The sequence below is a fragment of the Streptomyces sp. NPDC096310 genome (assembly GCF_044763125.1).
Taxonomy (GTDB): Bacteria; Actinomycetota; Actinomycetes; order Streptomycetales; family Streptomycetaceae; genus Streptomyces.
Genome location: NZ_JBIWFO010000035.1, coordinates 1 through 52,803, shown reverse-complemented (window position 1 = coordinate 52,803; position 52,803 = coordinate 1). Strand labels below are relative to the sequence as shown.

The window sequence follows — 52,803 nt, the reverse complement described above, 5'->3', positions numbered from 1 at the left end:
GAAGCGACGCGGAGCGTCGTTGAGTGACGACAACGCCGCGGATGTGCGTGCATGGCACCTCCCCGCAGACGGGACTTCGGAATGACTCGTCTAGACGAGCGTGACCCCGTAGGCGCTCAGGGCCTCCGTCACCGGCTGGAAGTACGTCGTACCGCCGGAGGTGCAGTTCCCGCTGCCGCCCGAGGTCAGCCCGATGGCGAGCGAGCCCGAGTAGAGCGGCCCGCCGCTGTCGCCCGGTTCGGCGCAGACGGTGGTGCGGATCAGGCCGCTGACGACGTCGCCGCTGCCGTAGTTCACCGTGTAGTTGAGGCCCGTCACCGAACCGCTGTGGATGCCAGTCGTGGAGCCGCGGCGCGTGACGGACATCCCGTTGGTGGCGTTGGCCGCGCCCGTGATGGTGACGCTGCCGACGGTGCCCGGGTGGGCAAGCGAGGTGTTCGAGTACCGCACGAGACCGTAGTCGTTGCCGGGGAAGCTGGTGCCGGCCGACGGGCCGATGCTCGTGGTGTGCGCGGAGCTGGTGTACCAGGGCGGGAGGCCCTCGGTGCAGTGGCCCGCCGTCAGGAAGTAGTAGGTACTGCCGCTGCGGACGTTGAACCCGGCCGAGCAGCGCCAGCTCGTGGCGTAGACGGCGTCGCCGCCCGAGATGAGCTTGGAGAGGGTGCCCGTGGTGCGCTCGACGCGCAGCGCGCCCGCGTTGGCGCCGGCGGCCCGCTCGATGGAGTCGATCTCGGCCGCCGTGACGGTGGAGTCGGCCTGTACGACAAGGGAGTTGCTCGCCGGGTCGACGGCCCAGGCGGTACCCGCGACATCGGCTTCCAGTACGGCCTCGCTCGCCGCGCCGAGCTGGCTCGCGCTGAACGTGGTGGGCTGGGCGGCGTTCGCGGTGGGTATCGCGAGGGCCGCCGCCGCGGCTATTCCGGTGGTGACGGCGATCAGACGTATGCGTCTTGCCACGCCGCTGAGGGGGGTGGTGCGCTTGATCCTCACTGGTCGTTCCTCCCGAGGGAAATCGGGGGCCCGTTGGTGGGGTTCAGGGGCCCGTGAGGCGCGGTCGGCGGCGCGGCGCGTCCGGGGGTCGCCCGGACGCGCCGCGCCTCGACCGGCGCTGCACGGGAGTATTGGCGGCCTCAACTCCCCTCGCAAGGGCGGGATTTGGCCGCGCGGATGACCAGTGGGGCGTACGGTGCCGGGGCGCCTCGTGGGGTGGCGCCCCAGCCGCGGCCGCCGCGGGACGCGGGTCGGTCAGTCGGTGAGGACCGCGCGTTCGCCCGCCGGGACGGCGATGAGAAGGGTGTTGCCGGGCGGCGGGAAGGGGCAGATGAAGTGGTCGGCGAAGGCGCACGGCGGGAGCAGCGCGCGGTTGAAGTCGACCGTCACCGTCCCGTCGGCGGCCGGGGCTGCGGGACGCAGGAAGCGGAAGGGGAAGCCGCCGTCGCCGCCGGTGGCGTCCGCGAAGACCGCCCACAGCGAGCCGTCGGGCTCCACCGCGACCTGGAGGGTGTGTTCCGCGCCGCCGGCGGTGAAGGCGATCTCCCCGCCGAGGCCGAGGCCCCGCTCCCGGCCGTCGGCGTTCGGGACCCGTACGGTGCGGCTCGCCTCGTACGGCCGGAAGCGGCCGGGCAGCGTCCAGGCCGGGTCGTACGGGGTGGCGTCGGTGGCGCGGAAGGCGTGGCGCGCGGCGGACCCCGGGTCGACGTCCCGTACGGCCCACTGTCCTTCGCGGCGCAGTACGACGAGCCTGCGCTCGCCGGCCGCGATCCGGGCCTCGTCGAAGCGTCCGGTGTCGGCGCCGAGCCGGATCTCCCCGGTGAGGGGTGCGCCGTCGGCGCTCAGCCCGTCCCCGGCCGCCGCGCTCAGGACGACCGTGTCGCCGTCCTCGCGCCACACCCCCGGGAGCCCGGGGAGGGTCCCGTCGGGGTGGTCGGCGAGCCAGTGGGTGCCGGTGAGGGCGAGCGGTCCGTACGGGGCACAGACCGTGACGGTGCGGTGTGCGTGCCAGCTCGCCCACTCCTGGGCGGGTGCGGGCGGGTTTTCCGTTGTCATGCTGTTTCACCTTTCCATACCGGGTCGGGGAGCCCGAGATGGGAGCGCAGGGTGGTGCCTTCGTATTCCGTACGGAAGGCGCCGCGCTCCCGCAGCAGCGGCACCACCCGGTCGACGAAGTCGTCGAGCCCGCCCGGGGTGAGATGGGGGACGAGGATGAAGCCGTCGGCCGCTTCGCCGGAGACGAAGGCGTCCATCTGCGCCGCGACGGTCTCCGGGGCGCCGATGAAGGACTGCCGGGCCGTGGTCTCGATGACGGTCCGGCGGATGGAGAGCCCCTTGGCCTCGGACAGCGCCCGCCACCTGGCTGCCACGGCGAGCGGGTCGGCGACCCGTACCCGGCCCTGGACCAGCGAGGAGTCCGGGTCGGGGTCGATCTCGGGCAGCGGCCCGTCCGGGTCGTAGCCGGAGAGGTCTCGGCCCCAGACCTGTTCCAGGGCGAGCAGCGCGTTCTGCGGGGAGACCTGCTGGGCGCGGATCTCGGCGGCGTGCTCCCGCGCCTCGGCGTCGGTGTCGCCCAGGACGACGGTGACCCCGGGCATGATCTTGAGGTCGTCGGGCTTCCTGCCGTACGCGGCCAGCCGCGCCTTGGTGTCGGCGTAGAAGGCGCGGCCCGCCTCCTTAGTGGCGCCCCGGGTGAAGATCACATCGGCGGCGGAGGCGGCGAACTCCCGGCCCTCGTCGGAGTCGCCCGCCTGGATGATCACGGGGTGGCCCTGCGGGGAGCGCGGGACGGTGAACTCGCCCGCGATCTCGAACTGGGGCCCGGAGTGCGCGAAGGGCCGGGGCGTGCCGTACGGGGCGCCGGGCGCGGGCGGTGTCCAGGAGTCCCACAGTTCGCGGGCGGTACGGACGAACTCGGCGGCCCGGGTGTAGCGGTCGGCCCGGTCGAGATAGCCGCCGCGCCGGAAGTTCTCCCCGGTGAAGGCGTCGGAGGAGGTGACCACGTTCCAGGCGGCGCGGCCGGCGCTGAGATGGTCGAGGGTGGCGAGTCTGCGGGCCAGTTCGAACGGCTCGTTGAAGGTGGCGTTCACGGTGGCGGCGAGGCCGAGCCGGTCGGTGACGGCGGCGAGCGCGTTCAGGACGGTGAGCGATTCGGGGCGGCCGACGACGTCCAGATCGTGGATGCGGCCGCCCTGTTCGCGCAGCCGCAGCCCCTCGGCGAGGAAGAAGAAGTCGAAGGTGCCGCGCTCGGCGGTCCTGGCCAGCGCCTCGAAGGAGGCGAACTCGATCTGGGAGCGGGAGCGGGGGTCGGCCCACACGGTGGTGCTGTTGACCCCGGGGAAGTGCGCGGCGAGGTGGATCCGCTTGCGGGCCCCGGGGCGCGAGGGCGAGGCGGGCCCGGTCGGCTCGGTGGTCATGACGCTCCCCCCGCGGTCGTGTACCGGTTGGCGGGGCGGGCGAGGCCCAGGTGTTCGCGGAGGGTGCCGCCCGGGTGGAAGGTGCGGAAGAGGCTGCGGTGCTGAAGGACCGCGACGGTGCCGTTGACCAGGCGTTCGAGGTCGCGGTGGGGCTCGACGGGGGTCAGGTGGAAGCCGTCGACGGCGCCGCCGTCGTGCCAGCGGGTGATGAGGTCGGCGAGGTCGACGGGGCCGCCCCGGTAGTGCGCGCCCGCCGCGCCGGCGGCGGTGTGCGCCCCGTTCACCGGGCCGGGTTCCGGCGGGCGTTCACCGTCGTGGCAGTCGAGGGTGAGCGCGGCCAGGACGCGCAGGGTGCCGGGGTCGCGGCCGTGGACGGCGGCGCGGGCCCGCAGCCGTACGCGCAGGGCCGCCGCCTCCTCGGGCCGGCCCGCCCTGATCAGGACGACGTCGGCGTGCCGGGCGGCGGTCTCGGTGAGGGCGGGGGTGCGTCCGGTCGCTATGTCGACCACGGTGACGGGGTGCCCCTGGGGCGGCCTCGGCACGATGGACGGGCCGCGCACGGTGAAGGCGGCGCCCTCGAAGTCGACGTGGTGCAGCTTGTCGCGGTCGATGAAGCGCCCTGTCGACGTATCGCGGATCTCGGCGTCGTCCTCCCAGCTGTCCCAGAGCCGGGCGGCCACGTCGGCGACCTCGCCCGCCTCCCGCCAGAGGGCGGACGGGGGCGCGGCGGGGCGGCGGCCGAAGAGCCGGGCCTGCGCGGTGGTGGTCGACACGTCGGCAAGCCACCCCGCCCGGCCGTGGCTCACCCAGTCCAGGGTGGCGACGGCCGTGGAGAGATGGAACGGCTCGGTGTGGGTGGTGGTGACGGTGGGGACGAGTCCGACGCGCTCGGTGGCGGGGGCGACCCGCGCGAGCACGGCGAGCGCGTCGGGGCCGGGGCGTTCGAAGGAGTCCCTGAGCGTCACGAAGTCGAGGGAGCCGCGCTCGGCGAGTCGGGCCAGCTCCACGTAGGACGCGGCGTCGTACCGGGGCGGGCCGCCGATCTCGGCGGCGAGGTGCAGGGGGCGGGTGGCGGTCATGACGGGCCTGCCTTCCGGCTTCCGACGGGCTGGTCGGGCCCGTCCGTCGGGTGAGGGGACGGCACACGGCGTCCGGGGACGGCGCGCGCCGCACGGGCGGACGCCCCGGCGAGCAGGGTGAGGACGGCCCGCGCTGCGGCGTCGTTCTGGCGGAACGCGGGGCCGCCCGTGCCCGGCCGGGTGAACGCCCCGCTGGAGCGTGCGGTGGTGTACGGGCCGAGCGAGAAGCGGCGCGGGTGCGGGCGGCCGTCGCGTTCCACGAGCCGGCCGTCGCCGGGGTCGACCAGGACCAGCCCGCCCGGGGAGATCGCGGCGGCGCCCTCGTCGTACAGGGCGCGCAGCAGGGGGCTGAGGGTGCGCTCCGGCGAGGGGTCGGGGAGCCGGGCCTCGACCAGGGCGCGGGCCTCGACGTACTCCCCCGGTACGGAGGCGCTGCCGGCCCGGAAGAGACCCCGGCGCTCGTCGGCCTCGACGGTGGTGCCGGCGCCGAGGAAGCGGACGACACCGGCCCGGGAGAGCGCGAGGAGCTGCCGCAGCCGGGGTCCCGGCGGCCCCGAGGCGAGATAGCTGAAGAAGCCGTGCCAGCGCCCGCCGGGGTCACCGAGGTCGCCGAGGCGGACGAGCTGGCCGTAGACGGAGAGCAGCCCGAGGAAGACCCCGAGGTCGGCGCTGTGGGCCGGATCGTGCCGGCGGGCCAGGTCACCGGTGATGTAGGCGCGCAGGCCGTCCTGGAGCGCGTCGTACGAGGCGAACCGCACCCCGTCCAGCGGCCGGTCGAGCACGGCGAGGTCGAGCCGGTCGGCGGGGTCGGGGACGGCGGAGCCGACCAGGGCGTCCAGGGCGGGGCTTCCGGGGTCGGTGGCCGCGTACTTCTCCTCGAAGTCGGTCCAGTCGACGCGGGTGCGCTCGGGGTGGGCGGTGAAGAGCCGGTGGTAGTGGGCGAAGCCGAGTTCCTTCTCGACCAGTGGCCGGATGTCGCGGGTGTAGTCGGGCCGGTCGGTCCGGGCCAGCAGGGCGTCGATCTGCGCGGGCCCGAGGAAACGCGGCAGCGGGGGGCGGCCCCCGGCCAGCCCGTAACCGATCTTGGAGTGGTACGGGACACCGCGCCGCGAGCCGACATGGAGGACGGGTTCACGCCCCGAGGGGTGGTAGACCAGCTCGTCGGTGGGGCCCGTGCCGCCGGTGTAGTGGCCGCCGCGCCCCTCGGTGAGCAGCACCATCAGATCGACGAAGGCGAGCCCGAAGCCGCGTACGACGACCGGTTCACCGGCCGGCAGAGCGGAGAGGTCGCTGTCAGCGGTGAAGTCCGGCGGCAGGTGGAGCAGCCCGTGGCGGCGGGCGAATCCGGCCAGCTCCACCTGTTCCCGGTCGGGTTCCGCGTCGAGATGGCCGAGGGTCAGGACGACGAGATCGGCCTCCAGCGGTTCGTCGCGGCCGGCGAGCGTCACGCGTTGGCGTCCGCCGCGCTCCCCGGAGACCCGTAGCGCCTCGGTGGGGTGGAGATGGACCCGGACGCCGGGCGGCAGGGCGGCCACCGTCCGCTCGTACACCCAGCTCAGATAGGCGCTCTGGACCCGGCGGCTGGGGAAGCTCTGCCCGGTGAGGGCGGCGATCTCGGCCGGCAGCCCGCCGGGGTCGGCCGCGTCCCCGGCCCGCTCCGCGGCGTCCCCGGCGGGGGAGGCTTCGGCCCCGGCGGGGGAGGCTTCGGCCCCGGCGGCGAGGCGGGTGCGGCCCGCCGCGATGTCGCGGGCCCAGGCGTCGAGCGCGGGGCCGGGGCGTACGGGGCCCTCCAGCACGACCGAGTCGTCGGTGAACATCGTCACGTCCTCGGCCATGGAGTTCATCCAGAGCAGCGGGGACTGGTCGCGGCGCCAGATCCGCCCCGCGCCGGGCGGGAACGGGTCGACGAGATGGATGTCCAGTGGCAGACCGCCGTACAGGGACGGCGCGTTGGCGGCGATCCGCTCCAGGAAGCCGGTGCCGCGCGGGCCGGCGCCGATCACGACGACGGACGGGGTGGCGGGCGGGGTGCGGAGGGTGTCCGGATCCGGTGACGCGGGCATGGGAAGGCTCCGTGGATGCAGAGATCGAACACGGGAGGTGCCTTCACGCGGAACGCGGACGGACCGAGCCCCTCAGCGGGGTCCGTCTGCGGGGACGAGGCTAAGCGGCCCGTACGGCCTGTTGTCAAGCCTGTCCGTACTGTGAGAGGTCCGTCTCACCGGGGGACGGAGCCGGTTGACGCGGAAACGGATGCCTGTTCCACTTGGCACATGTACTCGCAGCAGTGGCTGGTCACGCGCTCCCACATCGACTTCGGTCGCGTGTGGTCCTCTTCCTGTTGAGCTGACGCCCTGCTCCGCCCCGTACCTTCCGCGGCGCCCGCCGCGCCGTTTCCCCGCGTGCCTTCACACGCAGCGCTCCAGGCTCCTCCCCTCCCCTCGTACCGCCGTCTCGTACCGCCCGTCTCGTACCGCCGTCCGGCGCGCGCCGCCGGGCGCTGTCAGACACCCCCGCAATCACAGCAGCTACAGCAGTTGCCACAGCTCTCGCCGCAGCTACAGCAGTTGCCGCAGCCGTCACAGCAATCACCGCACGCCTCACAGCAGTCACCGTCGCGGCAGACGCCTTCGTGTTTCTGCCGCGACCAGGGGCCCTCGTACTCCTGCGCACAGCACATCCGGCAGGTGCAGCACAGCCCGGTGAAGACCGCGCAGCCGGCCAGGAACCCGCGCTTCTCCGGCGGCTTCCCCGGGCCCTCGGGGAAGCCCGGAGGGGGCCCGCCCGGGGTACCGTACGGGGTCCCGCCGGGGGTCCCGTACGGGTTGCCGCTCCCGGTGTGCGCGCACCCCGCCGTACCGAAGGCGCGGTCGACCGAGGCGCGCGGTTCGTGCGCGAGCAGGACATGCGCGAGACGGCCGTCGGTGAACTCCGCGTCGCGCAGCGCGAGCCGGATGCCCCGCACCGCGTCGTCGGCGAGCCTGCGGGCCTCCGTGCGGGTGGTGCCGGTCGCGGTGAGCGGGTTCCAGGCCCCTGACGCCGCATCAGTTCCCTGGTCCTCCACGGCGTCCAGGAGGTGCGCGAGCCGTCCGAAGAGCCGCCCCGCCTCGGCCAGCGGTTCCCGGTTTTCCGGCCGCCCGGCCAGGACGGCGGTGTACGCGAAGGCCGCGGCGGTCGCCGTCTCGGTCGGCTCGGTGACGGCGAGCAGCGGGGTGCCGGGGCCGGCCAGCGCCTCGATCCCCGGCTGCCGGTCGACGGCGTCGACCAGGACGGCGGTGTCGAAGCCCAGCTCCGCGCCGGCCCGGGCGCCCGCCCGGTCCCAGCCGCCGGCGACCCGGCGCGCGGCGGCCGCCAGCGGCCTGCGCCGCAACAGCCCGTCCCCGTCGGCGACGTGGTCCCGTACCTTCGCGGAGGCCAGCACGAGCGAGACGGCGGCGGCGAGCCGCGCGCCCTCGCCGCGCGCGACCGGCGCGGTCCGCATCCCACGCAGCGGGCAGGGTCCGGCGGTACGGCGCAGCTCCGGGGTCCGGTGGGACTGAGCCTCCGTCAGGACCGAGACGATCAGGCCGTCGTAGTTGGTGACGATCCGGGCGAACTGCCCGTGGTCGGCGCGAAGTGCCAGACAGAGCCCGCACAGATGCGCGGTCCACTCCGTTCTGAGAGCGCTGCCGAGCCGATGCGTGCAGGGCCTGACGATTCCGAACACGACGTTCCCCCGAGTGCCGTTCCTTCGTGAGCGACGCATCGTATCGAGTGATCCATTCACTCGGACGACGTCAACGTCACCCATCTGGCCGGAACGTAATATTTTGCACCACCTCAGGGCCCCTATCCTGGAAGAACCTTGACGAATCGCCACATCTTCTGCACCAGTACCGTCACGAATCGCCTGCGCGCCGACTATCCCCTTGGCGCACGATCCGCATGATGGACGACGATAGGGATAGGGAACGTCAAGTGACCGCGGTGAAAGGAGGCGTCCATGGGATCGGTGCGCAAGGCGAGTGCCTGGCTGGGCCTCGTCGAGGACAACGACGAGCGTTACTACGACGACGAGTACGCCGAGGGTGCTGAAAGCGGCGAGACCTGGCGGAGCGAGCCCCGCATGCGGGTCGCCCCCGAGTCCACCGCCCAGGAGCAGGACCGCAGAATCGCCACGGTCTCCCCGGAGTCCTTCCGGGACGCCCGGGCCATCGGCGAACTCTTCCGGGCCGGCACCCCGGTCATCATGAACCTCACGGCCATGGAGCCCGCCGACGCCAAGCGGGTCGTCGACTTCGCCGCGGGACTGATCTTCGGTCTGCGCGGTTCCATCGACCGGGTCGCCACCCGGGTCTTCCTGCTCAGCCCGGCCGACACCGAGATCGTCACCGGTGACGCCGTCGGCCGCCCGCAGGACGGCTTCTTCAACCAGAGCTGAGCAGGGCGGCTCACCGGAACGCGTCGAGGCCGGTGAGCGCCTTGCCCAGCACGAGCTGATGCATCTCCACGGTGCCCTCGTAGGTGAGCACCGATTCGAGGTTCGTCGCATGGCGCATCACGGGGTATTCGAGCGAGATCCCGTTGGCGCCGAGAATCGTCCGCGCGGTCCGGCAGATCTCGATCGCCTCCCGTACGTTGTTCAGCTTGCCGAAGCTGACCTGTTCGGCCCGGAGCCGGCCCGCGTCCATCCGCCGCCCCAGATGGTGGGCGAGCAGGATCCCCTTGTGCAGTTCGAGCGCCATGTCGGCGAGTTTGGCCTGGGTGAGCTGGAAACCGCCGATCGGCCGGCCGAACTGCTCCCGGGTCCGCGCGTAGTCGAGCGCGGTCTCGAACGCGGCGCGCGCGGCGCCCATCGAGCCCCAGACGATGCCGTAGCGCGCGTGGCCCAGACAGCTCAGCGGCCCGCGCAGCCCGGTCACCCCGGGGAGTACGGCGTCGGCGGGCAGCCGTACCCCGTCCAGGACCAGTTCGCTGGTGACCGAGGCGCGCAGCGACCACTTGTGACGGATCTCGGGGGCGGAGAACCCGGGGGTGCCGGCCGGCACGAGGAATCCCCTGATCCCGCCGCCTTCCCCGCCTCGACCGGCTCCGCCGTCGTCACCGTCGCGGTCGGTCCGCGCCCAGACGACGGCGACCCCCGCCACCGAGCCGTTGGTGATCCACATCTTGCGTCCGTCGAGCACCCAGTCGGAGCCGTCGCGCCGGGCGTACGTCCGCATGCCCGCCGGGTCGGAGCCGTGGTCGGGTTCGGTGAGACCGAAGCAGCCGATGGTGTCGCCCGCCGCCATGCCCGGCAGCCACCGCTCCTTCTGTTCCTCGGAGCCGTACCGGTGGATCGCGTACATGGCGAGCGAGCCCTGTACGGAGACCAGGGAGCGGATACCGGAGTCGGCCGCCTCCAGCTCCAGACAGGCCAGTCCGTACTGGACGGCGCTCGCGCCCGCGCAGCCGTATCCCGTCAGGGACATGCCGAGCGCGCCGAGGGAGCCGAGTTCCTTGGCCAGTTCGCGGATGCCGGGCAGTTCGCCGCGTTCGTACCACTCGGCGACGTACGGCAGCACCCGGTCGGCGGCCCAGGCGCGCACGGTGTCCCGGATCGCCAGCTCGTCCGGGTCGAGGAGGTCGTCGAGGCCGAGGGGGTCACGCGGGTCGAAGGGCGGCGGCTGGGCCGCTGACGGTACGGGCATGGCACGCCTCCGGCGGCTCGCACGGAACGGACGGTGAGCCGATCACGACACACCGCATCGGCGCCGAACGTTACGGCTCAGCGTGGAGCGCGTCCAGACCCGGCCCGTGCGGCGGGTCCCCGGCTCGCCGGTACGCCCGCGGGGGTCTGCTCCCGCTCCGGTGACGTGCGCATACGGGGCGGCCGGTGATCGGCCGGCCGGGGCCGCTCGGGGCCGCGCGCGGGCGGGCGCCCCTCGTTCGCGGAGGTCTCGGCGGACCTGGAGGGCCCGGCGGCGCGGGGCGTGCTCAGCTCCTCCTCGACGGCGGGCGTCGCGCACTCCATGGCCCGGGGCAGCCGCAGCGCGGCCAGCGCGCCGAGCAGCAGCAGCCCGACGCTGACCAGCAGCGTCACATGAAGGCCGTGGACGAACGACTCGCGCGCCGCCGTCCGCAGCGCCTGTCCCGCGGGCCCGCCGAGCCGGGTGGCGACCTGGTACGCCTCGCCGAGCGAGTCCGCCGCGGCGGTGCTCGCGCCCGGCGGGACGCCCTTCACCGAGGTCATCGCGGGCGCGTACACCGCGTTCATCACGCTGCCGAGCAGGGCGATCCCCATGCCCGCGCCCAGTTGGTAGGAGGTCTCGCCGATCGCCGCGGCGCCGCCCGCCTGTTCCGGCGGGGCCTCGCTGAGCATCGACTCGTACGCCCCGAAGAGCGTGGTCTGGAGCCCGAAGCCGAGCAGCACGAATCCGGTGGTCAGCAGCGCGGGCCGGTCGTGCTGGCCCATCATGACCAGCAGCAGCACGGCGGCGGCGGTGAGCACGAACCCCCAGGCCACCATCCGGCGCGGCCCCAGCCGGCTCAGGGTGGCGGAGCCGGTGACCCCGGCGGCCATGGCGGCGAAGGTGAGGGGCAGCAGCCGCAGCCCGGTCTGGAGCGGGCTGAGTCCCAGCACGAGCTGGAGGTACTGCACGGCGATGAGTTCCAGGCCGACCAGCGCGAGCATGGCGAGGACGATGCAGCCGACGGAGGTGGAGAACGTCGGCCTGGCGAACATCCGGACGTCGATCAGCGGATGGGTCCTGCGCCGCTGCCGCCGGACGAAGAGAACGAGGAGCGCGGCCCCGACGCACAGCGGAACGAGCGTCATCGGCCCGAGCGGCCCCTCCCCCGCGCCGAGCCGCTTCACGCCGTAGACCACCCCGAGCACCCCGGCCGCGGCCGTCAGCGCGCCGAGAACGTCCCAGGGGCCGTCGCCGACGCCCTTCGACTCGGGCAGGACGAAGCGGCCGAGCGGCATCAGGAGCGCCAGCAGCGGGATGTTGACCAGGAAGACGGAGCCCCACCAGAAGTGCTCGACGAGGAAGCCGCCCAGTACCGGGCCGACGGCGGCCCCGACCGCGGCGACCGCCGTCCAGATCCCGATGGCCATGGCCCGTTCACGCCGGTCGGGGAAGACCGCGCGCAGGATGGAGAGGGTGGCGGGCATGATCATCGCGCCGCCGACGCCGAGCAGGGCGCGCGCCGCGATCAGGATCAGCGGGGTGTCCGCGAAGGCGGCGAGCGCCGAGGCGACCCCGAAGAGCGCGTATCCGGTCAGCAGGACCCGCCGACGCCCGACCCGGTCGCCGAGGGTGCCGAAGAGGATCAGCAGCGCCGCGCAGACGAGCGGGTAGGCGTCCACGATCCACAGCAGCTCGACCCCGCTGGGGCGGAGGTCCGCGGTGACGGCCGGTACGGCGACGTGCAGCACGGTCGCGTCCAGCGCGACCAGCAGCAGGCTGACGCACAGGATCAGCAGGACGATCCAGCGGTTCGCACCGCCACCGGCCGGGCGCAGCCGCGCTCCGGCCGTGGTGGTCCCGGACATCTGCGTACCTCCCAATGCGTCCCCAGGGTCTGTGCTGAGTTCCCCCGCGGCGTCACGCGCCCTGGTAGCACAGGCCCTGGCACTCGGCGGGCCAACGGGGACACGGGTCCCTGCGGGGTGGCCCGGCATCGACGGGCGAGTGAGCCGTCAGCGTACGCGAGTGTTCCCGCGTGGCGCGTGGTGCATCTCTCACCGCTCTGACCAGGGAGTGTGGCGTACGCCACGTCGCCCGCGCCAGGTGGGGCCCGGACGCGACACGAGCGTGAGGGAAATTCCGCGCGACGCCCCGGTGAACTAATTCGGTTCCGTGGAAAGACACTCCCCGGAACGGCGTCCCGATGAATAGGGCCGAAGGGCCCTGGCGATTTCACGGACGACTCTTACGGAAATGTGATCCGAGACATAGTCCACATCACATCGTCATCACGAAGGGACCGGATCGGCCGGGTCGCACACTCACTCGCTGTAACGTCCTTTACGTGCGTACCGACATCTTTGCCCGCCTGGACCGGGAGCCGGAACCGCCGAAGATAGAGATCCCGCGGATGAGCCGCACTCGTAAGGTTCTCTTCGGCGGGACCTTGGCGTTCTATCTCGCCATCGTCGTCGCCGTGCTCGTCTCGTCCTCGCTGGTGATCATCGACTGGAAGATCATGCTCTTCCGGCCCTACCAGCAGTGGCCGGTCATCCACCCGTACCTGGACTACTTCGTGGTGCTCGGCCAGCGCGGCCCGACCGCCGTGATGATCGCGGCCTGGCTGGGCTGGCGCTCCTGGCGCCAGCACACGCTGCGGCCCCTGCTGACCCTCGGCGCCGCGCTGCTGCTGCTCAACGTGACCGTCGGCGCGGTCAAGCTCGGACTCGGGCGGCTCGGCCCCCACTACGCGACGCAGATCGGCTCGGCCGAACTCTTCGCGGGCGGCGATATATTTCCTTCCGGCCACACCGCCAACGCCGTGGTGACCTGGGGAATCCTGGCCTATCTTGCCACCACGCCGCGGGCCAGGCGCTATCTCTCCGTCATGTCGTCCCTGGTGGCGCTCGGGGTCGGCGCGACCACCGTCTACCTCGGTACGCACTGGCTGAGCGATGTGCTCCTCGGCTGGGCCGCCGGGCTGCTGATCCTGCTGGGGCTGCCCTGGGCGGAGCCGCTGATCGGCCGCGCCGAGCAGGCGGTCTTCGCGGTCCGCGAGCGCTGGCGCGCCCGCCGGGGCCCGACGCCCACCGTCCCCGCGACCGGCACGGGGCCGGGGAGCGGCGGACCGTCCAGGCGGCCCGAGACGGTGCCCCAGGGCGCGCAGCAGGCCGTGGAGGGCACCCCCTGCGAGGCCGTCGGCCCAGCTCACGGGGGACGGACCACCGGCGGCCGCACCACCGGCCAGCTCACCACCGCCCAGTCCCGGCAGCACGCGGTGCGCTCGGAGCGGACCCCGGTCACCCCGGCGGGCGGCAGCCGTCGCCCGCCCCGCTCCCGGCCCCTGACGGGCGGCTGAGAGCCCGCACGGGGGCGGTACGCACACGCCGCCACTCCCCCGTGACATGACGGAAGCCCCGGCCGCGGCCGGGGCTTCCGTCATGTCACGTACGGGTGCTGGTGCGTCCTGGCCGCTCAGCCGGCCCAGCAGCGGATGACCCGGCCGCCGTCGACCTCGAAGTTGAGCCGGCCGACGACGAACTCCATCGTGATGATCGAGCCCGGGGGCAGTGCCCTGAGATGGGTCCAGCCGCGCCCGCGAGCCTGCCGCTCGGCGCTCTCGGCGTCGAGTCCGACATAGGACTCGGGTGCGTCGTCGGGCTGTCGGGGAGGAGTCGGTAGGGAAGCCATACCACTCACCGTAGGCGCCGGGAGGCACCGAAGGAAGCGGAACGGAAGGAGATCGGAAGGAGATCGGAAGCCGTCCGTTACCGGGAGAGGAAGGTTCGAGTCCCTTGGCGGTCACGCTTGTGTCACAGGTTCCCGACACTCTCCGCGTGCGCACCTCTTCACCCTTACGGACCAGTCGCCTCGCACGCGTCGATAATTCCAAAGCCCCGAAGATCACATAAATTTCGCTCCCTGAATTCCGCTCGACAAGTCGGGCATGAACGCGCGTCGGACAATGGGCGCGCCATTGGGGCACCGGACGAATTCACGATTTCCCCCGCTCCCCGCACGCGGGCCGCCCCCGCGCCCGCCCGGCCGGGGCCGTCGTCGCGGAGGCCACCGGAAGCAGCAACGTGATCCGGCCACCGTCGTGACGCACCGACATCCCGATTTGTCGACTCATACATCCGCTGACCTGGGGCCCGCCGGGCCGGGGCGATGGTCACGCCCGGGTCCCCGGTCCGGCCTGGGCGTACGGGTTCCGGCCACCGGTCGGCGCGGCGCGCGGGACGGTTCGATTCTGTACGCCCGCGCGCGTGACCCGGGCCACGGCTCACCCGTTGTCTCTGTACGAGCCGGGAACAGCCCGGCCCACGCACCGAGTTCGAGGAGCCACCCGTGCCGCGCATGCTCGATGTCAGCGAGGACGTCCGCGCCGAGATCGGCGACGAAGAAGCCGACCGGCTGCTCGCCGGAGAGAACTCCCCGGGCAGTTACGACTGCACCTCCTGCCGGACCCCGGGCGACTCCGAACAGGAGCGGACCAGCACCGTTCTGTTCGTGGGCGAGGAGACCGCGGTTCTCGCCTTCGCCCACGCCACCTGTATCCCCTCCCAGGTCGTCCAGGTCGCCGAGGACCAGCTCCAGGGCGCCGTCCGGTCGATCACCGGCGGCGAGCAGCCCCAGCCGTCCCAGGCAGCCGTTCCCAACGCCGCTCCCGGACAGGCCGTGCTCGGTGTCACCAGCGGTCTGGTGCTGCTGGAGGAGGGCCTGCACCCCGCCCTCGTCGTCGAGCCGACGGCCCCGATCGCCCGGCCGGGCTCCGACTCCACCACCGACGAGTTCCTGTCGCTCCTGATCGAGCAGGGCTTCCAGCCGGTCAACGCCCTGGAGTCGGTGCCCGCGCAGAACCCGGGCTGGTCGGTGCTGCTCGCCATGGGCCAGCTCCACGCCGTACTCCAGCCGGGCACCGACGGCGGCTCCCCGACCGCCTGGTGGCAGGCCCACCAGCCCCTCCAGGTCACGGAGGGGTGGCGGACGGCGGCCAACAAGTCGCAGCGGGTGCTGGTCTTCGCCGCGCCGGTCGGCTCCATCGGCCAGCAGCCCCGGGAGGACCTGCTGCGCGACGCCCTGGAGAAGGCCGCGGCCAACGGCAACCTGGTCGCCGCCATGATGCCGCTGGCCGGCACATGACGGAGGACACGCGCCCCACGCGCCGACTGCGCCCGTACCCGCAGCCGGCGAATTCCCCGGGCAGCCCGCATCCGACGGACGGCGGGGTCGTTGGCACGTACGTGCACTCATACGACCCCTCCCGCCCGCAGTACCAGAGCCAGATCCCTTCGATGCGCCCGGCGCAGGACGGAGCGGACGGGTTCTCGACGACCCCGATCTACGACGCCCTCTACTCCGAGTTCCGCAGGTCCTTCAGAGCGCTGCCGGGCGACCGGAGCAACGAGGAGAACCTCGGCTTCACGGCGTTCGGCACCGGGCTGCACGGATCCCACCATGTCTACGGCGGCCACAGCTTCGGTCATACGCAGACGCAGTACCCGGGGTCCTGGCAGCGGGACCCCCGGCAGCAGCACATGGGCAGGACCGACCGGCCGGCGCTGCCGCCGGCGCCGCGCCGCGGGGTCTGACCCGCGCGCACACCGGAGCGGCCGCCGTCTCGGCCGTACGCGGTGGGGCCCGGCACGGACGATCCGTGCCGGGCCCCACCGCGTACGGCGCCCGCTCCCGAGCGCCCCGTCCCGCTACTTCTTGCGCCCGCGCTTCTCACGCACCCGTACGGAGATGTGGATCGGGGTGCCCTCGAAGCCGAACTCCTCGCGCAGCCTGCGCTCCACGAACCGCCGGTACCCGGCCTCGATGAAGCCGGAGGCGAAGAGCACGAACCGCGGCGGCTTCGTGCCGGCCTGGGTGCCGAACAGGATGCGGGGCTGCTTGCCGCCCCGGATGGGGTGCGGGTGCGCGGCGACCAGCTCGCCGAGGAAGGCGTTGAGCCGACCGGTCGGGACGCGGGTCTCCCACCCCGCCAGCGCCGTCTCGATCGCCGGGACCAGCTTCTCCATGTGCCGTCCGGTGCGGGCGGAGACATTGACGCGCGGCGCCCAGGCGATCTGCGCCAGCTCCGTCTCGATCTCCCGCTCCAGGTAGTAGCGGCGCTCCTCGTCGAGGGTGTCCCACTTGTTGAACGCGACGACGATGGCGCGGCCCGCCTCGACGGCCATCGTGACGATGCGCTGGTCCTGGACGCTGATGGACTCGCTCGTGTCGATCAGGATGACCGCGACCTCGGCCTTCTCCACGGCGGCGGCGGTGCGCAGCGACGCGTAGTAGTCCGCGCCGGCCTGGAGGTGGACCCGGCGGCGGATGCCCGCGGTGTCGATGAACTTCCAGACCGTGCCGCCCAGCTCGATCAGTTCGTCGACCGGGTCCCGGGTGGTGCCGGCGACCTCGTTGACGACGACCCGGTCCTCACCCGCGACCTTGTTCAGCAGGGACGACTTGCCGACGTTCGGACGGCCGATGAGGGCGATCCTGCGCGGGCCGCCGAGCGCGGTGCCGAAGGTCTGGGCGGGGGCCTCGGGGAGCGCTTCGAGGACCGCGTCGAGCATGTCGCCGGTGCCGCGGCCGTGCAGCGAGGAGACCGGATGGGGCTCGCCGAGGCCGAGCGACCAGAGTGCGGTGGCGTCCGCCTCGCCGCTCTGTCCGTCGACCTTGTTGGCGCAGAGCACGACGGGCTTGCCCGCCTTGCGCAGCAGCCGTACGACGGCCTCGTCGGTGTCGGTGGCGCCGACCGTGGAGTCCACGACGAAGACCACCGCGTCGGCGGCCTCGATCGCGTACTCGGCCTGGGCGGCGACGGAGGCGTCGATGCCCAGGACGTCCTGCTCCCAGCCGCCGGTGTCGACGATCTTGAAGCGGCGGCCCGCCCACTCGGCCTCGTAGGTGACCCGGTCGCGGGTGACGCCCGGCTTGTCCTCGACGACCGCCTCACGGCGGCCGATGATCCGGTTCACGAGAGTCGATTTGCCGACATTCGGACGGCCGACGACGGCGAGGACGGGCAGCGGGCCGTGACCGGCCTCGTCCAGCGCGCCCTCCACCTCCTCGGCCTCGAAGCCCTCCTGAGCGGCAAGCTCCATGAAGTCCGTGTACTCGGCGTCGCCAAGCTCTCCGTGCTCGTCGCCGGAGTCGATGTGGTCGTTCATGAAGTCCGTACCTCGTTCATCGTGATCGGTGCGCCACGGCTCGCGGCGCACTACTGAAGTCGTGCTGGGCGTCTTACGGCCCGGTGGGCCCGGTGCGTCCGGTGAACCGCCGGGCGTGCTCCAGGTGAGCGGTCAGCCGCTCCTGGATCCGTACGGTGGCCTCGTCCAGGGTCTTGCGGGTGCGCCGCCCGCTCCCGTCACCGGCGTCGAAGGCGTCGCCGTAGACGACGTCCACGCGGCTGCGCAGCGCGGGCAGCCCCCGTATCAGCCGGCCGGGGCGCTCGGTGGAGCCGAGCACCGCGACCGGCACGATCGGCGCCCCCGACCGTACGGCGAAATAGGCGAGCCCGGCACGGAGCGAGGCGAAGTCCCCCTCGCCCCTGCTGCCCTCGGGGAAGATCCCCAGGACACCGCCGTCCGCGAGGACCCCGAGCGCGCCGGTGATCGCGGTGCGGTCGGCGACGGAGCGGTCCACCTTGACCTGTCCGATGGAGAGCAGGAACGGGTCGAGCGGTCCGACGAACGCTTCCTTCTTGATCAGGAAGTGCACCGGCCGGGGCGCGGTGCCCATCACCATCGGGCCGTCGATGTTGTGCGCGTGGTTGACCGCGAGGATCACGGGACCGTGCGCCGGGACCCGCCAGGCGCCGAGCACCCGGGGCTTCCACAGCCCGTACATCAGCCCGATGCCGATACCTCTGCCGACCGCCGCGCCCTGCGCCGAGGGCGGCGCGCCCGCCGCGCTCACCGCGCGGCCCGCTTCTCCTCCACCAGGGTCACGACGCACTCGATGACCTGCTGGAGCGTGAGATCCGTGGTGTCCACCTCGACCGCGTCGGCGGCCTTGGCGAGCGGGGACGTCTTCCGGCCCGAGTCGGCCGCGTCCCGCTTGACCAGCGCTTCCTTGGTGGCGGCGACATCGGTCGCCTCCTTGCCCGTCAGCTCGCCGCTGCGGCGGGCCGCGCGGGCCTCGGGAGACGCGGTGAGGAAGATCTTGACGTCGGCGTCGGGGAGGACCGTCGTCCCGATGTCCCGGCCCTCGACGACGATGCCGAGCGGCGCGGCCGCGGCGATCTCGCGCTGGAGTCCGGTGATGAGGGCGCGCACCTCGGGGACGGCGCTGACCGCGCTCACCCGGGCGGTGACCTCCTGGGTACGGATCGGGCCCGCGGCGTCCACGCCGTCGACGGTGATGGTGGGCGCGGCCGGGTCGGTGCCGGAGGCCAGGACGGGCTTGGCGGCGGCGGTCGCGACGGCGGCGGCGTCCTCGACGTCGACTCCGTTGCTGATCATCCACCAGGTCATCGCGCGGTACTGCGCGCCGGTGTCCAGGTAGCTCAGCCCGAGCTGGGCGGCCACGGCCTTGGAGGTGCTCGACTTGCCCGTGCCCGAGGGCCCGTCGATGGCGACGATCACAGCGGCCTGGGCGGTCCGGGCGGGGGTAGCTTCCACGGGGGACGGACACCTTCCTGAGTCACGGGGTGGATGTGCGGGGACGCGCACACGCCCCCGCACAAGGTTACCGAGTCTTCAGGGCCCCGATCGCACCCGTCGTACGGGACCCCGTCCGGCCCCCGCACCGTCCCTCACCGGCGGGCTCTCCCTTGAGTCACCACAGGTCACCGCGGGTCACCGGGTGGTCACTGGCGGATGGACCAGCCGCGTTCGCGCAGGGCCGCGGCGAGGACGGGCGCCGCCGCCGGTTCGACCATGACCAGGACCAGGCCGGCCTGCTGCCCGGTGGCGTGCTCGATGCGTACGTCCTCGACGTTCACCCCGGCCGCGCCGGCGTCCGCGAAGATCCGGGCCAGCTCGCCCGGCCGGTCGCTGATCTGGACCGCCACGACCTCGTACGCCGTCGGGGCGGCGCCGTGCTTGCCGGGCACACGGTCCCGGCCCGCGTTGCCGCGCCGCAGGACGTCCTCGATACCGGCGGCGCCGCCGCGCCGCTTCGCCTCGTCGCCGGACTGGAGCGCGCGCAGCGCCTCGACCGTCTCGTCCAGGTCGGCGGCGACGGCGGCCAGCACCTCGGCGACCGGGCCCGCGTTGGCGGAGAGGATCTCGACCCACATCGCGGGGTCGGAGGCCGCGATCCTGGTGACATCGCGGATGCCCTGGCCGCAGAGGCGTACGGCGCTCTCGTCGGCCGCCTCCAGACGGGCGGCGACCATCGAGGAGATCAGGTGCGGGGTGTGCGAGACGAGCGCGACCGCCCGGTCGTGCGCGTCCGCGTCCATGACCACGGGCAGGGCGCCGCAGAGAGAGACCAGCTCCAGCGCGAGGTTGAGCACCTCGGTGTCGGTCTCCCGGGTGGGGGTCAGCACCCAGGGCCGCCCCTCGAAGAGGTCGGCGCTCCCGGCGAGCGGGCCCGAGCGCTCCTTGCCCGCCATGGGGTGCGTGCCGATGTACGCGGTGGTGTCCAGGCCGAGCGCCGCCAGTTCGCGCCGGGGGCCGTCCTTGACGCTGGCGACGTCCAGGTAACCGCGGGCGGCGCCGGAGCGCATCGCCTCGGCGAGCGTGACCGCGACGTGCCGGGGCGGTACGGCGATGATCGCCAGGTCGACGGGGCCCTCGGGCGCCGTGTCCGTACCGGCGCCGAGGGCGGCGGCGGTCCTGGCCCGGGACGGGTCGTGGTCGCTGAGGTGGACGGTGATCCCCCGGCCCGCCAGGGCCAGCGCGGCCGAGGTGCCGATCAGGCCGGTCCCGACGACGAGTGCGGTTCTCACTGGGCGATGTCCTTGCGCAGAGCGGCGGCGGCGCCGAGGTAGACGTGCGCCACCTCGGCCTTGGGCAGGTCCGACTCCATGTGGGCGAGGACGCGCACGACGCGCGGCAGGGCGCCGTCGATATCCAGTTCCTGGGCGCAGAGCAGCGGGACATCAGCCATACCGACGATGCCGAGGCCGCGCGCGGCGGCGGCCGGGAAGTCGCTGTGCAGATCGGGCGTCGCCGTGAACCAGATGCTGATGAGATCGTCGGCGGTGAGCCGGTTGCGCTCCATGATCGCGGTCAGGAGCTGCTTGACCTGCTCGTCCATATGCCCGGACTCGTCCCGCTCCAACTGGACGGCCCCGCGAACCGCTCGTACCGCCACAACGTTCTCCCCAGAGTGATCGAGTGCTCCGTCCAGGGTAACGACCCGCCGCGCGGCCCCGTACGCTCACGCGCATGGCCTCGCCCGCGCTCCGGTGGAGGACTTCCTGATCCGTACGCGCCGCGCCTCGGCCCGCGCGTAGGCGTCCCGCGTACGGATCAGCCCGCCAGCCGGGCGCGGACCACGAAGTCGTGGAGCGCCTCGTGTCCGGCGCCGACGGCCGCGCCGGGCAGGGCCGTGGCCGACCGCGCCTCGTCCAGCACCGTGCGCAGCGCCTCCACGTCCCGCTCCAGCCGGTCCCGTCCCGGGCCGGTGGCCGGGGCGTGTTCGGCCTCGGCCTTGGCGGCGATCAGCTCGGGCAGATAGCCCGGCGCCGCCACCTCCCGGAGGAGGGTGGGCAGATGCGCGAGTACCCCGCCGCCGCGCATCAGGTGCACGCCGGTGAGCAGCGCGCGGAAGGTGTAGAGCAGGGGCTTGAGTTCGCCGGTCCGCTCGAACAGCCGCCACTGGGTCCGGGCGAACCCGGCGTAGTGGTGGGCGTGGTGGCTGGTCAGTACGGCGGGGGCGAGCGCGATCAGCTCACGGTGCGCCTCGGAGGTACTGACCACCAGCGGGGAGAGGAGCTGTTCCAGCACATAGCCGTTGCGGCGCAGCATCAGCCGGACGAACTTGCGCAGGTCGTGCGTGACGAGGTCCATCTCCACGCCGTCCCGGTCGCCCATCCGCGACCGGGTCTCCTCGGGCTCCCTGAGCCCGATCAGCGCGGCGACCGGCAGCAGATGGACGCCTCTGAGGTCCACGTCCGAGTCGCGGGAGGGGAAGCCGTACAGATGCGCCCCGGAGACCGTCGCGAACAGCAGCGGGTCCGTCTCGGCGGCGAGGACCGGGCCGAGGTCGGTGGCCGGCAGCCCGGCGGCGCGCAGGCGCTCGGCGCGGCTCCGCTCCTCGGCGCGGTCCGGCCCCGCCGTGTGGTCCCGCTCGTCCGCGCTCATCTCTTCGGTACGCATGGATCACGAGTCCCAGAGGGCTCCCAGCGACATGAGGTCGCTGCGGTACTCGATCCGCTCGGCCCACTCCTTGGGCCAGGCGCCGGCGCCCAGGTACGCGCCGGCGAAGGCGCCCGCGAGAGCGGCGATGGAGTCCGAGTCGCCGCGTGTGCAGGCGGCCCGGCGCAGCGCGGTGACGGGGTCGGACGGGAAGAGCAGGAAGCAGAGCAGCCCGGTGGCCAGGGCCTCCTCGGCGATCCAGCCGTCGCCGGTGGCGAGGCAGGGGTCGGTCTCCGGGGAGGGGGAGCGCAGGGCCTGCTGGAGGCGTTCGAGGGCTTCCAGGCATTCGTCCCAGCCGCGGGCGATGAACTCCTCGGGGCCGGCGTCGTCGGCGTACGTCCACAGGTCGCCGAGCCAGCGCCGGCGGTAGTGCTCGCGGTTCTCGTACGCGTAACTGCGGAGCTGGCCCATCAGCGCCTCGGGTTCGCCGCCGTGCGAGAGCAGGTAGACGGTGCGTGCCGTGAGGTCGGAGGCGGCGAGGGCGGTGGGGTGGCCGTGGGTGAGCGCGGCCTGCAACTGGGCGGCGCCGGCCCGCTGTTCGTCGCTCAAGCCGGGGACGAGGCCGATCGGGGCGACGCGCATGTTGGCGCCGCAGCCCTTGGAGTGGATCTGGCTGGCGCGCTGCCAGGGCCGCTCGCTGTCGAGGAGCATGCAGGCCCTCATGCAGGTGGCGCCGGGGGCGCGGTTGTTGTCCGGGGAGTGGTACCAGTCCACGAACTCGTCGCGTACGGGCCGCTCCAGACGGATCGGGCCGAGGACGCCGCGGTCCATCGCGGTCCTGATGCCGCGGGCGAACGCGAGCGTCATCTGGGTGTCGTCGGTGACGACGGCGGGCTTCGGCAGGGACATCTCGCGCCAGGGGCCGCACTTGGCGAGGATCGAGGGAACGTCGTTGAACTCGGTGGGGAAACCGAGGGCGTCGCCGAGCGCCAGTCCGATGAGGGTGCCGGTCGCGGCCTGTTTGGTGAGGGTCCTCGCGATGATCATGCCGTCCGTCCTTCCGGTCGCAGCAGAGGTGGATGCAGCGTGGTGGCGGCGCCCGCGCGGTAGAGCGCGGCGGGTTTCCCGCGGCCACCCGTCCGGCGCGGCGGCCCCTCCAGCGCCTGGACGAACCCTGGCGTGGTGAGGACCTTGCGCCGGAAGTTGGGGCGGTCGAGTGCCACGCCCCAGACGGTCTCGTAGACCTGCCGCAGCTCGCCCAGGGTGAACTCGGGCGGGCAGAAGGCCGTGGCGAGACAGGTGTATTCGAGCTTGGCGCCGACGCGGTCGTAGGCGTCGGCGAGGATGTGGTCGTGGTCGAAGGCCAGGGAGCCGTGGTCCCCGAACTCGGTCCACCGGGCGCGGGCGGCGTCCCCGCCGCCGCGTGGCTCGGGCAGGTCCGGCACGAGCGCGGCGTACGCGACGGAGACGACCCGCATCCGGGGGTCGCGGTCCGGGGCGCTGTAGGTGCGGAGCTGTTCGAGGTGGAGCGCGCCCGCGGTCTCCTCCGACAGGCCGGTCTCCTCGGCGAGTTCGCGGCGGGCGGCCTGCCCGGCGGACTCCTTCGGCAGGACGAAGCCGCCGGGCAGCGCCCAGTCGCCCCGGTAGGGGGCCTCGCCGCGCTCGACGAGCAGGACGTGCAGCCGGCTCTCCCGGACGGTGAAGACGGCGAGGTCGACCGTGACGGCGAAGGGCTCGAAGGCGGACGGGTCGTACGGCGGCGCGTCGTACGGGGCCGGGGCCTCGGCCGTGGCTGCGTGCCGCTCGGGCGGGCTCATCGTGGCCCCGGCCGGGCCGACGGACCTGGTCCACCCCCGTGGGACCAGGTCCGCCGGCGGTCACCGGTGGGGGGCAGCACTGTACTCACGCCCGCCTCCTTAATGGTCATGTTGACTATAAAGCGGGACAGGCCGCCGCGACAAGAGAGAAGCCCGCGGCCGTGGGGGCCGCGGGCTTCTCTTCCGTACCACCGGTGTCAGAGGCACCGGTGGTCACAGGGGCCTTCACATCTCGGGGCCGCTCAGAGGCCGACTTCCTTCATCAGCATGCCGACCTCGGTGTTGGTGAGACGGCGCAGCCAGCCGGACTTCTGGTCGCCCAGCGGGATCGGTCCGAAGGACGTACGGACGAGACGGTCGACCGGGAATCCGGCCTCGGCGAGCATCCGGCGGACGATGTGCTTGCGGCCCTCGTGGAGGGTGACCTCGACCAGGTAGTTCTTGCCGGTGTTCTCGACGACCCGGAAGTGGTCGGCCTTCGCGTAGCCGTCCTCCAACTGGATGCCGTCCTTGAGCCGCTTGCCCAGGTCGCGCGGGAGCGGGCCCTGGATCGCGGCGAGGTAGATCTTCTTGACGCCGTACTTGGGGTGCGTCAGCCGGTGGGCCAGCTCGCCGTGGTTGGTGAGCAGGATGATGCCCTCGGTCTCCGTGTCGAGCCGGCCGACGTGGAAGAGCCGGGTCTCGCGGTTGGTGACGTAGTCGCCGAGGTTCTGCCGCCCGTCGGGGTCGCCCATGGTGGAGACGACACCGGCCGGCTTGTTCAGCGCGAAGAAGAGGTGCGACTGGGTGGCGACGGTCAGCCCGTCGACCTTGATCTCGTCGTGCTCCGGGTCGACGCGCATGCCCTGTTCGAGCACGATCTCGCCGTTGACCTCGACGCGTGCCTGCTCGATCAGCTCCTCGCAGGCCCGGCGCGAACCCATGCCCGCGCGGGCGAGGACCTTCTGGAGCCGCTCGCCCTCCTGCTCCGCGCCCGGGTTGGTCCTGGGCGTCGTGATGGAGGGTTTGCCGGCGTACCGGTCGCGGTTGCGCTGCTCGATCTTGGCATCCAGCTCACGGGGGCGGGACGGCGCGCCGCGCCGGGGGCCGCCCTTGCCGCCCCGTGCGGGGCCCTGCGCGGGCTTGGGGCCGCCCTTGGCGCCGCCCCTGGCCGCCGCGCCCCGGGCGCCACCGCCCTGGCGCGATCCGTCGCCCGAGCCGCCGGGACCACCGGAACGGCGGGCGCCGCCCGGGGCGCCGGACGCGCCGGAACCGCCGCTGGGACCCGAGCGGCCGACGTCGTAACGGCGCTCCTCGGGACGCGGGCGGGACGGCCGCTTCGGCTGGTCGCCCTGCCCGCCGGCACCCCGGTCGTCCCGGCGCTCCCGGTCGTCCCGGCCACCGCCGCTCCCGCCTCCGCCGTTCCGGTTGGAGCCGCCGCTGTTCCTGCCGTTGCTTCGCATCAAAAGTCCGTCTTGTCGTCTGCGTGGGTTTCCGGGGCGTCAGGCGCGTCCGGATCGAACGACGGGACGCCTTCCTGGCTCTCGGCCTCGATCGCGTCCGCCTCGGGGAGGAAGGGCGCGAGTTCCGGTAGCTCGTCCAGGCCGCGCAGGCCCATCCGCTCCAAAAAGTAGTTCGTCGTCCTGTACAGGATCGCACCTGTTTCGGGTTCCGCGCCCGCCTCCTCCACCAGCCCGCGCTGGAGGAGGGTGCGCATGACGCCGTCACAGTTCACTCCGCGTACGGCGGAGACCCGTGAACGGCTCACCGGCTGGCGGTACGCGACGACCGCCAGCGTCTCCAGCGCGGCCTGCGTCAGCCGGGCGTGCTGGCCGTCGAGCACGAAGCCCTCGACGGCCTCGGCGTACTCGGGCCGCGTGGCGAAGCGCCAGCCGCCGGCGACCATCCGCAGCTCGAAGCCGCGGCCCTGCACGGTGTACTCGTCGGCCAGCTCGCGCAGCGCGTCCGCGACGGCGCGCCGGGGCCGGTCGAGGACCTTGGCGAGATGTTCCTCGGTCGCGGGCTCGTCGACGACCATGAGGACCGCCTCCAGGGCGGGCTTGAGGTCCAGGTCCCGGACCGTGGTCCCCTGCTGCCGCTCGCTCACACCGTCTCCTCGCTCTCGTCTCCCCCGCCGGCGGCCTCTGTGCCGTCGCCGGGCGGCCGGTCGAACTCGTCCGTCACCGCGGGCTCCGTACCGCCGTCCCCGCCCGTCCAGCGGACCATGAGCGGCCCCAGCGCCTCGTCCTGGTCCAGGGCGACGGCGCGCTCCCGGTACAGCTCCAGGAGGGCCAGGAAGCGCGCCACGACGGTGAGCGTGGACCCGGCGTCCCCGGCCAGCTCCTGGAAGCTCATACCGCCGCGCTCGCGCAGCAGGGCGACGACGATCCCGGCCTGTTCCTGTACGGAGACCAGCGGCGCGTGGATGTGCTCCACGTACACCTGCGGCCGGGGCTTCGGCTGCGTCGCCTTCACGGCGAGCCGGGCGAATCCTTCGGCCCCGACACCGATGACCACCTCGGGCAGCAGCGCGGCGTGGTGCGGTTCCAGTCCGACGGTACGGGGGTGGCGCCGGGCCTCGGACTCCAGGCGCTCGCCGAAGATCTCCGCGACCCTCTTGTACGCGCGGTACTGGAGCAGCCGCGCGAAGAGCAGGTCGCGGGCTTCGAGGAGCGCGAGGTCCGCCTCGTCCTCGATCTCGGCGGCGGGCAGCAACCGGGCGGCCTTCAGGTCGAGCAGGGTCGCGGCGACCACCAGGAACTCGGTGGTCTGGTCGAGGTCGCCCTCGGGCCCCATGGCCCGCAGATGCGCCATGAACTCGTCGGTGACCTGGGAGAGCGCGACCTCGGTCACGTCCATCCGGTGCTTCGAGATGAGCTGGAGCAGCAGGTCGAAGGGCCCCTCGAAGTTGGCGAGCCGCACGGTGAACCGGCGCTCGTCCCCGGCGGCCCCGCCGTCCTCGCCCTGCCCGCGTGCCGTGGCCGCCGGAGCGGCCGTCGGCTCGGGCTCCAGCGCCTCGGGCCCGGCCCCGGCGGCCCCGGCCGGCTCCGGGTCGGACACGGCGGGCGGCGACACGGCGGGCGGCGACAGGCCGGGCGCCGACTCGCCGGGGCCACGGCCGAGCGGGCGGCGCGGCGGGCGGGCAGGGTCGGGCGGCGGGGGCATCGCGGTCCTGGGAGCGGCGGGGGCGGCGGGGCCGCGGGCGGTGGTGCGGCCCGCGCAGGCTACCGTCAGCGCCCGCGCAGCCGCCGTACGAGAATGCTCGCGTCGCCGCGCGATTCGAGGTCGGCCAGGACGACCGCGACCGCCTCGCGGACGATCCGCCCCCGGTCCACGGCGAGTCCGTGCTCACCGCGCAGCACCAGCCGGGCGTGTTCGAGGTCCATCAGTTCCTCGGCCGAGACATAGACCGTGATCTTCTCGTCGTGCCGTTCGCGCCCGCTGGGGCGGCGGTTGGCGCCACGCCGCTGCCGGCGCTGCTGCCCGCCCTGCTGTGCGTTCTGCGCCCCCTGCTCCGCCGTTCCCGGCCCCGTACCGCCGCCGGGGCCGGTCCCCGGGGATCCGCCCTCCTGCGGCCTGCTGCGGGCCTGCACGGCGGTCGCGGCCTGCTCGGCGTCGGCGGTGCGGCTGCGCGCCGACTGCGCCGGGGCGGGCTCCGCGTCCGGGGCGGAGTGCTCCTCCGGCGTCCCGGAGCCGGCCGGGCCCGCCCGGTCGCCGCCCGGATCGCTCTCCCCGGCCGGCGCGGGCACCCGCGGTTCGCCGTTCGCGCCCCGCCGCTGCGCCGCGGGGGACGACGACGTCAGCGCCATGCCCCCGGTCGTACGGAACAGCTCGTCGGCGCCGGGCAGACTCACTCGGCGTGACACCGGGCGAGCACCTCCCTGGCGAGCTGGCGATAGGCGGCGGCGCCGACGGAGTTCGAGGCGTACGTGGTGATGGGCTCTCCGGCGACGGTGGTCTCCGGGAAGCGCACGGTCCGCCCGATCACGGTGTGGTAGACGTGATCGTCGAACGCCTCCACGACACGGGCCAGGACCTCCCGGCTGTGCACCGTACGGGAGTCGTACATGGTGGCGAGGATGCCGTCGAGCTCCAGCTCCGGGTTGAGCCGCTCCTGGACCTTCTCGATGGTCTCGGTGAGCAGCGCGACCCCGCGCAGCGCGAAGAACTCGCACTCCAGCGGCACGATCACCTTGTGGGCGGCCGTCAGCGCGTTCACGGTCAGCAGACCGAGCGAGGGCTGGCAGTCGATCACGATGTAGTCGTAGTCGAGCAGCAGGGGCTTCAGGGCGCGCTGGAGCGTGGACTCGCGCGCGACCTCGCTGACGAGCTGCACCTCGGCGGCCGAGAGGTCGATGTTGCTCGGCAGCAGGTCCATGTTGGGCACGGCGGTCTTCAGCAGCACCTCGTCGGCCGCCATGCCCCGCTCCATGAGCAGGTTGTAGACGGTGAGGTCCAGCTCCATCGGGTTCACGCCGAGACCGACCGACAGGGCTCCCTGCGGGTCGAAGTCGACGAGCAGCACACGTCGGCCGTACTCCGCGAGGGCGGCACCCAGGTTGATGGTCGACGTGGTCTTGCCGACGCCGCCCTTCTGGTTGCACATCGCGATGATCTTCGCGGGGCCGTGGTCGGTGAGCGGGCCGGGGATCGGGAAGTACGGCAGCGGACGCCCGGTCGGGCCGATGCGCTCGCGGCGCTGGCGGGCAGCGTCGGGGGCGAGGGTGGCCGCGTACTCGGGGTCCGGCTCGTATTCGGCGTCAGGGTCGTAGAAGTGCCCCTCGGGCGCTTCGTCGAAGTCGGCGAACGAAGTGGACTCTCGGCCACCCTCGTTGCCGGCCATGGCGTTCACGTGTTGGCCGTCCATCATCTGGTGGGCTGTCGTCATGTGCTGGTGGGTGGCGAAGGTGCGGACAGCTACGGAGCCGACAGCCTCGAACCCGGACGACGGGCTCTGGCCCCTCACCGGCATTCCTGGTTGACCACCCCCGGGAGTAAATGTCGACTCATTCACAAGTCGTCTTACCTCCTTGGACGGGACCAGGAAACTTATCGATAGGTCAGCGTGGCACCATGCCGACGGTTGGCGACTCTATGGCGTGTCACCACTCCGCAGCAACACAATCCGCCGGACCGGACCCGATGTGTCGGCAACCGAACACCCCTCTGTCAAGGGCGCACAGCCCTCTCACCAAGGCAGGGCGGCGAGGTTTCGCCGTCATACGAAACGGTTGAAATTGTTACGTTCGAGGCGAGTTGACGGGCGACCGCACACCCTTCGTCCGACGCCGCGGCCGGACCTCGCCGCACGAGGTCCGGCCGCGGGCGCGATGTTGACGAAGCGGGTTGACGCGTCAGGCGAGAAGTGTGCCGAGTTCGGCGTGAACCAGACCGTGGGCCTCGGCCACCTCGCGGTAAACCACCTGACCGTCATGGGTGTTGAGCCCCTTGGCGAGCACCGGGTCCCGGCGCAGCGCGCCGGCCCAGCCGTGGTTCGCCAGTTCCACGATGTACGGCAGCGTGGCGTTGGTCAGGGCGTACGTGGAGGTGTGCGGCACGGCGCCCGGCATGTTGGCCACGCAGTAGAAGACCGAGTCGTGCACCTGGAAGGTCGGTTCGGCGTGTGTCGTGGGGCGTGAGTCCTCGAAGCAGCCGCCCTGATCAATCGCAATGTCGACAAGTACACTTCCGGGCTTCATCCGGGCGACGAGCGCGTTGGTGACGAGCTTCGGTGCCTTCGCGCCCGGGATGAGTACGGCCCCGATCACGAGGTCCGCCTCGGTGACCGCCTTCTCCAGTTCGAACGTGTTGGAGACGATGGTCTGGACCTTGGTGCCGAAGATCCGGTCGGCCTCGCGCAGCTTGTCGATGTCCCGGTCGAGCAGGGTCACGTGGAAGCCCATGCCGACGGCGATCTGGGTGGCGTTCCAGCCGGAGACCCCGCCGCCGATGACCACGGCGCGGCCCGCCGCCGTACCGGGCACACCGCCCGGCAGCACGCCGCGCCCGCCGGCCGAGCGCATCAGGTGGTACGCGCCGACCTGCGGCGCCAGCCGTCCGGCGACCTCCGACATGGGGGCGAGGAGCGGCAGCGCGCGCCGCGCGGTCTCGACGGTCTCGTACGCGATGGCGGTGGTGCCCGACTCCAGCAGTGCGTCGGTGCAGGCGCGGGACGCGGCCAGGTGCAGGTAGGTGAAGAGCGTCTGGTCCTTGCGGAGCCGGTGGTACTCCTCGGCGACCGGCTCCTTGACCTTCAGCAGCAGGTCGGCGACGGCCCAGACCTCGTCGGCGGTGGGCAGGATCCGCGCGCCGGCCGCGAGGTACTCGCCGTCGGCGATCGAGGAGCCGATGCCGGCGCCCCGCTCGATGAGGACCTGATGCCCGTGGCCCACCAGCTCGTGCACTCCGGCGGGGGTGATGGCCACCCGGAACTCGTTGTTCTTGACCTCACGGGGGATTCCGACCAACACGGCAGATCACGGTCCTTGGCTCGGGGGATTCCGTGGAGATTCCCGGCGCAATCCCATACATACCCGGGCACGCGTGGCACACGGGAAGGCACCGCTGACGTATGCGGCAAAGCCAGTCTAATGAAGGATTTCCTGCTGTCTAGCCTTACAAAGCATCAGTCCTCGACGGAAGCGCTGCGGATTTCGTAGGCGTTTCCCTCCGTTTCCAGGAGAAGACGATCGGCGGTGGCGCGGTGCAGCCGGGCGGCCGCCGGATCTCCGAGCCGGTCCAGGGTGTCCGCGACCCGGAGCTGGAGCGCCGCCTGGAGCCGCAGATCCCCCGCGAGCCGGGCCCACTCGACCGCCTCCTGGCAGGTACGGAGCGACTCCTGCGGCCGGCCCGCGTACTCCTGGACCCGGGCCGCCTCGCTGAGCGCCCGCGCCTGCCCGGGCAGATCGCCCAGCCTGCGGTGGATCGCGGTGGCGGCGCGCCAGTTGCGCAGCGCCTCGCCGTAGCGGCCCGCGTACGTGTGGACGGTGCCGAGTCGGCCGTAGAGCCGCGCCTCGTCGGCGCGCTCGCCCCGGCTCAGCCGCTGGGAGAGGGCCCGTCCGTACCAGTCGGCGGCCCGCTGCCAGTCCCGCAGGTCCTGGTGGGCGCCGCCCAGGGATTCCATGGCGCGGCCGGTCGCGTACAGATCGTTCGCGGCCCGACCGGCGTCCAGCGCGGCACGGTAGCGGGCCAGCGCGTCATGCGTACGGCCGGTCCTGGCGTCCAGATCGCCGATGTTCAGCAGGGCCGCGGCCTGCTCGCGGTACAGGTCGTGCCGCTCCGCGATGTCGAGGACGAGCTGGTGGAGCCCGTACAGCTCGGGCGCCGCGGCCTCCGTGCCCCGGTGTGCGGCCAGCGCGCGGACCAGCGCGGCGACCAGCCGGCGGGCCAGCGTGTCCAGCTCGCCGTCCGCGACCGCGAGGCGCGCGGACGCCAGCAGGGCGGGCTGCCGGGAGTACAGCCACTCGGCCGCGGCGGCGGCGTTGGGGAAGCGCAGCGCGCTCGGCAGCCCGGCGAGCCGCTTGCGGGCCGGGGACCCCTCGGGTTCGGTGACGGCGCGGCAGGACTGGAGCAGCCGTACGGTCCGCTCCAGCATCCGCGCGCGGGCGAGCTGCACCTCGGCGGGACGGTCCTCCGCTAGCAGGGGGCGCAGCAGCGGGACGAGACAGCCCGGGACGACGTACTGGTCGACGGCCGCCCGCCCGGGGGCGGGCCGGTACGGCGGTACGGCCTGCCGTGCGGTCCGGTCGTCGGCGGTGCGCAGCAGCCCCCGCTCGGCGAAGTCGTCCAGCAGGACGGCGGCGTCCGCCATGGAGCAGCCGGCCAGCGCCGAGGCGGTGTGCGCGTCGGCGATCCCGGCGGGCGCGAGGGCGAGCAGCCGCAGCATCCGGGCGGCGGTCCCCGGCAGGCTCTCGTACACGAGCCGGAAGGCGCGGGCGAGCGGACGGGCGCCGACCGGGCGCTCGGGGTCGTGCGGCAGGGCGCGCAGCCGCTTGGCGACATCGGCGACCGACGCCATGGGACGCGCGGCGAGCCAGCCGCCGGCCAGCACCAGCGCGGCGGGCTGACCGCCGCACTCCTCGGTCAGCGACTCGGCGGCCTGCGGGTCCACGGTGATCCGTACGGCTCCGGTGAACCGCGTGAGCAGTTCGATGGCGGCCTTGGTGTCCATCCCGCCGAGGGTGCAGGGCCGGACGTCGGGGATCCCGGTGAGCGGCCCCTGCGAGACGGCGACGACCAGGCAGTCCGGGTTGTCCGGTACGAGCGGGTCGACCTGCCCGGCGTCGGCGGCGTCGTCGAGGAGCAGCAGCACCCGGCGGGCGCCCAGCGCCTCACGCACCATCCCGGACAGCTCGTCCTCCCCCGCGCCGGGCGGTGTGGCGACGCCGAACGCGCCGAGGATCTCGCGGGCGGTCCGCTCGGTGGGCACGGGTTCGCCGTCGGATCCGGTGAGCCGGGTCCGTACGATCCCGTCGGGATACCCGTCCCGCAACTGCCGGGCCAGCTCCCGCGCGAGCGAGGTCCGCCCGGATCCGGGCCGTCCGGCGATCAGCAGCACCCGCGCGCGGGGCTCCTTCCGCCCGGAGATCGTGTTGAGCCCGGCACGCTCGATGTCCCCGTGCAGCGCCTTGAGTTCCCGCAACCGCCCGAAGAACTCCCCTTCAGGCGCGACGGGTTGCTCTTCCCGGGATGCTTCGGCACTGCGGACGGAGGGGAGTTCGGGGGTGGGGGCGGCGACGGTTCCGGACGCGGGCGCCGGCTCGGGCTCGGGTGCCGACTCCGGCTCGGGCTCGGGTACGACCAGGGGCTCGGGCTCCGCCACGGGCTCTGGCTCGGCCACGGCTTCCGCTTCGGCTTCCGTCTCGGCCGGGGGCTCAGGTGCGCGCTCGGTCGCCGGCTCGGGCGCGGCCACGATGTCCGCCTCCGCCTCCACCTCCGCCGCGGGCGCGGGCACCGACGCGGGCTCGGGCGCGCTCGTGTCCGTCGCGGCCGGTTCCGGTTCCGCTTCCGGTTCCGCGGGGGCGGCGGGCGGTTCGGGGCGGGTCCTGCGTGGGGCCGCGGCCTTCCGCCGGGTGCGGGCGGGCCGGGGGGCCGGGCGTGGCTCGGGGTCGCCACTCTCCGTACCGCTCACGGCATCGGTCACATCCTCGGGACCCTCCGGGACGGTCACCCGGGCCGTACCTTTCTTCTTCGCGGCCGAGGTGGCCCGGCCGCGGCGCTTGGCCGACGGTGCGTCGGATTCGGGGGGCCCGGCGGCGGCCGCCCCCGGCTCCGGGGGCTTCTTGGCTCGCGCACGGCCGGGGCCACTCACGTCCACCGCCTGATCCGTCACGGGCCACGCTCCGTCCGCCTGCGCACGATCCGAGCCCGGCGGGTCTCCGCACGGACGGTTCGAGCGTAGTTCACTCTCTGCGACGGAACAGGGGGAGCGCGGCCGGTGCATCCCCCGATCGGATCAGCTTTTCTTCGGATCAGAGGATGAATCGGGCTTGAGTATCAGGCTTGAATAACAGCTTGAGCGTCAGGCTTCAGGGATCAGGCCTCGAACGGCCGCGCCGGCCAGGGCGCCTCCGCCGGCCGCAGCGCCTCCAGGCCGTCCCCCGCCAGCGCGGCGGTGAGCGCGAGGACGCCCACGGCGAGGCAGTTGTTGTGCAGTTCGCCGGCGAGCACGCCCCGTACCAGCTCGGCCAGGTCCACCCGGGCCAGCTCCATGTCCGCCTCCTCCTCGGAGACCTGAAAGCGCTCGCCCTCCGCCTCGGACAGCTCCCGGGCGAGGAAGATCCGTACCGCCTCGTCGCAGCCGCCCGGCGTCGTGTAGACGTCCGTCAGCACCCGCCAGTCCTCGGCCTTGACGTGCGCTTCCTCGTACAGCTCGCGCTGGGCCGCGTGCAGCGGGTTCTCCCCCGGTACGTCGAGCAGTCCGGCCGGGATCTCCCAGAGCTTCTGGCGTACGGGGTGGCGGTACTGGCGCAGCACCAGGACGCGGCCCGTGCCGTCCAGGGCGAGGATCGCGACGGATCCGGGGTGGACCTGGTAGTCGCGCTTCACGACCGTGCCGTCGGGCATGACCACATCATCCGTGCGGACACTGGTCTTGTTGCCGCGGAAGGGCGTCGTGGTCGCGGTGACCCGCCATTCCTCAGGGGTGTCCTTGACGGTCATGGCAGCGTCCTCCCACGGTGGTACACAAGCGGAAACCGAGGCACAGGCCCTGAACTCGGGCCCGTACCCCGGCTCCCACCGTATCGCCTGTGACGTGCCCTACGACCGCGCGGCCACCGGCTCGCCCGCCTCCTGGCGCAGCCCTTCACGACGCTCGACCGCGGCCTTCACGAGCCCGGCGAACAGCGGGTGCGGACGCGTCGGCCGGGACCGCAGCTCCGGGTGGGCCTGGGTGGCGACCAGGTAGGGGTGCGTGGCGCGCGGGTACTCGACGTACTCGACGAGCTTGTTGTCGGGGGACGTGCCGGAGAAGACCAGACCGGCCTTCTTCTCCAGCTCCGCGCGGTAGGAGTTGTTCACCTCGTAGCGGTGGCGGTGGCGCTCCTCCACGTACGGCTGGTCCTCGTACACCTCGCGGACGATCGAGCCCTCGGCGAGCTTCGCCGGGTAGAGACCGAGCCGCATCGTGCCGCCCAGGTCCCCCGCGCCCTCCACGTACGCGAGCTGCTCCTCCATCGTGGAGATCACCGGGTGCGCGGTGCCGGAGTCGAACTCCGTCGAGTTGGCCTCGGGGATCCCCGCGAGGTTGCGCGCCGCGTCGATGACGATGCACTGGAGGCCGAGGCAGATGCCGAGCAGCGGCACCTTGTGCTCGCGGGCGTACTGGATCGCGCCGACCTTGCCGGTCACGCCGCGCTCGCCGAAGCCGCCGGGGATCAGGATGCCGTCGACGTCACCGAGCTGCTTCGCGGCGCCGGCCGGGGTCTTGCAGTCGTCCGACGTGACCCACTTCACGGTGACGCGCGCCCGGTTGGCGAAGCCGCCCGCGCGGATGGCCTCCGTCACGGAGAGGTACGCGTCCGGCAGGTCGATGTACTTGCCGACCAACGCGATGGTGACCTCGTGGTCGGGGTTGTGGACACGGTCCAGCAGGTCGTCCCAGATCGTCCAGTCCACGTCGCGGAAGGGCAGGTCCAGCTTGCGTACGACATAGGCGTCCAGGCCCTCGGTGTGCAGCACCTTGGGGATGTCGTAGATCGACTTGGCGTCGACGCAGGCCACCACGGCCGCCTCGTCCACGTCGCACATCAGCGAGATCTTGCGCTTGATGGAGAGCGGCACCTCGCGGTCGGCGCGCAGCACGATCGCGTCCGGCTGGATACCGATGTTCCGCAGAGCGGCGACCGAGTGCTGGGTCGGCTTGGTCTTCAGCTCGCCGGACGGGCCGATGTACGGCAGCAGCGAGATGTGCACGACGAAGACGTTGTCGCGGCCCACCTCGTGGCGGACCTGGCGGACGGTCTCCAGGAACGGCAGCGACTCGATGTCGCCGACCGTGCCGCCGACCTCCGTGATGACGACGTCGACCTCGCCGGCCGCCATCCGCCGGATGCGGTGCTTGATCTCGTTGGTGATGTGCGGGATGACCTGGACGGTGTCGCCCAGGTACTCGCCGCGCCGCTCCTTGGCGATGACCTGCGAGTAGACCTGGCCGGTGGTGACGTTGGCCGAGCCGTCGAGGTCCACGTCGAGGAAGCGCTCGTAGTGGCCGATGTCCAGGTCGGTCTCGGCGCCGTCGTTCGTGACGAACACCTCACCGTGCTGGAAGGGGTTCATCGTCCCGGGGTCGACGTTCAGGTACGGGTCGAGCTTCTGCATCGTGACCCGCAGACCGCGCGCTTTCAGCAGCGCGCCCAGGCTGGAGGCGGTCAGGCCCTTGCCGAGGGAGGAAGCGACACCCCCGGTGACGAAGATGTGCTTGGTCGTCGAGGATGTCGAGGATCGTGTCGGCATGGCCAAGAGGGGGCTCCCGTGGTCGCGGTTCGAGGTGCGTGCCGGTGTCCCAGACCGAGAGGCGAAGGGACTGCCGTCGCTGCGGTTTCGGGGTCTCTGTGCTGTGCAGGGAGTCCACCGGTCCACGGGCTACCAGGGTAACAGCGACGACAGGAGGTCGCTTCCGGCCACGCGCCGCATCGCGCCGCCTCCCCTCTCCCCCTCGTCACACTTTTTCCCCCTCGTCCCGTCGGGCCCCACTCGTTCGGCGGACCGCTCTTCTTCCGATCTTCTTCCGAGCGTGACGCGGAACCCCGACGTGCGTCGTATCCTGCTCGGACATTCGCTGCCGAGTGCGGCCGGCAAACGGCACCACCCCCGCCCGATTTCCCGGAAAACCAGCTCGTCAACGACCCTTGACCGCAGTAAGCGCCCCGCGGGGCGGACGTGGCCGTTCGACTGGAGATGCACGTGGCCGGGCGCATCGAGGATTACGCACTCATCGGAGACATGCAGACCGCTGCCCTGGTCTGCCAGGACGGCACAGTCGACTGGCTGTGCCTGCCCCGCTTCGATTCGCATGCCGTGTTCGCGGCTCTGCTGGGAACCGATGAGCACGGTTTCTGGCGACTGGGGCCCGCGCATCCCGCGGGCTCCGTGCCGCCACGGGCCACACGGCGCCGCTACCGCGGAGACTCCCTGATCCTGGAGTCCGAGTGGGACACGCCGCGCGGCACCGTGCGGGTGACCGATTTCATGCCGCCGCGTGACGGCGCACCGCAGCTCATCCGGATCGTCGAGGGCGTCAGCGGCCGGGTGCCGATGCGCTCCGCGCTGCGGATGCGGTTCAGCTACGGGCGCGTCGTGCCATGGGTCCACAAGGTGGACAACCGTACGGTCGCCGTCGCCGGACCCGACTCGGTCTGGCTGGACACCGAGGCGGAGACGCACGGCAAGGACCTGACGACGTACTCCGACTTCACCGTGGCACCCGGTGACCGGATCGCGTTCACGATCAGTTGGCAGCCCTCGCACCGCCCGCAGCCCGCGCTGCCCGACCCGGAGGGCTCCCTGGAGGCGACCTCCGAGTTCTGGCGCGAGTGGGTCGAGCACTGCACGTACCACGGCCCCTACCGGGAGGCCGTGATCCGTTCGCTGATCACGCTCAAGGCCCTGACGTACGCGCCGACCGGCGGCATCGTGGCCGCGCCGACGACCTCGCTCCCCGAGGAGATCGGCGGCAGCCGCAACTGGGACTACCGGTACACGTGGCTGCGCGACGCCGCGATCACGCTCTCGTCGCTGCTGCGCACCGGCTACCGCGAGGAGGCCCGCGCCTGGCGCGAGTGGCTGCTGCGCGCCGTGGCCGGCGACCCGGAGAACCTCCAGATCATGTACGGCATCGCGGGCGAGCGTGAGCTGGGCGAGGCCGAGCTGGACTGGCTGCCGGGCTACGAGCGTTCCGGCCCGGTCCGGGTCGGCAACGGGGCCGCGCACCAGCTCCAGCTCGACGTGTACGGCGAGGTCACCGAGGCGCTGCACCTCGCCCATATGACGGGGCTGGCGCGCAACGACTACGCCTCCGTCCTCCAGCTCAAGCTGATCCGCTACCTGGAGAAGCACTGGGACCAGCCCGACGAGGGCATCTGGGAGGTGCGCGGGCCGCGCCGGCACTTCGTCCACTCGAAGGTGATGGCGTGGGTCGCCGTCGACCGGACGATCAAGCTGATCGAGTCGGGCGACGCGGACGGGCCGCTGGAGCGCTGGCGCGAGCTGCGCGACGAGATCCACCACGATGTCTGCGAGAAGGGGTACGACAAGGAACGGAACACCTTCACGCAGTCGTACGGCTCCCAGGAGCTGGACGCGTCGCTGCTGCTCATCCCGCAGATGGGCTTCCTGCCTCCGGACGACAAGCGGGTCATCGGCACGATCGAGGCGATCCAGCGCGAGCTGTCCACGGAGGACGGTTTCGTCCTGCGCTACCCGACGTCCGGCGAGGACGCGGGGGTCGACGGTCTGGAGGGCGACGAGGGCGCGTTCCTGGCCTGTTCGTTCTGGCTGGCCGACGACCTGGCGATGATCGGGCGGGTCGACGAGGCGCGCAAGCTCTTCGAGAAGCTGCTGTCGCTGCGCAACGATCTCGGGCTGCTGGCCGAGGAGTGGGACTCCCGGCTCCAGCGCCAGGTGGGCAACTTCCCGCAGGCGTTCAGCCATGTGCCGCTGATCGACACGGCGCTGCGGCTGACGGCGTCGGGCGCCTACGGCGGCTGACAGCCGGGCGGAAGGCCACCGGCGGGGCCCGGACGGAGCGGTGCACACCGCTCCGTCCGGGCCCTTCCCGCCGTACGGGCCCCGCTCGGGGCTCCGGGCCCGTCCAGTAGCCTCCGGCGCATGGGGACTCAGGGCGGCATCACCGTGCGGCGGGCTCTTGAGCTGCCGGGACTCCGGGGCGGTCTGCCGGAGGTGGTCGCCTGCGCGGAGGCCCTGGACCGTACGGTGCGCTGGGTGCACGCGGGCGAGTCGCCGAACATCGCCTCGCTCCTCAAGGGCGGCGAACTGCTGCTGACGACCGGTCTCGCCCTGGGCAGCCTCCCCGCCGAGCAGCGCGCCTTCGTCCGCCGGCTCGCCGAGCGGGGCATCGCGGCGCTGGTGGTGGAGCTGGGCGCCCGGTTCGACCGGCTTCCCCCGGCGCTCGTGGACACGGCGCGGTCGGCGGGGCTGCCGCTGGTGCAGCTCCACCGCGAGGTGCCGTTCGTCTCGGTGACCGAGGAGATCCACACCGAGATCGTGAACGGCCACTACGCGCTGCTGCGGCAGGCCGAGGAGGTCCACCGGCGGTGCACCGAGGCCCTGCTGGGCGGGGGCGGGGTGGAGCGGGTGCTCCGGATCCTCGCGGAGTTCGCGGGCAACCCGGTCTTCCTGGAGACGGCGGCGGGCCGGCTCCTGTACGCGGCGGCGCCCGGCTCCGCCCCCGCCGCCGCCGATCCGCTGGAGGTCTGGACGGGGCTGCGCGGCCGGCGCGCGGCGCGGGCGGCGGGGCCGCCGGCGGGCGCGGTGCTGGTGGACGTGGCGGGCGGCGGCCACGGTACGGGGGCGGTACGGGCCCGGCTGGTGATCCCCGCCGTGTCCGCCGCGCCGCTTCCGGTGCACCGGCTTGCGGCGGAGCGCGCGGCGGGCCTGCTCGCGGTCGTCCTGATGCAGGCGCGCCAGGAGGAGGAGCTGGCGGCGCGTGGCCGTGGCGACTTCCTGACGGATCTCGCGGAGGGCCGGATCCCCGCCGAGGACGCGCCGTCGCGGGCACGGGTGCTGGGGTTCCGGCCGGGCGACGGGCCGCTGCTGCCCGTGGTGATGCGGCTGGGGCGGGGCGGCGCGGCGGGCCGGGAGTCCGGCGCCGAGCTGCCTCCGCCGGGGAACTGGGCGCTGCCGGCCGGCGTGTTGCTGGAGGAGCTGGCCTCGGTGGGCGTTCCTGTGCTGCTGGGGGTACGGCCCGTGGAGGGCCGGGTTCCGCTGCTGCTGGGGCTGCGCTCCGAGTCCGAGCGTACGGCGGTGGCGGACCGGGTCGCGGCGGCGATGCGGGCGGGCGTGGCCCGCGCGGGCGTGGAGCGCCCCGGCGCGCCGCCGCCGGTGGTCGTGGTGGGGGTGGCGGGAGGCTGGGCGGCGGCGGGCGCGAGCCTGCGCCACGCGGCGGAGACGGCCGCCGCGGCGCGGGGGCTGCCGGAGAGGGACTGGTACGACGCCCGCCGGCTGGACATCGATCTGCTGCTGTGGCGGCTGCGGGAACATCCGGATCTGGCGGCCTTCGTGGACCGCGCGATCGGCCCGCTGCGTACCCATGACCGCTCGTCGCGGCCCTCGCTGCTGCCGACGCTGGAGGCGTATCTGGCGCACGCGGGGCGCAAGGCGGAGACGGCACGGGAGCTGCATCTCAACCGGCAGACGCTCTACAACCGGCTGGGCCGGATCTCCGAGCTGCTGGGCACGGACCTGGACGATCCGCAGACGGTGCTGGCCCTGAGTCTGGCGCTGCGGGCCCGCCGGCACACCCCCGGGGAGTGAGCCGCGCGCCGGGGCGTGTGCTCCGACCTGCTCCCGCGCTCCGGCCGCCCGTCCCGGGGCGCGCGCTCCGGCCGGTCAGCGCGGCGGCCGGCCCCGCTCGGTCAGTTCGTCGTACACGCAGAGCACCTGTGCGATCGTCTCGTCCTCCGTCGGCCAGGTGGCCGCCTGCGCCCGGCCCGCCGCGACCAGTCGGGCGCGCCGCGCCGGGTCGCCCAGCAGGCGTGTCACCGCGTCCGCCAGGGCCGGCGCGTCACCGTACGGGACGAGTTCCGCAGCGTCGCCGACGAGTTCGGGCAGGGCGCCCACCGCCGTCGCGACCAGCGGTACGCCGAGCCGCAGCGCCTCCTGGGCGAGGACGGAACGGGCCTCCCAGCGGGAGGCGAGCACGGCGATGTCCGCCGAGGCGAGGAGTTCGCTGATGTCGTCCCTGCGGCCGATGAGCTGTACGGGCAGGTCGTCGGCCTCGATCCGGCGCTGGAGCCGGGCGCGTTCGCGGCCCTCGCCCGCGATGGTGAGCAGCGGGGCGGGGTCGAGGTCGCGCCAGCCGGCCACGGCGTCCAGGAGCGTGTCGTACCCCTGGTCCGGTACGAGGCTCCCGACCGCCATCAGTAACGGCCTTTCGACGGCGCCGAGTTCGGCACGGGACTTGTTCTCCTCGTCCGCGGGCCGGGGACGGGGCGCCGGGAGGGCGACCGGCGCGAGGCGGGCGTCGCGCGCGCCCCGGGCGCGCGCCCCGTCGACCAGTTCGGAGGTCACGCCGAGCACCACCGACGCGGCGCGGACGGCGCGCCGTTCCAGCATCCTCAGCAGCCGGCCCCGGGGGCCCTCCGCCTCCGTACGGGTGTGCCAGGTGACGACCAGCGGCACCCGCAGACCGCCGAGGGCGAGCGCGGTCCGTACGGCGGCGTGCAGCCCGTGCGCGTGCACCACGTCCGCTCCGGCGCACGCCGCGCGGAGCGCCGCGACCGAGGCCGGGTCACCACGCCGGGCCACGGGGATGTGCAGCGCCCCGGCGCCGCTGAAGTCGTAGGCCAGGTCGAGTGCGGCGGGGGCGCAGACCGTGACGCGCACGCCCCGGGCGACCAGCCCCGCCGCCAGCGATCGGACGTGCGCGCTGCTGCCCGCGCTGCCACCGCCCAGCACCTGGACCGTACGCAGTTGTGTCACGTGGGCAGGGCTCCTGGATTCGGGTGAGGGGGGCGAGGGGGGTACGTCAAGGATGCCAGTCCGTACGCACGTTCCGGCACCGCCGGGGCGCCGTTCCTGGGTCGGGCGCCTCAACTTCGCGTCCGGATCACTCACACGGGTGAAAGCGCGCGCCGGCCTTACCGGTGCGGTTCCTCGTTCGCCAGTCGGCCGACCCTGTCACCGTACGCCGTCGCGGCGACGACTCCCAGTGCGTGCAAGGCCAGTCCGGACCGGCCGTTGCCCGCCACGACGGCGGCGCCCAGGGTCTTTCGTTTGGATCAGGCCGGATCAGGGAGCGGGGTCTGGTGCCGTGGATCGCAAGGCGGAGGAGGGAGAAATGGCGGAGCCATGTCGACCGACGACAACGCGGCGAGTCGCGGCACCAGGGCACGCGAGCCCGGCATGATCCAAACGAGAGGCCCTGGGGCCGCGCCGAGCGCGTGGGCGCCCGCGTCGCCGAGCATGGTCCGTTCGGCGAGGTCGGCGCCGGCCACCGCGGCGGCGGCGCCCACCGGTACGGCGGCCAGGGCGCCCGCCGTACCGCCGCGCAGCAGGCCGGGGACGCCGAGGGCGAGCACCCCGACGCAGGCCCTGCCGGGGCGTACGTCGAGGAGGTTGACGCAGTGCGCGCCTCCCGCGATCACGACGCCGGCCAGCAGCCGGTCCAGGGGACGCTCCTTGAGCAGCGCTCCGGCGGTGAGCGCGGCGGCGCCGATGCCGAGGAGTTTCACGGCGCCGGTGGTCACCTCGCCGTGGCGCAGCGCACGCAGGTGGGCCCGGAAACCCCGGCGCGGATCGCCCGCGCCGGCCAGGTCGTCGTACGCGCCGCAGGCACCTGCGGCGAGGACGGCCAGCGTGACCGCGCCCCGCGTACCGCTCGGCGCGGCCCCGGCGGCGGCTCCGAGGACGGTCGCGGGACCGGCGTACAACTCGACGGTGCGCCCGGCGTAGTTGCTCCGCCGCCAGCGCGCGGGCTCCCCCGGCGCGCGGGAGCGGAGCACTTCGTACACCGCGCGGGTGGTGGACAGCGCGGCGAGGAACGCGGCGGTCCTGCTCGCCCCGGGAGCCCCGCGGTTCACTCCGAACGCGCCGTCGCCAGCAGTTCCTCGGCGTGGGCGCGTGCCGTTTCCGAGTCCTCCTGGCCCGCGAGCATCCGCGACAGTTCCCGTACCCGGTCCTCGCCCTCCAGGACCGTCACGCCGGAGCGGGTCACCGATCCGTCGACCGTCTTCTCGACCAGGAGCTGCCGGTCCGCGAAGGCCGCGACCTGGGGAAGGTGGGTGACCACCACGACCTGCGCCGACCTGGCGAGCTTCGCCAGCCTGCGGCCGACCTCGACCGCCGCCTTGCCGCCGACGCCCGCGTCGACCTCGTCGAAGAGGTAGGTCGGTACGGGGTCGGACCCGGCGAACACCACCTCCACGGCGAGCATCACGCGCGACAGCTCACCGCCCGACGCGCCCCTGGCGATCGGCCGGGGCTGGGCGCCGGGGTGCGGGGCCAGCAGCAGTTCGACCTCGTCGACGCCGTGCGGCCCGTAGGCCACGGAGCGCCCGCCGACGTCGACGCCCGCGCTCTCGTCCGCCGACTCCGTCTGCCGGATGTCGAACGAGACGCGCGCGTGCGGCATGGCCAGGGAGGCCAGCTCCGCCGTGACGGCCTCCGCGAAGCGCGCCGCCGCCTCCGTGCGGGCGTCGGTCAGCGCCTGGGCGAGGCCGGAGAGTTCGGCGCGCAGCGCGTCGCGTTCGGCCGTCAGCTCGCCGATCCGCTCGTCGTCGCCCTCCAGCTCGGTGAGGCGTGCCGCGCTCTCCTCGGACCAGGCCAGTACGGCGTCGATGTCGCTGCCGTACTTCCTGGTCAGCCCGGTGAGTGAGGCCCGGCGTTCCTCGACGGCGGCCAGCCGGAGCGGGTCGGCGTCCAAGTTGTCCGCGTATCCGGCGAGTTCGCCCGCGACGTCTGTGAGCAGGATCGCGATCTCCCCCATCCGGTCGGCGAGTCCGGCCAGGACCGGATCATGGGACCGTACGGCCTCCAGGGCCCGTCCCGCGCCCCCGACGAGGGTGGTCGCGTCGACGGCCTCCGGGTCCTCGGGGTTGCCCGCGAGCGCCGCGTGGGCGAGGGAGGCGGCGGAGGCGAGCGCTTCCGCGTGGCCCAGCCGCTCGGCCTCGGCGGCGAGTTCGGTGTCCTCACCGGCCCGGGGTTCGACCGACTCGATCTCGGTCAGCCCGAAGCGCAGCAGATCGGCCTCCTGCGCGCGCTCCCTGGCCCGGGTGGTCAGTTCGTCCAGCTCCGTGGCCACGGCCCGCAGCCGCCGGTACGCGGCGGTGTACGCGGTGTGCGGTACGGAGACGGCGTCCCCCGCGTACCGGTCCAGGGCCTTGCGCTGGCGTGCCGGGCGCAGCAGGCCCTGCTGGTCGGTCTGGCCGTGCACGGCGACCAGATCGTCCGCCAGCTCGGCCAGCACGCCCACGGGCACGGAACGCCCGCCGAGGTGGGCGCGCGAGCGCCCCTCGGCCGAGACGGTTCTGCTGATGAGCAGCGCGCCCTCGTCCAGCTCCGCGCCCGCCTCCTCGGCGCGCAGCGTCGCGGGCGCGCCGGGGGCGAGCGTGACCCGCCCCTCGACGACCGCCGACTTGGCGCCGATCCGCACCAGGGCGGGGTCGGCGCGCCCGCCGAGCAGCAGTCCCAGACTGGTGACGACCATGGTCTTGCCCGCGCCGGTCTCGCCGGTCACCGCCGTGAAGCCGGGCGACAGCTCGACGACAGCGTCGTCGATGACCCCGAGCGACCGTATCCGCATCTCCTCCAACACGGTGACGACCATACGAGGTCCTGGCGCCGGGTGCGCGACGCACCCCACCCCCGAGTGCACGGGAGGACCGGTACCCGGGTGGTCCACCACTCATCCCATACGCGGCGAAACCACCCGGAACCGCCCAGGGTGAGATCAGTGCGGAGCCCCGCGCCAGCCGGAGACCGGCAGCGCGAACTTGGCCACCAGCCGGTCGGTGAACGACGCGTGGTGCAGCCGCGCCAGCCGTACCGGGACGGAGCCGCGCCGCACCTCCACCCGGGCGCCCGGGGGCAGCTCGATGGTGCGGCGTCCGTCGCACCACAGCACCCCGTTCGGGGTGTCCTGCTGGACCTCCACCGCGAGCACCGTCGTCGGCGACGTCACCAGGGGTTTCGCGAAGAGCGCGTGGGCGCTGATCGGCACCATCAGCAGGGCCTCGACCTCCGGCCAGACGACCGGGCCGCCCGCCGAGAAGGCGTACGCAGTCGAACCGGTCGGGGTCGCGCAGACGATCCCGTCGCAGCCGAATCCGGTGACCGGTCTGCCGTCGATCTCCAGGACGACTTCGAGCATCCGCTCGGGCGAGACCTTCTGCACGGCGGCCTCGTTGAGCGCCCAGTCCTCGTGGACGACATCGCCGTTGCTGTGCACGACGACATCGATCGTCATCCGCTCCTCGACCTCATACTCACGGGTGACGACCCGGTCGACGACCTTGTCCAGATCGTCCCGTTCCGCCTCGGCGAGGAAGCCGACCCTGCCCAGGTTGACGCCGAGCATCGGCACACCGGAGGCGCGCGCGAACGCGGCGCCGCGCAGCAGCGTGCCGTCCCCGCCGAGCACGATCAGCAGTTCGCACCCCTCCAGCGCGTCGGGGATGGCCTCGGAGGCCGTCTGGACGGAGTCCGGCAGCGGCAGATCGGGCGCCTCGCTGTTCAGTACCCGTACCCCGATACCGCTGCGCACCAGCCCGTTCACGACCAGTTCGGCGCTGCGGATGGCCGCCTGACGGCCGGTGTGGACCAGCAGGAAAACGGTCCGTTCGGCGTTCGCCGCACGCTCCTCGCTCAAGGCTCTCTCCCCGTCGCGCATCAGTTCCTCCGCCGCGTTCGTCGTCACCGGGGGCCCTCCGCCACTGCGCGGTCGACATCCGCCGGGTCCAGCTCGGGGGCTCCGGCACGGAGCCACAGAAAGTACTCGACATTCCCGGAGGGTCCGGGCAGCGGGCTGGCGGTGACGCCCCGTACGCCGAGGCCGAGTTCACCCGCCCGCCGTGCCACGTTCCGTACGGCCTCGGCGCGCAGCGCGGAGCTGCGGACCACGCCGCCGCTGCCGAGGCGTTCCTTGCCGACCTCGAACTGCGGCTTGACCATCATCACGAGATCGGCGTCGGGGGCGGCGCAGCCCACCAGGGCCGGCAGCACCACCCCCAGCGGAATGAACGACAGATCCCCCACGATCAGATCCACGGGCTCCCCTTCGATCGCATCGAGCGTCAACTCACGTACGTTCGTACGGTCCTTGACGGTGACCCGTTCATCGCTCCGCAGCGACCAGGCGAGTTGTCCGTATCCGACGTCCACCGCGACGACCCGGGCGGCCCCGGCGCGCAGCAGCACATCGGTGAATCCGCCGGTGGAGGCGCCCGCGTCGAGGGCCCGCCGGCCGCGTACCTCCAGGCCGAGCGGGACGAAGGCGGCGAGCGCGCCCGCGAGTTTGTGGCCGCCGCGCGAGACATAGTCCGGGTCGCCGTCGTCCGCCTTGACGACGACGGCGGCGCTGGTCTCCACCTGCGTGGCGGGTTTGGTCGCGGTGGTGCCGCCGACCGTCACCCGGCCCGCGGCGATGAGCTGGCTCGCGTGTTCGCGCGACCGCGCGAGGTTACGGCGTACCAGCTCGGCATCGAGACGGCGGCGTGCCAGTCCAGCCACGTTCGGTTCAGCTCCTGTGGTCGTACGCGAGAGGTCACCGGGGAGGCCCCGGGGGTGCCGGACGTACGTCGAGCGCGCTCAGCGCCTCACGCAGTCCCCCGTGTACATCCTCGTACACCTCGACGTGGCCCTCGGCGGGGAGGTGGTCGGCGTCGGCGAGCCGGGCCAGCGTACGGTCCACCTCGGCGTCGCCGGTCGGGGTGCGGGCCACGCCGAGGGGGCGGGGCACCGCCGGGTCGGGCGCGGGCGGCTCCGCCGCGCCGGGGGCCGGGTCCGCGGTCACGTCGCTCATACCGAGACGCTACCGCGAAGAGCTGCGGTACCGTCGGTCGCGATGGCGACCAAGGAGGAGTGCCGCGGCGCACTCGACAAGCTCTCCGGCAATCTGGCGCGCACCGACGGGGAGGCCGGCGGCGCGGCCGGCTTCGACCGCTCCCTGAGCTGCCACATCACCGATCTGGATGTCACGTTCACCGGGCGTCTGGTGGACGGCCGGATCGAGGTGGCCGACCCGGCCCCGGGACCGCCGCCCGGCAAGGCGCAGATCAGGCTGGCCATGACGGGCGACGACCTGGTGGCACTGGTCGACGGCGAACTGGACTTCGCCCGCGCATGGGGCTCGGGCCGGGTCAGGCTGGAGGCGGGCTTCCGCGATCTGCTGCGGCTGAGGTCACTTCTCTAGTGCCCCTCCCGGCAAGCTTTGCCCCGCGGACCGCGCCCGGCGCCCGGCCGGCACCACCAGCGGCGTACCCGTCTCCGGGTCGTCGATGACCTGGCAGCGCAGCCCGAAGACCCGCTCCACCCGCTCGGCCGTCACGACCTCCGCCGGGGAGCCCTCCGCCACGATCCGCCCGTCGCGCATGGCGATGAGGTGGGTGGCGTACCGGGCGGCGTGGTTGAGGTCGTGCAGGACGGCGACGAGCGTACGGCCCTGGGTCTCGTGCAGCTCGGCGCAGAGGTCGAGCACATCGATCTGGTGCTGGATGTCGAGGAAGGTGGTCGGCTCGTCCAGCAGGAGCAGCGGCGTCTGCTGCGCGAGGGCCATCGCGATCCAGACGCGCTGGCGCTGGCCGCCGGAGAGTTCGTCGACGTACCGGTCGGCGAGTTCACCGACCCCGGTGGCCGCCATGGACTCCCCGACGATCCGCTCGTCCTCCGGCGACCACTGGCGCAGCAGCCCCTGGTGCGGGTAGCGGCCGCGCGCCACCAGGTCCGCGACGGTGATGCCGTCGGGCGCGATGGACGACTGCGGAAGCAGCCCGAGGATCTTGGCGACCTTCTTGGCGGGCATCGCGTGGATGACCGAGCCGTCGAGCAGGACGCGCCCCTCGGCGGGCTTGAGCATCCGGGAGAGCGCGCGGAGCAAGGTCGACTTGCCGCAGGCGTTCGGGCCGACGATCACCGTGAACGAGTGGTCGGGTATCGCCACCGACAGATCGCGGGCGATGACCCGCTGGTCGTAGCCGAGGGTCACCGATTCCGCGGTGAGGCGCTGCATGGTCGTACTCCTGGGGTCCGCGGGGTTCATGGCCGGTACCGACCATCGGTACCGATGCCGCTGGTACTGATGCCGTGGTCGCCACCGATGGCGTGTCGTTCGCCTGTCCGCCAACGCGAGGTTAGGTTAGCCTACCCTCGCATCTCGCTTCGATAAGGGACATCCTCGTCATGAACAGCCCCTCGCCCGCCCGCGGCCCCGCCCGCCGTGCCGTGCTCGCCACAGCCGGCGCGGCCGGCCGGGGCCCGCTGCTCACCGAACAACTCGCCGCCGCCGTCGAGAAGTCGAAGAGGCTCCCCGTATGACCAACGCGTCCCCCTCCCTGGCCCGGTCCGCTCCCGCGCCGTCCGCCACTCCTTCCTCGTCCCCCGCTCCTTCCTCGTCCGCCGCTCCCTCCTCGTCCCCCTTCCAGTTCTTCTCCGTCGAAGTACTGCGCGCGGAGCGGATCACCCCCGCGATGGCCCGGATCGTCCTCGGCGGCCCGGGCCTCGCGCGCATGGCCTCGGCCGGCCGCGACCAGCGCGTCAAACTGTTCCTGCCCCGCCCCGGCCAGAGCGAGCCGGTCATGCCGGGGCGGGGACGGCCGACTGGTACGGCGCGTGGCGCGCGCTCGACCCCACGGTGCGCGGCATCATGCGGACGTACACGGTGCGCGAACTGCGCCGCGCACCGGACGAACTGGTCATCGACTTCGCCCTGCACGCGGAGTCCGACGACACGTCGGGCCCCGCCTCGCGCTGGGCGAGGGCCGCGGCGCCCGGTGACCGTATCCGCGTCCTGGCCCCGGTCGAGGAGGAGAACGCCGGGTACGACTTCCGGCCGCCGGACGGCACCGACTGGATCCTGCTGACCGCCGACGAGTCCGCGCTGCCCGCCGTCGCCGGCATCCTCGACACCCTGGCCCCGGGCACCCCGGCCCGGGTCTGGATCGAGGTCCACGACCCGGCGGACCGTCAGGAACTCCCCACCAAGGCGGCCGCCGACATCACCTGGCTCGTCCGGAACGCCTCGCCCGCGGCCCCGGACGCCATCCGCGCCGCCGCGCTCCCGGAGGGCACGCCGTACGCCTGGGTGGCCGGGGAGGCGGCCACGGTGAAGGCGGTACGCCGCCACCTCGTCGCGGACCGCGGCTTCGACCGCCGAGCGGTGAAGTTCAGCGGTTACTGGCGCCGGGGCGCCTCGGAGGACAACCTGATGGAGGCGGCGGAGAACGCGTAACACCGCACGCCCCGCGCCACCGTGAGCCCCGGGCCCGTGGCTCACGGTTCACCCGCTACAGGCCCAGCCGGGCCAGCGCCTTGCCCGCGTCCAGCGCGCACGCGCCCTCGCCCGCGTCGGTCCAGGCCGCCGCGCACAGGGCGCGCAGCCCGTCCAGCGCCGTACCGTCCCCGTCGAGGGTGAGCGCGCCCGCCCCGGCGGAGGCCGTCCAGCCGCCGCAGCCGAACCCGCCGTCCCGCTCCACCACCTCGGGCTGCCCGGTCAGCATCCCGCGCAGATCGGCGTCCACATACGTCGGCCGGTGCCGCGGCTCCGCGGCCAGCAGCCGCGCCCCGTCCGTCACCCCGGTCAGTACGAGCAGCGAGTCGACGCCGCCGTTGAACGCCCCCTCGATGTCGGTGTCCAGCCGGTCCCCGACGACCAGCGCCTTCCTGGCCCCGGTCCGCAGGATCGTCTCGCGGTGCATCGGGGGCAGCGGCTTGCCCGCGACCTGCGGCTCAGCGCCGGTGCCGATCCGTACGACCTCCACCGCCGCGCCGTTGCCCGGCATGATCCCGCGCGCGCCGGGGATCGTCAGATCGGTGTTCGACGCGAACCACGGCACGCCCCGGTTGATCGCGTAGCACGCCTCGGCGAACCGCGCCCACGGCAGATCGGGACCGCCGTACCCCTGCACCACCGCGGCCGGGCCGTCGTCGGCCGAGTCGACCGGCTCCAGACCACGCTCGCGCAGCGCGACCCGCAGCCCGTCACCGCCGATGACCAGCACCTTCGACCCCGCCGGCAGCTGATCGGCGATCAGCCGGGAGACCGCCTGCGCCGAGGTGATCACATCGTCGGGCTCCGCGGGCACGCCCAGCTCCGTGAGATGGGCCGCGACGGTGTCCGGCGGGCGGAGGGCGTTGTTGGTGACGTACGCGAGCCGCATCCCCGCGTCCCGGGCGGTGGCCAGTGACTCGACCGCGTACGCGATGGCCGCGCCGCCCGCGTACACCACACCGTCGAGATCGAGCAGAGCCGTGTCGTACGCCTCGCTCAGCGCGGTCGCACTCCCGCTCGGCCTGGTCCTGCTCTGCTGGCTCATCCTGCCTACGCTCCTCGCTCGGGACTTCTCACCCGATCATCGCTCATGCCCGCCCCGCCCATACGATGCACATACGATGCTCGGATGAACACAACAGGTCCTGTGGACAAGGGGCTGCGGCTGATTCCGTTCCGCGGGCTCCGGTACGTCCCGGAACGTGTGGGCAGCCTGTCCGCGGTGACCTCGCCACCGTACGACGTCGTCGTCAGGCCCGACGGGCTGCACCATCTGGAGTCCGCGGACCCGTACAACATCGTCCGGCTCATCCTGCCGCAGGCCGCCACCCCCGAGGACCGGCACCACCGGGCGGCGGCCACGCTGGAGCGCTGGGTGGCCCAGGGCGTGCTCGCCCCGGACCCGGAGCCCGCGCTGTACGTGTACGAGCAGCGCAGGGGCGAGGTGCTCCAGCGGGGGATCATCGGCGCCCTCGCGCTCTCCTCCCCCGCCGCGGGCATCGTGCTGCCGCACGAGGACGTCATGCCGGACGTGGTGGAGGACCGCGCGGCGCTGCTGCGGACAACGGCCGCCAATCTGGAGCCGCTGCTGCTGACGTACCGAGGCGACCCGGACGCGGCGGGCGGTACGGCGGGCGTCGTCGCACGCGCCCTGGACCGCGCACCGCTCCTCACCACCACCACGGAGGACGGTTTCGCCCACCGCCTCTGGTCGGTCACGGACTCCGCCGATCTCGCGCACATCGCCGACGACCTCGCCCACCACCAGGCCCTGATCGCCGACGGCCACCACCGCTGGGCGACCTATCTGCGGCTGCACGACGAGCACACGGGGGCGCGGGAGCCGGTGGGGCCGTGGGGGTACGGCCTGGTCCTGCTGATCGACACGGCCCGCTATCCCCTCCAGGTCCGCTCCATCCACCGCCTGCTGCGCGACCTGCCGGTCGACCGGGCGCTCGCCGCGCTCCCGGGCGCGTTCCGTGTCCGTACGGTCGAGGGACCGCTCACCGAGGCGCTCGGCGCGCTGGCGGACGCGGCGGCCACGGGCAACGCGTTCCTGCTCGCCGGGGACGGCCGCTTCCACCTCGTCGACCGCCCGGACGAGGAGCTGCTGTCCCGTACGGTACGGAGCGACCGCCCGGCGGCCTGGCAGCGGCTGGACGCGACGGTCCTGCACGCCACGCTGCTGGACCACCTCTGGCGGATCCCCGACGACCCGGAGCACATCTCCTACATCCACGACACCGAGGCGGCCGTCGTCCAGGCGGAGCGCACCGGCGGTACGGCGGTGCTGCTGCACCCGGTGCGCGAGGACGTCGTACGGGAGCTGGCGCGCCAGGGGGTCACGATGCCCCGCAAGTCGACGTCGTTCGGCCCGAAGCCGGCCACGGGTCTGGTCATGCGGAGCGTCACCCTCGACTGACGGCCCGGCCGACGAACCGACTCAACCGGCCGGCGGCTCATATGACAGTGGGCGGTACCCCGGCCGGGGTACCGCCCACCTCTGTCATCGCCGCTCAGCGCTTGTCGTCCTCGTCGAGGACCACGATGTCCTCGTCGACGAGCGCGTCCGAGTCCGAGTCGTCCACGGGCGGGGCGGCGGCCTCGGCCGGGGCCTCACTGACCTCGCCACGGGCCTCGGGCGCGGTCCCGCTCCCGGCCTCGGGCTCGTCCTCGCCCATGGCGTCGACGAACTCGACCCCGTCCAGCTCGGCAAGCCGGTCCGAGGCGTCGGTCGCCCCGTCCTTGTCCGCCTCGATGGTCTTGCCGAACCACTCGCGCGCCTCGTCCTCACGCCCGGCCGACAGCAGGGCGTCGGCGTACGCGTAGCGCAGTCGCGCGGTCCACGGCTGTACGGAGTGGGACGCCAGCTCGGGGCTCTGCAGGGTGACGATGGCGGCGTCGATCTGCCCCATGTCCCTGCGCGCACCGGCCGCGACGAGCCGCATCTCGACCTGTCCCGCCTTGTCGAGCTTCTGCACCTCGGGCTCGCCGGCCATGGCCATCGCCCGCTCGGGGCGGCCGAGGCCGCGTTCGCAGTCGGCCATGACGGGCCACAGCTCCACGCTGCCGGTCATCCGCCGCGCCGCCCTGAACTCGGCCAGCGCCTCCGCGTACTTCTGCGTCGCGTACGCGGCGAAGCCGGCGGCCTCGCGTACGGCGGCGACACGGGAGGCGAGCCGCAGGGCGATCCGCGAGTACGCGTACGCCTGCTCGGGATCCTCGTCGATGAGCTGGGCGACCATGACGAGGTTGCGGGCGACGTCCTCGGCGAGCGTCTTGGGCAGGCTCATCAGCTCCTGCCGCACGCTCTTGTCGATCTCGTCGCCGGTCACGTCGTCCGGGATCGGCAGCCGCTTGATGGGCTCGCGGTCACGGTCCCGGTCGTCACGCCGCTCGTACCCGCCACCGCGGTTCTCGTCCCTGCCACGGTATCCACCACGGTCGTCGCGGCGGTCGCCACCACGGTCGTCGCGGCGGCCGTAGCCACCGCCACGGCTGTCGGTGCCACGGTCGTCGCGGCGCGGACCGCTGGGCCGGCCGCCCCGGTCGTCCCGCCGGAAGGCGGGCCGGTCGTCACGGCGGGGACCGCCCGACCGGTCATCGCGACGGTCGTCGCGACGGGGAGCGCTGGACCGGTCGTCGCGACGGAAACCGCCGGACCGGTCGTCACGACGGGGAGCGCTGGACCGGTCGTCGCGCCGGTCATCACGCCGGAAGCCACCGCGGTCGCCGCGGTCGTTGTCACGACGGGGACCGGAGGAGGGCCGGTCGTCACGGCGGTCGTCACGGCGGAAAGCCGGACGGTCATCACGACGGGGACCGCTCGGACGGTCATCGCGCCGGTCATCGCGACGCGGACCGCTCGGACGGTCGTCACGGCGGTCGTCACGGCGGAAAGCGGGCCGGTCGCCGCGGTCGTTGTCACGACGGGGCCCGGAGGAGGGCCGGTCGTCACGCCGGAAGCCACCGGACCGGTCATCACGACGGGGACCGCTCGGACGGTCATCGCGCCGATCGTCACGCCGGTCATCGCGACGGAAAGCGGGCCGGTCATCCCGACGCGGACCGCCGAAACGGTCGTCACGGCGATCGTCACGACGCGGGCCGCTGGGCCGGTCGTCACGCCGGTCATCGCGGCGAACATAACCGCCACCACCACGGTTGTCACCGCCGGCCGGTCGACCGCCCCGGTCGTCACGGCGGCCGTAGCCACCGCCACCGCCGGAGCCGGAGCCGGAGCCGGAGCCGGAGCCGGAGCCGGAGCCGAAACGGGAACCCGAGCTGGGACGGCCGCCACGGTCGTCATCGCGACGCGGCCCGCTGGGCCGGCCGTCGCGCGCACCACGGAACCCGCCGCCGCGCTGGTCGTCGCGACGCGGTCCACGATCGCGATCGTCACGGCCGCCACGGAAGCCGCCCCGGTCGCCGCTGTCGCTGCGGCGCGGGTCGCGCTCAGGACGGTCGTCGGAGGAATTGGGGGACATCGGTTGGGCTCCTGTCTTCGGGTACCGCAGCCATTCTCGCGCAGTCGGGGTGCCGACGAGCACTTCGGAACGGTGGCTTCGGGTAATAGAGGGCAAAACAAAAAGGACCCGTAGCCCAGCGTGAACGCTGGACCACGGGTCCTTGAAAGATTGTTCGGCGGCGTCCTACTCTCCCACAGGGTCCCCCCTGCAGTACCATCGGCGCTGTGAGGCTTAGCTTCCGGGTTCGGAATGTAACCGGGCGTTTCCCTCACGCAATGACCACCGAAACACTATCGGGCCATCCCGAAAAATCGAGATATCGGCACTTAGCGAACAAGCACACTCTTCAATTGAGTTCATACTGGTTCAACCGGTGCGACTGTTCGCAACCCGGGAACCACACAGTGGACGCGAGCAACTGAGGACAAGCCCTCGGCCTATTAGTACCAGTCAGCTCCAACCGTTACCGGTCTTCCACATCTGGCCTATCAACC

General features: G+C 73.1%; 45 protein-coding genes, 2 rRNA genes and 1 pseudogene. 10 read left to right on the top strand and 38 right to left on the bottom strand.

Features of this window, described 5'->3' with window-relative positions:
- Nucleotides 1–90: 90 nt before the first annotated feature.
- From ACIQ7D_RS35095 to ACIQ7D_RS35070, 6 genes are all read right to left on the bottom strand, one after another.
- Nucleotides 91–990, bottom strand: coding sequence for a S1 family peptidase (locus ACIQ7D_RS35095; RefSeq protein ID WP_403944889.1), 900 nt, complete (start codon nucleotides 988–990; stop codon nucleotides 91–93).
- Nucleotides 991–1,245: 255 nt separating this feature from the next.
- On the bottom strand, nucleotides 1,246–2,046 hold the full coding sequence (locus ACIQ7D_RS35090) for a DUF1684 domain-containing protein (RefSeq protein ID WP_403944887.1): 801 nt from the start codon (nucleotides 2,044–2,046) through the stop codon (nucleotides 1,246–1,248).
- Nucleotides 2,043–3,407 (bottom strand): NtaA/DmoA family FMN-dependent monooxygenase, encoded by a 1,365-nt coding sequence (locus ACIQ7D_RS35085; protein ID WP_403944885.1) that lies wholly within the window; start codon nucleotides 3,405–3,407, stop codon nucleotides 2,043–2,045. The genes ACIQ7D_RS35090 and ACIQ7D_RS35085 overlap by 4 nt, the downstream gene beginning before the upstream one ends.
- Nucleotides 3,404–4,486 carry an LLM class flavin-dependent oxidoreductase gene (locus tag ACIQ7D_RS35080; protein ID WP_403944882.1) on the bottom strand — a complete coding sequence of 361 codons (1,083 nt, stop codon included), beginning with the start codon at nucleotides 4,484–4,486 and terminating at the stop codon, nucleotides 3,404–3,406. Before ACIQ7D_RS35080 ends, ACIQ7D_RS35085 begins: the two co-directional genes overlap by 4 nt.
- The gene (locus ACIQ7D_RS35075; protein WP_403944880.1) at nucleotides 4,483–6,549 is read right to left on the bottom strand and encodes an FAD/NAD(P)-binding protein; all 2,067 of its coding nucleotides are present in this window, start codon (nucleotides 6,547–6,549) and stop codon (nucleotides 4,483–4,485) included. Before ACIQ7D_RS35075 ends, ACIQ7D_RS35080 begins: the two co-directional genes overlap by 4 nt.
- Nucleotides 6,550–6,989: 440 nt before the next feature.
- Nucleotides 6,990–8,192 carry a DUF5685 family protein gene (locus ACIQ7D_RS35070; RefSeq protein ID WP_403944879.1) on the bottom strand — a complete coding sequence of 401 codons (1,203 nt, stop codon included), beginning with the start codon at nucleotides 8,190–8,192 and terminating at the stop codon, nucleotides 6,990–6,992.
- A gap of 276 nt (nucleotides 8,193–8,468) precedes the next feature.
- Between ACIQ7D_RS35070 and ACIQ7D_RS35065 the strand changes: the two genes are divergently transcribed.
- Nucleotides 8,469–8,906, top strand: a complete 438-nt coding sequence (locus ACIQ7D_RS35065; RefSeq protein ID WP_329824618.1) for a cell division protein SepF — start codon at nucleotides 8,469–8,471, stop codon at nucleotides 8,904–8,906.
- Nucleotides 8,907–8,916: 10 nt separating this feature from the next.
- Here the strand turns inward: ACIQ7D_RS35065 and ACIQ7D_RS35060 are convergent, their stop codons facing one another.
- Nucleotides 8,917–10,155 carry an acyl-CoA dehydrogenase family protein gene (locus tag ACIQ7D_RS35060; protein ID WP_403944877.1) on the bottom strand — a complete coding sequence of 413 codons (1,239 nt, stop codon included), beginning with the start codon at nucleotides 10,153–10,155 and terminating at the stop codon, nucleotides 8,917–8,919.
- A gap of 77 nt (nucleotides 10,156–10,232) precedes the next feature.
- Nucleotides 10,233–12,002, bottom strand: a complete 1,770-nt coding sequence (locus ACIQ7D_RS35055; RefSeq protein WP_403944875.1) for an MFS transporter — start codon at nucleotides 12,000–12,002, stop codon at nucleotides 10,233–10,235.
- A gap of 479 nt (nucleotides 12,003–12,481) precedes the next feature.
- Between ACIQ7D_RS35055 and ACIQ7D_RS35050 the strand changes: the two genes are divergently transcribed.
- Nucleotides 12,482–13,495 (top strand): phosphatase PAP2 family protein, encoded by a 1,014-nt coding sequence (locus ACIQ7D_RS35050; RefSeq protein ID WP_403944874.1) that lies wholly within the window; start codon nucleotides 12,482–12,484, stop codon nucleotides 13,493–13,495.
- Nucleotides 13,496–13,611: 116 nt separating this feature from the next.
- Here ACIQ7D_RS35050 and ACIQ7D_RS35045 read toward each other — a convergent pair whose 3' ends face one another.
- Nucleotides 13,612–13,827 (bottom strand): I78 family peptidase inhibitor, encoded by a 216-nt coding sequence (locus ACIQ7D_RS35045; protein ID WP_403944872.1) that lies wholly within the window; start codon nucleotides 13,825–13,827, stop codon nucleotides 13,612–13,614.
- Between the two features lie 657 nt (nucleotides 13,828–14,484).
- On the opposite strand from ACIQ7D_RS35045, the gene ACIQ7D_RS35040 reads away from it, so the two are divergent.
- Nucleotides 14,485–15,279, top strand: coding sequence for a hypothetical protein (locus ACIQ7D_RS35040; protein WP_403944869.1), 795 nt, complete (start codon nucleotides 14,485–14,487; stop codon nucleotides 15,277–15,279).
- Between the two features lie 152 nt (nucleotides 15,280–15,431).
- A complete protein-coding gene (locus ACIQ7D_RS35035) occupies nucleotides 15,432–15,728 on the top strand; it encodes a hypothetical protein (protein WP_403944867.1) in 297 nt (98 codons plus the stop codon).
- Between the two features lie 114 nt (nucleotides 15,729–15,842).
- Here the strand turns inward: ACIQ7D_RS35035 and der are convergent, their stop codons facing one another.
- From der to ACIQ7D_RS34950, 17 genes are all read right to left on the bottom strand, one after another.
- Nucleotides 15,843–17,303 (bottom strand): ribosome biogenesis GTPase Der, encoded by a 1,461-nt coding sequence (gene der, locus ACIQ7D_RS35030; RefSeq protein WP_403944864.1) that lies wholly within the window; start codon nucleotides 17,301–17,303, stop codon nucleotides 15,843–15,845.
- A gap of 73 nt (nucleotides 17,304–17,376) precedes the next feature.
- Nucleotides 17,377–17,982 carry a lysophospholipid acyltransferase family protein gene (locus ACIQ7D_RS35025; protein WP_403944898.1) on the bottom strand — a complete coding sequence of 202 codons (606 nt, stop codon included), beginning with the start codon at nucleotides 17,980–17,982 and terminating at the stop codon, nucleotides 17,377–17,379.
- Between the two features lie 65 nt (nucleotides 17,983–18,047).
- Nucleotides 18,048–18,755 (bottom strand): (d)CMP kinase, encoded by a 708-nt coding sequence (gene cmk, locus ACIQ7D_RS35020; protein ID WP_403944862.1) that lies wholly within the window; start codon nucleotides 18,753–18,755, stop codon nucleotides 18,048–18,050.
- Between the two features lie 188 nt (nucleotides 18,756–18,943).
- A complete protein-coding gene (locus ACIQ7D_RS35015; RefSeq protein ID WP_403944859.1) occupies nucleotides 18,944–20,029 on the bottom strand; it encodes a prephenate dehydrogenase in 1,086 nt (361 codons plus the stop codon).
- The gene (gene aroH / locus ACIQ7D_RS35010; protein WP_403944856.1) at nucleotides 20,026–20,397 is read right to left on the bottom strand and encodes a chorismate mutase; all 372 of its coding nucleotides are present in this window, start codon (nucleotides 20,395–20,397) and stop codon (nucleotides 20,026–20,028) included. The genes ACIQ7D_RS35015 and aroH overlap by 4 nt, the downstream gene beginning before the upstream one ends.
- Nucleotides 20,398–20,555: 158 nt before the next feature.
- Nucleotides 20,556–21,404 (bottom strand): DNA polymerase beta superfamily protein, encoded by an 849-nt coding sequence (locus ACIQ7D_RS35005; RefSeq protein ID WP_403944854.1) that lies wholly within the window; start codon nucleotides 21,402–21,404, stop codon nucleotides 20,556–20,558.
- A 3-nt stretch (nucleotides 21,405–21,407) separates the two neighbouring features.
- The gene (locus ACIQ7D_RS35000; protein ID WP_403944853.1) at nucleotides 21,408–22,430 is read right to left on the bottom strand and encodes an ADP-ribosylglycohydrolase family protein; all 1,023 of its coding nucleotides are present in this window, start codon (nucleotides 22,428–22,430) and stop codon (nucleotides 21,408–21,410) included.
- Entirely contained in the window at nucleotides 22,427–23,200 is a 774-nt protein-coding gene (locus ACIQ7D_RS34995; RefSeq protein ID WP_403944851.1) for an NUDIX hydrolase, read from the bottom strand. Before ACIQ7D_RS34995 ends, ACIQ7D_RS35000 begins: the two co-directional genes overlap by 4 nt.
- Before the next feature lie 242 nt (nucleotides 23,201–23,442).
- Nucleotides 23,443–24,642: a pseudouridine synthase gene (locus ACIQ7D_RS34990; protein ID WP_403944849.1), complete on the bottom strand. Its 1,200-nt coding sequence runs from the start codon at nucleotides 24,640–24,642 to the stop codon at nucleotides 23,443–23,445.
- Entirely contained in the window at nucleotides 24,642–25,286 is a 645-nt protein-coding gene (gene scpB, locus ACIQ7D_RS34985) for an SMC-Scp complex subunit ScpB (protein ID WP_403944848.1), read from the bottom strand. Before scpB ends, ACIQ7D_RS34990 begins: the two co-directional genes overlap by 1 nt.
- Entirely contained in the window at nucleotides 25,283–26,344 is a 1,062-nt protein-coding gene (locus ACIQ7D_RS34980) for a segregation and condensation protein A (protein WP_403944846.1), read from the bottom strand. The genes scpB and ACIQ7D_RS34980 overlap by 4 nt, the downstream gene beginning before the upstream one ends.
- A gap of 65 nt (nucleotides 26,345–26,409) precedes the next feature.
- The gene (locus ACIQ7D_RS34975) at nucleotides 26,410–27,045 is read right to left on the bottom strand and encodes a hypothetical protein (protein ID WP_403944844.1); all 636 of its coding nucleotides are present in this window, start codon (nucleotides 27,043–27,045) and stop codon (nucleotides 26,410–26,412) included.
- Nucleotides 27,030–28,151 (bottom strand): ParA family protein, encoded by a 1,122-nt coding sequence (locus ACIQ7D_RS34970; RefSeq protein WP_329824638.1) that lies wholly within the window; start codon nucleotides 28,149–28,151, stop codon nucleotides 27,030–27,032. Before ACIQ7D_RS34970 ends, ACIQ7D_RS34975 begins: the two co-directional genes overlap by 16 nt.
- Before the next feature lie 382 nt (nucleotides 28,152–28,533).
- Nucleotides 28,534–29,649 (bottom strand): alanine dehydrogenase, encoded by a 1,116-nt coding sequence (gene ald / locus ACIQ7D_RS34965; protein ID WP_403944843.1) that lies wholly within the window; start codon nucleotides 29,647–29,649, stop codon nucleotides 28,534–28,536.
- A gap of 155 nt (nucleotides 29,650–29,804) precedes the next feature.
- Nucleotides 29,805–31,820: a tetratricopeptide repeat protein gene (locus tag ACIQ7D_RS34960; RefSeq protein ID WP_403944896.1), complete on the bottom strand. Its 2,016-nt coding sequence runs from the start codon at nucleotides 31,818–31,820 to the stop codon at nucleotides 29,805–29,807.
- Nucleotides 31,821–32,713: 893 nt separating this feature from the next.
- Nucleotides 32,714–33,340: an NUDIX domain-containing protein gene (locus tag ACIQ7D_RS34955; protein ID WP_403944840.1), complete on the bottom strand. Its 627-nt coding sequence runs from the start codon at nucleotides 33,338–33,340 to the stop codon at nucleotides 32,714–32,716.
- A gap of 99 nt (nucleotides 33,341–33,439) precedes the next feature.
- On the bottom strand, nucleotides 33,440–35,134 hold the full coding sequence (locus ACIQ7D_RS34950; protein ID WP_385006251.1) for a CTP synthase: 1,695 nt from the start codon (nucleotides 35,132–35,134) through the stop codon (nucleotides 33,440–33,442).
- Nucleotides 35,135–35,578: 444 nt separating this feature from the next.
- On the opposite strand from ACIQ7D_RS34950, the gene ACIQ7D_RS34945 reads away from it, so the two are divergent.
- Nucleotides 35,579–37,387, top strand: a complete 1,809-nt coding sequence (locus tag ACIQ7D_RS34945; protein ID WP_403944894.1) for a glycoside hydrolase family 15 protein — start codon at nucleotides 35,579–35,581, stop codon at nucleotides 37,385–37,387.
- Nucleotides 37,388–37,507: 120 nt separating this feature from the next.
- The gene (locus tag ACIQ7D_RS34940; RefSeq protein ID WP_403944838.1) at nucleotides 37,508–39,172 is read left to right on the top strand and encodes a PucR family transcriptional regulator; all 1,665 of its coding nucleotides are present in this window, start codon (nucleotides 37,508–37,510) and stop codon (nucleotides 39,170–39,172) included.
- Nucleotides 39,173–39,247: 75 nt separating this feature from the next.
- Here the strand turns inward: ACIQ7D_RS34940 and ACIQ7D_RS34935 are convergent, their stop codons facing one another.
- From ACIQ7D_RS34935 to ACIQ7D_RS34910, 6 genes are all read right to left on the bottom strand, one after another.
- Nucleotides 39,248–40,339 (bottom strand): glycosyltransferase family 4 protein, encoded by a 1,092-nt coding sequence (locus ACIQ7D_RS34935; protein WP_403944836.1) that lies wholly within the window; start codon nucleotides 40,337–40,339, stop codon nucleotides 39,248–39,250.
- 299 nt (nucleotides 40,340–40,638) lie between these two features.
- The gene (locus tag ACIQ7D_RS34930; RefSeq protein WP_403944833.1) at nucleotides 40,639–41,439 is read right to left on the bottom strand and encodes a hypothetical protein; all 801 of its coding nucleotides are present in this window, start codon (nucleotides 41,437–41,439) and stop codon (nucleotides 40,639–40,641) included.
- Nucleotides 41,436–43,184 carry a DNA repair protein RecN gene (recN, locus tag ACIQ7D_RS34925; RefSeq protein ID WP_403944829.1) on the bottom strand — a complete coding sequence of 583 codons (1,749 nt, stop codon included), beginning with the start codon at nucleotides 43,182–43,184 and terminating at the stop codon, nucleotides 41,436–41,438. The genes ACIQ7D_RS34930 and recN overlap by 4 nt, the downstream gene beginning before the upstream one ends.
- A 123-nt stretch (nucleotides 43,185–43,307) precedes the next feature.
- Nucleotides 43,308–44,246, bottom strand: a complete 939-nt coding sequence (locus tag ACIQ7D_RS34920) for an NAD kinase (RefSeq protein ID WP_403944892.1) — start codon at nucleotides 44,244–44,246, stop codon at nucleotides 43,308–43,310.
- Between the two features lie 23 nt (nucleotides 44,247–44,269).
- Nucleotides 44,270–45,085, bottom strand: coding sequence for a TlyA family RNA methyltransferase (locus tag ACIQ7D_RS34915; RefSeq protein ID WP_403944827.1), 816 nt, complete (start codon nucleotides 45,083–45,085; stop codon nucleotides 44,270–44,272).
- A gap of 34 nt (nucleotides 45,086–45,119) precedes the next feature.
- Nucleotides 45,120–45,377, bottom strand: coding sequence for a hypothetical protein (locus ACIQ7D_RS34910; RefSeq protein WP_403944825.1), 258 nt, complete (start codon nucleotides 45,375–45,377; stop codon nucleotides 45,120–45,122).
- 42 nt (nucleotides 45,378–45,419) lie between these two features.
- Here ACIQ7D_RS34910 and ACIQ7D_RS34905 point away from each other — a divergent pair, with 42 nt between their 5' ends.
- Nucleotides 45,420–45,767, top strand: a complete 348-nt coding sequence (locus tag ACIQ7D_RS34905) for a sterol-binding protein (RefSeq protein ID WP_403944823.1) — start codon at nucleotides 45,420–45,422, stop codon at nucleotides 45,765–45,767.
- Here ACIQ7D_RS34905 and ACIQ7D_RS34900 read toward each other — a convergent pair.
- Entirely contained in the window at nucleotides 45,756–46,583 is an 828-nt protein-coding gene (locus tag ACIQ7D_RS34900) for an ABC transporter ATP-binding protein (protein WP_403944821.1), read from the bottom strand. The genes ACIQ7D_RS34905 and ACIQ7D_RS34900 overlap by 12 nt on opposite strands.
- Nucleotides 46,584–46,753: 170 nt before the next feature.
- On the opposite strand from ACIQ7D_RS34900, the gene ACIQ7D_RS34895 reads away from it, so the two are divergent.
- Together ACIQ7D_RS34895 and ACIQ7D_RS34890 are read left to right on the top strand one after the other, a co-directional pair.
- Complete coding sequence (locus ACIQ7D_RS34895; RefSeq protein WP_403944820.1) at nucleotides 46,754–46,888, top strand: hypothetical protein; 135 nt, start codon at nucleotides 46,754–46,756, stop codon at nucleotides 46,886–46,888.
- Nucleotides 46,885–47,801: pseudogene (locus ACIQ7D_RS34890) on the top strand (siderophore-interacting protein). The gene ACIQ7D_RS34895 and the pseudogene ACIQ7D_RS34890 overlap by 4 nt, the downstream one beginning before the upstream one ends.
- A 55-nt stretch (nucleotides 47,802–47,856) precedes the next feature.
- Here ACIQ7D_RS34890 and ACIQ7D_RS34885 read toward each other — a convergent pair.
- Entirely contained in the window at nucleotides 47,857–48,885 is a 1,029-nt protein-coding gene (locus tag ACIQ7D_RS34885; protein WP_403944818.1) for an HAD-IIA family hydrolase, read from the bottom strand.
- Nucleotides 48,886–48,969: 84 nt separating this feature from the next.
- On the opposite strand from ACIQ7D_RS34885, the gene ACIQ7D_RS34880 reads away from it, so the two are divergent.
- Nucleotides 48,970–50,262 (top strand): DUF1015 family protein, encoded by a 1,293-nt coding sequence (locus ACIQ7D_RS34880; protein ID WP_403944815.1) that lies wholly within the window; start codon nucleotides 48,970–48,972, stop codon nucleotides 50,260–50,262.
- A gap of 94 nt (nucleotides 50,263–50,356) precedes the next feature.
- Here the strand turns inward: ACIQ7D_RS34880 and ACIQ7D_RS34875 are convergent, their stop codons facing one another.
- The 4 genes from ACIQ7D_RS34875 to ACIQ7D_RS34860 all read right to left on the bottom strand — a co-directional run.
- Nucleotides 50,357–51,133: a hypothetical protein gene (locus tag ACIQ7D_RS34875; protein ID WP_403944891.1), complete on the bottom strand. Its 777-nt coding sequence runs from the start codon at nucleotides 51,131–51,133 to the stop codon at nucleotides 50,357–50,359.
- A 38-nt stretch (nucleotides 51,134–51,171) separates the two neighbouring features.
- Complete coding sequence (locus ACIQ7D_RS34870) at nucleotides 51,172–52,041, bottom strand: hypothetical protein (protein ID WP_403944813.1); 870 nt, start codon at nucleotides 52,039–52,041, stop codon at nucleotides 51,172–51,174.
- A gap of 438 nt (nucleotides 52,042–52,479) precedes the next feature.
- Nucleotides 52,480–52,596, bottom strand: a 5S ribosomal RNA gene (rrf, locus tag ACIQ7D_RS34865).
- Nucleotides 52,597–52,729: 133 nt separating this feature from the next.
- Nucleotides 52,730–52,803: ribosomal RNA gene (locus tag ACIQ7D_RS34860) — 23S ribosomal RNA — on the bottom strand; the annotation flags it as partial.

What these genes read in the sequence shown, in the direction of transcription:
- ACIQ7D_RS35090 (WP_403944887.1), bottom strand. Translation starts at nt 2,046, where the DNA reads ATGACAACGGAAAACCCGCCCGCACCCGCCCAGGAGTGGGCGAGCTGG.
- ACIQ7D_RS35085 (WP_403944885.1), bottom strand. Translation starts at nt 3,407, where the DNA reads ATGACCACCGAGCCGACCGGGCCCGCCTCGCCCTCGCGCCCCGGGGCC.
- ACIQ7D_RS35080 (WP_403944882.1), bottom strand. Translation starts at nt 4,486, where the DNA reads ATGACCGCCACCCGCCCCCTGCACCTCGCCGCCGAGATCGGCGGCCCG.
- ACIQ7D_RS35075 (WP_403944880.1), bottom strand. Translation starts at nt 6,549, where the DNA reads ATGCCCGCGTCACCGGATCCGGACACCCTCCGCACCCCGCCCGCCACC.
- ACIQ7D_RS35065 (WP_329824618.1), top strand. Translation starts at nt 8,469, where the DNA reads ATGGGATCGGTGCGCAAGGCGAGTGCCTGGCTGGGCCTCGTCGAGGAC.
- ACIQ7D_RS35060 (WP_403944877.1), bottom strand. Translation starts at nt 10,155, where the DNA reads ATGCCCGTACCGTCAGCGGCCCAGCCGCCGCCCTTCGACCCGCGTGAC.
- ACIQ7D_RS35055 (WP_403944875.1), bottom strand. Translation starts at nt 12,002, where the DNA reads ATGTCCGGGACCACCACGGCCGGAGCGCGGCTGCGCCCGGCCGGTGGC.
- ACIQ7D_RS35045 (WP_403944872.1), bottom strand. Translation starts at nt 13,827, where the DNA reads ATGGCTTCCCTACCGACTCCTCCCCGACAGCCCGACGACGCACCCGAG.
- ACIQ7D_RS35035 (WP_403944867.1), top strand. Translation starts at nt 15,432, where the DNA reads ATGCGCCCGGCGCAGGACGGAGCGGACGGGTTCTCGACGACCCCGATC.
- der (WP_403944864.1), bottom strand. Translation starts at nt 17,303, where the DNA reads ATGAACGACCACATCGACTCCGGCGACGAGCACGGAGAGCTTGGCGAC.
- ACIQ7D_RS35025 (WP_403944898.1), bottom strand. Translation starts at nt 17,982, where the DNA reads ATGTACGGGCTGTGGAAGCCCCGGGTGCTCGGCGCCTGGCGGGTCCCG.
- ACIQ7D_RS35005 (WP_403944854.1), bottom strand. Translation starts at nt 21,404, where the DNA reads ATGCGTACCGAAGAGATGAGCGCGGACGAGCGGGACCACACGGCGGGG.
- ACIQ7D_RS35000 (WP_403944853.1), bottom strand. Translation starts at nt 22,430, where the DNA reads ATGATCATCGCGAGGACCCTCACCAAACAGGCCGCGACCGGCACCCTC.
- ACIQ7D_RS34995 (WP_403944851.1), bottom strand. Translation starts at nt 23,200, where the DNA reads ATGAGCCCGCCCGAGCGGCACGCAGCCACGGCCGAGGCCCCGGCCCCG.
- ACIQ7D_RS34990 (WP_403944849.1), bottom strand. Translation starts at nt 24,642, where the DNA reads ATGCGAAGCAACGGCAGGAACAGCGGCGGCTCCAACCGGAACGGCGGA.
- ACIQ7D_RS34980 (WP_403944846.1), bottom strand. Translation starts at nt 26,344, where the DNA reads ATGCCCCCGCCGCCCGACCCTGCCCGCCCGCCGCGCCGCCCGCTCGGC.
- ACIQ7D_RS34970 (WP_329824638.1), bottom strand. Translation starts at nt 28,151, where the DNA reads ATGCCGGTGAGGGGCCAGAGCCCGTCGTCCGGGTTCGAGGCTGTCGGC.
- ACIQ7D_RS34955 (WP_403944840.1), bottom strand. Translation starts at nt 33,340, where the DNA reads ATGACCGTCAAGGACACCCCTGAGGAATGGCGGGTCACCGCGACCACG.
- ACIQ7D_RS34950 (WP_385006251.1), bottom strand. Translation starts at nt 35,134, where the DNA reads ATGCCGACACGATCCTCGACATCCTCGACGACCAAGCACATCTTCGTC.
- ACIQ7D_RS34945 (WP_403944894.1), top strand. Translation starts at nt 35,579, where the DNA reads ATGCACGTGGCCGGGCGCATCGAGGATTACGCACTCATCGGAGACATG.
- ACIQ7D_RS34940 (WP_403944838.1), top strand. Translation starts at nt 37,508, where the DNA reads ATGGGGACTCAGGGCGGCATCACCGTGCGGCGGGCTCTTGAGCTGCCG.
- recN (WP_403944829.1), bottom strand. Translation starts at nt 43,184, where the DNA reads ATGGTCGTCACCGTGTTGGAGGAGATGCGGATACGGTCGCTCGGGGTC.
- ACIQ7D_RS34920 (WP_403944892.1), bottom strand. Translation starts at nt 44,246, where the DNA reads ATGCGCGACGGGGAGAGAGCCTTGAGCGAGGAGCGTGCGGCGAACGCC.
- ACIQ7D_RS34910 (WP_403944825.1), bottom strand. Translation starts at nt 45,377, where the DNA reads ATGAGCGACGTGACCGCGGACCCGGCCCCCGGCGCGGCGGAGCCGCCC.
- ACIQ7D_RS34905 (WP_403944823.1), top strand. Translation starts at nt 45,420, where the DNA reads ATGGCGACCAAGGAGGAGTGCCGCGGCGCACTCGACAAGCTCTCCGGC.
- ACIQ7D_RS34900 (WP_403944821.1), bottom strand. Translation starts at nt 46,583, where the DNA reads ATGCAGCGCCTCACCGCGGAATCGGTGACCCTCGGCTACGACCAGCGG.
- ACIQ7D_RS34895 (WP_403944820.1), top strand. Translation starts at nt 46,754, where the DNA reads ATGAACAGCCCCTCGCCCGCCCGCGGCCCCGCCCGCCGTGCCGTGCTC.
- ACIQ7D_RS34885 (WP_403944818.1), bottom strand. Translation starts at nt 48,885, where the DNA reads ATGAGCCAGCAGAGCAGGACCAGGCCGAGCGGGAGTGCGACCGCGCTG.
- ACIQ7D_RS34880 (WP_403944815.1), top strand. Translation starts at nt 48,970, where the DNA reads ATGAACACAACAGGTCCTGTGGACAAGGGGCTGCGGCTGATTCCGTTC.
- ACIQ7D_RS34875 (WP_403944891.1), bottom strand. Translation starts at nt 51,133, where the DNA reads ATGAGCCTGCCCAAGACGCTCGCCGAGGACGTCGCCCGCAACCTCGTC.